The 53,873-nt window shown below is 69.9% G+C and carries 49 protein-coding genes and 1 tRNA gene; 39 read left to right on the forward strand and 11 right to left on the reverse strand.

Annotation, left to right across the window (positions count from 1 at the left end):
* Nucleotides 1-224 precede the first annotated feature (224 nt).
* From C5708_RS18790 to C5708_RS18845, 12 genes are all read left to right on the forward strand, one after another.
* Entirely contained in the window at nt 225-1,055 is an 831-nt protein-coding gene (locus tag C5708_RS18790) for a flagellin (RefSeq protein ID WP_242923552.1), read from the forward strand.
* A 118-nt stretch (nt 1,056-1,173) separates the two neighbouring features.
* Nucleotides 1,174-1,467 carry a flagellar protein FlaG gene (locus C5708_RS18795; protein ID WP_242923485.1) on the forward strand — a complete coding sequence of 98 codons (294 nt, stop codon included), beginning with the start codon at nt 1,174-1,176 and terminating at the stop codon, nt 1,465-1,467.
* A gap of 193 nt (nt 1,468-1,660) precedes the next feature.
* Complete coding sequence (locus tag C5708_RS18800) at nt 1,661-2,497, forward strand: flagellin (protein WP_242923487.1); 837 nt, start codon at nt 1,661-1,663, stop codon at nt 2,495-2,497.
* 74 nt (nt 2,498-2,571) lie between these two features.
* Nucleotides 2,572-2,916, forward strand: a complete 345-nt coding sequence (locus C5708_RS18805) for a hypothetical protein (protein ID WP_242923489.1) — start codon at nt 2,572-2,574, stop codon at nt 2,914-2,916.
* Between the two features lie 58 nt (nt 2,917-2,974).
* Nucleotides 2,975-3,529: a UDP-4-amino-4,6-dideoxy-N-acetyl-beta-L-altrosamine N-acetyltransferase gene (pseH, locus tag C5708_RS18810; RefSeq protein WP_242923491.1), complete on the forward strand. Its 555-nt coding sequence runs from the start codon at nt 2,975-2,977 to the stop codon at nt 3,527-3,529.
* A gap of 167 nt (nt 3,530-3,696) precedes the next feature.
* Nucleotides 3,697-6,477 carry a hypothetical protein gene (locus tag C5708_RS19515; RefSeq protein ID WP_278254061.1) on the forward strand — a complete coding sequence of 927 codons (2,781 nt, stop codon included), beginning with the start codon at nt 3,697-3,699 and terminating at the stop codon, nt 6,475-6,477.
* Between the two features lie 46 nt (nt 6,478-6,523).
* Complete coding sequence (locus tag C5708_RS18820) at nt 6,524-7,219, forward strand: hypothetical protein (protein ID WP_242923492.1); 696 nt, start codon at nt 6,524-6,526, stop codon at nt 7,217-7,219.
* 72 nt (nt 7,220-7,291) lie between these two features.
* On the forward strand, nt 7,292-7,687 hold the full coding sequence (locus tag C5708_RS18825; protein WP_242923494.1) for a hypothetical protein: 396 nt from the start codon (nt 7,292-7,294) through the stop codon (nt 7,685-7,687).
* Nucleotides 7,688-7,833: 146 nt separating this feature from the next.
* A complete protein-coding gene (gene ssb / locus C5708_RS18830; RefSeq protein ID WP_242923496.1) occupies nt 7,834-8,337 on the forward strand; it encodes a single-stranded DNA-binding protein in 504 nt (167 codons plus the stop codon).
* Nucleotides 8,338-8,444: 107 nt separating this feature from the next.
* Nucleotides 8,445-9,725: an FAD-dependent oxidoreductase gene (locus C5708_RS18835; RefSeq protein WP_242923498.1), complete on the forward strand. Its 1,281-nt coding sequence runs from the start codon at nt 8,445-8,447 to the stop codon at nt 9,723-9,725.
* A 94-nt stretch (nt 9,726-9,819) separates the two neighbouring features.
* Nucleotides 9,820-10,227: a DUF6491 family protein gene (locus tag C5708_RS18840; RefSeq protein WP_242923500.1), complete on the forward strand. Its 408-nt coding sequence runs from the start codon at nt 9,820-9,822 to the stop codon at nt 10,225-10,227.
* Nucleotides 10,228-10,274: 47 nt separating this feature from the next.
* A complete protein-coding gene (locus C5708_RS18845) occupies nt 10,275-11,189 on the forward strand; it encodes a DMT family transporter (protein WP_242923502.1) in 915 nt (304 codons plus the stop codon).
* On the opposite strand, the gene C5708_RS18850 is transcribed toward C5708_RS18845, so the two are convergent.
* Nucleotides 11,182-11,739 carry a superoxide dismutase family protein gene (locus C5708_RS18850; RefSeq protein ID WP_242923504.1) on the reverse strand — a complete coding sequence of 186 codons (558 nt, stop codon included), beginning with the start codon at nt 11,737-11,739 and terminating at the stop codon, nt 11,182-11,184. The genes C5708_RS18845 and C5708_RS18850 overlap by 8 nt on opposite strands.
* A gap of 173 nt (nt 11,740-11,912) precedes the next feature.
* Between C5708_RS18850 and gyrA the strand changes: the two genes are divergently transcribed.
* The 4 genes from gyrA (at nt 11,913) to C5708_RS18870 (ending at nt 17,017) form a co-directional block, all read left to right on the forward strand.
* A complete protein-coding gene (gyrA, locus tag C5708_RS18855; RefSeq protein WP_347567036.1) occupies nt 11,913-14,657 on the forward strand; it encodes a DNA gyrase subunit A in 2,745 nt (914 codons plus the stop codon).
* Between the two features lie 46 nt (nt 14,658-14,703).
* On the forward strand, nt 14,704-15,198 hold the full coding sequence (coaD, locus tag C5708_RS18860) for a pantetheine-phosphate adenylyltransferase (protein ID WP_242923506.1): 495 nt from the start codon (nt 14,704-14,706) through the stop codon (nt 15,196-15,198).
* Nucleotides 15,199-15,284: 86 nt separating this feature from the next.
* A complete protein-coding gene (locus tag C5708_RS18865; RefSeq protein WP_242923508.1) occupies nt 15,285-16,151 on the forward strand; it encodes a peptidylprolyl isomerase in 867 nt (288 codons plus the stop codon).
* 41 nt (nt 16,152-16,192) lie between these two features.
* Nucleotides 16,193-17,017, forward strand: coding sequence for a peptidylprolyl isomerase (locus tag C5708_RS18870; RefSeq protein WP_242923555.1), 825 nt, complete (start codon nt 16,193-16,195; stop codon nt 17,015-17,017).
* A 16-nt stretch (nt 17,018-17,033) separates the two neighbouring features.
* Here C5708_RS18870 and C5708_RS18875 read toward each other — a convergent pair whose 3' ends face one another.
* Complete coding sequence (locus C5708_RS18875; RefSeq protein WP_242923510.1) at nt 17,034-17,483, reverse strand: carboxymuconolactone decarboxylase family protein; 450 nt, start codon at nt 17,481-17,483, stop codon at nt 17,034-17,036.
* Between the two features lie 197 nt (nt 17,484-17,680).
* On the opposite strand from C5708_RS18875, the gene C5708_RS18880 reads away from it, so the two are divergent.
* The 5 genes from C5708_RS18880 to tgt all read left to right on the forward strand — a co-directional run bounded on the left by C5708_RS18880 (nt 17,681) and on the right by tgt (nt 21,385).
* Nucleotides 17,681-18,019, forward strand: coding sequence for a hypothetical protein (locus tag C5708_RS18880; protein ID WP_242923511.1), 339 nt, complete (start codon nt 17,681-17,683; stop codon nt 18,017-18,019).
* A 49-nt stretch (nt 18,020-18,068) separates the two neighbouring features.
* Entirely contained in the window at nt 18,069-18,470 is a 402-nt protein-coding gene (locus tag C5708_RS18885; RefSeq protein WP_242923512.1) for a GFA family protein, read from the forward strand.
* Between the two features lie 126 nt (nt 18,471-18,596).
* A complete protein-coding gene (locus C5708_RS18890) occupies nt 18,597-19,064 on the forward strand; it encodes a peptidylprolyl isomerase (protein WP_242923513.1) in 468 nt (155 codons plus the stop codon).
* A gap of 102 nt (nt 19,065-19,166) precedes the next feature.
* Nucleotides 19,167-20,261, forward strand: a complete 1,095-nt coding sequence (queA, locus tag C5708_RS18895) for a tRNA preQ1(34) S-adenosylmethionine ribosyltransferase-isomerase QueA (protein ID WP_242923514.1) — start codon at nt 19,167-19,169, stop codon at nt 20,259-20,261.
* Nucleotides 20,261-21,385, forward strand: coding sequence for a tRNA guanosine(34) transglycosylase Tgt (gene tgt, locus C5708_RS18900; RefSeq protein ID WP_242923515.1), 1,125 nt, complete (start codon nt 20,261-20,263; stop codon nt 21,383-21,385). Before queA ends, tgt begins: the two co-directional genes overlap by 1 nt.
* Here the strand turns inward: tgt and C5708_RS18905 are convergent.
* Nucleotides 21,375-22,016 carry a hypothetical protein gene (locus C5708_RS18905; protein ID WP_242923516.1) on the reverse strand — a complete coding sequence of 214 codons (642 nt, stop codon included), beginning with the start codon at nt 22,014-22,016 and terminating at the stop codon, nt 21,375-21,377. The genes tgt and C5708_RS18905 overlap by 11 nt on opposite strands.
* A gap of 253 nt (nt 22,017-22,269) precedes the next feature.
* On the opposite strand from C5708_RS18905, the gene C5708_RS18910 reads away from it, so the two are divergent.
* A tRNA-Lys gene (locus tag C5708_RS18910) sits at nt 22,270-22,344 on the forward strand.
* Between the two features lie 51 nt (nt 22,345-22,395).
* On the opposite strand, the gene C5708_RS18915 is transcribed toward C5708_RS18910, so the two are convergent.
* Nucleotides 22,396-23,373, reverse strand: coding sequence for a hypothetical protein (locus tag C5708_RS18915; protein ID WP_242923517.1), 978 nt, complete (start codon nt 23,371-23,373; stop codon nt 22,396-22,398).
* A 318-nt stretch (nt 23,374-23,691) separates the two neighbouring features.
* Here C5708_RS18915 and cysT point away from each other — a divergent pair, with 318 nt between their 5' ends.
* The 5 genes from cysT to C5708_RS18940 all read left to right on the forward strand — a co-directional run bounded on the left by cysT (nt 23,692) and on the right by C5708_RS18940 (nt 28,922).
* The gene (gene cysT / locus C5708_RS18920) at nt 23,692-24,579 is read left to right on the forward strand and encodes a sulfate ABC transporter permease subunit CysT (RefSeq protein ID WP_242923519.1); all 888 of its coding nucleotides are present in this window, start codon (nt 23,692-23,694) and stop codon (nt 24,577-24,579) included.
* Nucleotides 24,576-25,454, forward strand: a complete 879-nt coding sequence (gene cysW / locus C5708_RS18925; RefSeq protein WP_242923521.1) for a sulfate ABC transporter permease subunit CysW — start codon at nt 24,576-24,578, stop codon at nt 25,452-25,454. Before cysT ends, cysW begins: the two co-directional genes overlap by 4 nt.
* Nucleotides 25,455-25,473: 19 nt before the next feature.
* On the forward strand, nt 25,474-26,508 hold the full coding sequence (locus C5708_RS18930; RefSeq protein WP_242923523.1) for a sulfate/molybdate ABC transporter ATP-binding protein: 1,035 nt from the start codon (nt 25,474-25,476) through the stop codon (nt 26,506-26,508).
* A gap of 318 nt (nt 26,509-26,826) precedes the next feature.
* Entirely contained in the window at nt 26,827-27,255 is a 429-nt protein-coding gene (locus C5708_RS18935; protein ID WP_278254062.1) for a TadE/TadG family type IV pilus assembly protein, read from the forward strand.
* The gene (locus tag C5708_RS18940) at nt 27,255-28,922 is read left to right on the forward strand and encodes a pilus assembly protein TadG-related protein (protein WP_242923526.1); all 1,668 of its coding nucleotides are present in this window, start codon (nt 27,255-27,257) and stop codon (nt 28,920-28,922) included. Before C5708_RS18935 ends, C5708_RS18940 begins: the two co-directional genes overlap by 1 nt.
* A 9-nt stretch (nt 28,923-28,931) precedes the next feature.
* Here C5708_RS18940 and C5708_RS18945 read toward each other — a convergent pair whose 3' ends face one another.
* Genes C5708_RS18945 through C5708_RS18955 form a run of 3 tightly spaced genes read right to left on the reverse strand, consistent with a single transcriptional unit; the run spans nt 28,932 to nt 32,276 of the window.
* Nucleotides 28,932-29,906 carry a transglutaminase family protein gene (locus C5708_RS18945; protein ID WP_242923528.1) on the reverse strand — a complete coding sequence of 325 codons (975 nt, stop codon included), beginning with the start codon at nt 29,904-29,906 and terminating at the stop codon, nt 28,932-28,934.
* 10 nt (nt 29,907-29,916) lie between these two features.
* Nucleotides 29,917-30,867 carry an alpha-E domain-containing protein gene (locus tag C5708_RS18950; RefSeq protein ID WP_242923529.1) on the reverse strand — a complete coding sequence of 317 codons (951 nt, stop codon included), beginning with the start codon at nt 30,865-30,867 and terminating at the stop codon, nt 29,917-29,919.
* Nucleotides 30,864-32,276, reverse strand: coding sequence for a circularly permuted type 2 ATP-grasp protein (locus tag C5708_RS18955; RefSeq protein ID WP_242923557.1), 1,413 nt, complete (start codon nt 32,274-32,276; stop codon nt 30,864-30,866). Before C5708_RS18955 ends, C5708_RS18950 begins: the two co-directional genes overlap by 4 nt.
* Before the next feature lie 305 nt (nt 32,277-32,581).
* Here C5708_RS18955 and C5708_RS18960 point away from each other — a divergent pair, with 305 nt between their 5' ends.
* From C5708_RS18960 to C5708_RS18985, 6 genes are all read left to right on the forward strand, one after another.
* Nucleotides 32,582-34,393, forward strand: a complete 1,812-nt coding sequence (locus C5708_RS18960) for an autotransporter assembly complex family protein (protein ID WP_242923530.1) — start codon at nt 32,582-32,584, stop codon at nt 34,391-34,393.
* Entirely contained in the window at nt 34,390-38,607 is a 4,218-nt protein-coding gene (locus tag C5708_RS18965) for a translocation/assembly module TamB domain-containing protein (RefSeq protein ID WP_242923531.1), read from the forward strand. The genes C5708_RS18960 and C5708_RS18965 overlap by 4 nt, the downstream gene beginning before the upstream one ends.
* Nucleotides 38,608-38,701: 94 nt before the next feature.
* Nucleotides 38,702-39,952, forward strand: coding sequence for a hydrolase (locus C5708_RS18970; RefSeq protein WP_242923560.1), 1,251 nt, complete (start codon nt 38,702-38,704; stop codon nt 39,950-39,952).
* On the forward strand, nt 39,952-40,953 hold the full coding sequence (locus tag C5708_RS18975) for an arginine N-succinyltransferase (RefSeq protein ID WP_242923532.1): 1,002 nt from the start codon (nt 39,952-39,954) through the stop codon (nt 40,951-40,953). Before C5708_RS18970 ends, C5708_RS18975 begins: the two co-directional genes overlap by 1 nt.
* Nucleotides 40,950-42,413: a succinylglutamate-semialdehyde dehydrogenase gene (astD, locus tag C5708_RS18980; RefSeq protein WP_242923533.1), complete on the forward strand. Its 1,464-nt coding sequence runs from the start codon at nt 40,950-40,952 to the stop codon at nt 42,411-42,413. Before C5708_RS18975 ends, astD begins: the two co-directional genes overlap by 4 nt.
* Nucleotides 42,410-43,750, forward strand: a complete 1,341-nt coding sequence (locus C5708_RS18985) for an N-succinylarginine dihydrolase (protein WP_242923534.1) — start codon at nt 42,410-42,412, stop codon at nt 43,748-43,750. The genes astD and C5708_RS18985 overlap by 4 nt, the downstream gene beginning before the upstream one ends.
* A 3-nt stretch (nt 43,751-43,753) precedes the next feature.
* Here the strand turns inward: C5708_RS18985 and phhA are convergent, their stop codons facing one another.
* Complete coding sequence (gene phhA / locus C5708_RS18990) at nt 43,754-44,629, reverse strand: phenylalanine 4-monooxygenase (RefSeq protein WP_242923535.1); 876 nt, start codon at nt 44,627-44,629, stop codon at nt 43,754-43,756.
* Between the two features lie 136 nt (nt 44,630-44,765).
* The gene (gene hspQ / locus C5708_RS18995; protein ID WP_242923537.1) at nt 44,766-45,095 is read right to left on the reverse strand and encodes a heat shock protein HspQ; all 330 of its coding nucleotides are present in this window, start codon (nt 45,093-45,095) and stop codon (nt 44,766-44,768) included.
* Nucleotides 45,096-45,255: 160 nt separating this feature from the next.
* On the opposite strand from hspQ, the gene C5708_RS19000 reads away from it, so the two are divergent.
* The 6 genes from C5708_RS19000 to C5708_RS19025 all read left to right on the forward strand — a co-directional run bounded on the left by C5708_RS19000 (nt 45,256) and on the right by C5708_RS19025 (nt 53,164).
* Entirely contained in the window at nt 45,256-46,392 is a 1,137-nt protein-coding gene (locus tag C5708_RS19000; protein WP_347567035.1) for a Ppx/GppA phosphatase family protein, read from the forward strand.
* Complete coding sequence (locus C5708_RS19005; protein WP_242923539.1) at nt 46,389-47,120, forward strand: RlmE family RNA methyltransferase; 732 nt, start codon at nt 46,389-46,391, stop codon at nt 47,118-47,120. Before C5708_RS19000 ends, C5708_RS19005 begins: the two co-directional genes overlap by 4 nt.
* 121 nt (nt 47,121-47,241) lie before the next feature.
* Nucleotides 47,242-48,705, forward strand: a complete 1,464-nt coding sequence (gene guaB, locus C5708_RS19010; protein WP_242923542.1) for an IMP dehydrogenase — start codon at nt 47,242-47,244, stop codon at nt 48,703-48,705.
* Nucleotides 48,706-48,724: 19 nt separating this feature from the next.
* Entirely contained in the window at nt 48,725-50,038 is a 1,314-nt protein-coding gene (locus tag C5708_RS19015; RefSeq protein WP_242923544.1) for an RsmB/NOP family class I SAM-dependent RNA methyltransferase, read from the forward strand.
* Between the two features lie 14 nt (nt 50,039-50,052).
* Complete coding sequence (guaA, locus tag C5708_RS19020) at nt 50,053-51,615, forward strand: glutamine-hydrolyzing GMP synthase (RefSeq protein ID WP_242923546.1); 1,563 nt, start codon at nt 50,053-50,055, stop codon at nt 51,613-51,615.
* A 292-nt stretch (nt 51,616-51,907) separates the two neighbouring features.
* Complete coding sequence (locus C5708_RS19025; RefSeq protein ID WP_011157759.1) at nt 51,908-53,164, forward strand: tyrosine-type recombinase/integrase; 1,257 nt, start codon at nt 51,908-51,910, stop codon at nt 53,162-53,164.
* On the opposite strand, the gene C5708_RS19030 is transcribed toward C5708_RS19025, so the two are convergent.
* Entirely contained in the window at nt 53,136-53,426 is a 291-nt protein-coding gene (locus C5708_RS19030; RefSeq protein WP_091738346.1) for an AlpA family phage regulatory protein, read from the reverse strand. The genes C5708_RS19025 and C5708_RS19030 overlap by 29 nt on opposite strands.
* Before the next feature lie 171 nt (nt 53,427-53,597).
* The coding region (locus C5708_RS19035; RefSeq protein WP_242923548.1) for a GIY-YIG nuclease family protein at nt 53,598-53,873 on the reverse strand (276 nt) is incomplete at its 5' end.

Genomic DNA, 53,873 nt, shown 5'->3' on the forward strand with positions numbered 1-53,873 from the left:
GGCATTTTTTGCCCATCGGGCGGGACTGTTTTGCCTATCGACGGCCCGCTGGGCAAAAACGACCGGGCTTCGGGCGTGTCGAAATCCGAAATAGTGCGCTGATTTTATTGGAAAACGTGCGGAGGTCTCCGCGTGGCGGGCGAGTGGCCCGGTCATTGCTTCCTACCAAGCGGGCAAAATGCCCCCGGCCGTCAAAATGACGCCGGATCCCTTGAATAGGAACCATCGCCATGGCGAGCATCAATACCAATGTGGGCGCGCTCGTCGCCCTGCAAAACCTGGCCGCGACCAGCAGCGAACTGCAAACCACGCAAGGTCGCATCAGCACCGGCCTCAAGATCGCCTCCGCCAAGGATGACGGCGCCATCTGGGCCATCGCCCAGAGCCAGCGCTCGACCTCCTCTTCGCTCGACTCGGTGAAGGACTCGCTCTCGCGCGTCTCCAGCACCATCGACGTCGCTCTGGCGGCCGGCCAATCGGTCTCGGACCTGCTCACCCAGATGCAGCAGAAGGCCCTGGCGGCTTCGGACACCTCGCTGGACACGGCGAGCCGCAGCAAGCTCAACCAGGACTTCGTCTCCCTGCGTGACCAGATCACCAAGGCCGTGTCGAACGCCGACTTCAACGGCGCCAACCTGATCAAGACCGGCGCCACCGACCTGGCCGCCCTGGCCAACGCCGACGGTACTTCGCGTCTGACGGTCAAGGCCCAGAGCTTGGCTCTCGGCGGGACCAACGTCACCGTGGCCGCCACCGCGACCATCGGCACGGCGACCCTGGCCACGACCATGGTCGCCAGGATCAAGACCTCGCTGGACAACGTCAACACCGCTCTGGCCAGCCTCGGCACCGGCTCTAAGGCGCTGAACACGCACCTGACCTTCATCGGCAAGCTGAAGGACTCGCTCGACGCCGGCGTGGGCAACCTCGTCGACGCCGACCTGGCGAAGGAAAGCGCCAAGCTGCAGGCTCTGCAAACCAAGCAGCAGCTGGGCATCCAGGCGCTGTCGATCGCGAACTCGTCCAGCCAATCGCTGCTGGGCCTGTTCCGCTAATCGAAGCTTGGCGGCGGGGCCCAGGCTCCGCCTCCGGCCGCGGCGGCGGGGGCTTCGGTCTCCGCCGTCTCGCGGTTTCACCAGGAGGATTCGGCGGCGACGCCGACATCGTGGAGCAATGAGCAAGGTAGGGATTACTCAGGCCGTTCCCGATCCGACCTTCGGCCAGACCCCGCAACCGCCCGCCGGAGACGTCGGGCTCATCGGCGCCGTCGGCGCCGCCGCCGTGTCCCAGGACGCCGCGGACCTGCGGTTGGTGATCGAGGAAGACCAGGCCGCCGGCACTTACGTCTACAAGACCATCGACCGGCGAACCGGAGAGGTGGTCAAGCAGCTGCCCCGCGAGGAGGTGCTGCGGATGCGCGAGGACCGGACCTATCGCCGAGGCGCGGTGATCGACGCCAAGGCCTGAAGCCGCCCCACGGGCGGGCTGCTTGCACGGACGCTGCGGGACGCGGCGGCCGTTAACGTGCGTTTACGCGCGTTAACCATATGGACACCATGTCTTCCTAGCTTCCTTCGCAGACGGCGAGTCTTGCGAATCGGACGCTGCGTCGTCGAGCGCCGCGGATTGCGGGCTTCGTCCGGCGTCGGAGGAGAAGGCCATGACGATTAGCGTGAACAACAATCAATCCGCGCTGATCGCGTTGCAGAACCTGAACCAGACCCAGGGCGACCTGCAGACCGTGCAGAACGCCATCAGCACGGGTCTGCGCATCAACAATCCCAAGGACAACGCCGCGATCTGGGCCATCGCCCAGGGGCAGCGGGCCGACATCGGCGCGCTCGACGCGGTGAAGATGAGCCTGGACCGCGCGAACTCCATCGCGCAAGTGTCGATGACCGCTGGGCAATCCATCTCCGACACCCTGATCCAGATGAAGGCGAAGGTGACCGCCGCCCTGGACCCGTCGTTCGACCCCAATTCGCGCAAGGCGCTCAACGCCGACTACGTCACGCTGCTGAACCAGGTCCAGCAGATGGTGAACAACGCCACCTTCGACGGGGCCAACATCCTCAACGGCTCGATGACCGGCAACATCAAGTTCCTGGCCAACGCCGACGCCAATTCGTTCCTGACGCTGTCGGTCAAGAACATGTCGCTGGGCGGGGCCATCATCACCATGCCGGCCACCTCGACCATCAGCACGGTCACCATGGCCACCGCCGCGCTGGCGCAGATCCAGGCCACCATGGCCAATGTCAGCCAGGCGCTCGGCGACATGGGCGCCCAGGCCAAGCAGATCGAATCGCACAACACCTTCGTCGGCAAGCTGATGGACGTCCTGCAGAGCGGCGTGGGCAACCTCGTCGACGCGGATCTGGCCAAGGAGAGCGCCAAGCTGCAGGCCCTGCAGGTCAAGCAGCAGCTCGGGGCCCAGGCCCTGTCGATCGCCAACTCCGCGCCGCAGGTGGTGCTGTCGCTGTTCAAGCAGGGATAAGCGGGAAGGGCGGCCATCTTCCCGCCCGCGACCTGTTCCAACATCCTGCGACCTGATCAGACCGGAGTCCGCCGATGACAACCGCCCGCGCCGTCCTGACCGGCCTCGCCGCCGTCGCCTGCCTGGCCGCTTCGCAGGCCCAGGCCTCGTCGCCGCAGTCCTGGGACCGCCTGCGCTCGCGGTCCGAGGCCGCCTGCATCCAGGCCAGCGGTTTTCGCGACGCCCGCATGACCGCCTACGCCGACAGCTTCGCCGCCTCGACGGTGGCGGTGATCGAGGGGACGTGGCCGCAGCGCCACATGAAGAACATGAAGGGGCGGGTGTTCTGCCTGTTCGACAAGCAGAGCGGCCGGGTCGAGGTCGCCGAGCCGCAGGCGGCCGGAAAATCGTTGATCCAACCCCTGTCCGAGCGCCCCTGAGCGGCGGACGGGCCGGCGCCGGCGTGCTATAGATGAAGATAAGGAGCGCGCTCGACCTATGATCGACCTGCGGGATCTTCGCGAAGACGATTGCGAACGCCTTTTCCTTTGGCGTCGCGAACGCGAGGTCGATCGCTGGATGAGCGACGGGGCGCCTGAAAGCCTCGATCACCACCAACGCTGGTTCGACGATTTCCGCGGCAATCCCGACCGCATGGGCTGGATCATCACCCGCAACGCCCAGCCGGCCGGCTTTCTCACCCTGTCCGGCCTCAACGGCCGGCATCGTCGGGCCGAATGGGGCTGGTACATCGGCGATCCCGAGGCGCGCGGCCGCGGCGCCGGCCGAGCCGCCCAGGCCTTGGGCCTGGACCGCGCGTTCGACCAGCTGGGGCTGGAGAAGATCTGGGCCCAGGTGCTGGCCGACAACGACACCGCGCTGAAGGCGCAGGCCGCCGCCGGCTTCCGCCGCGAGGGCTACATGCGCCGGCACGTGCTCAAGGACGGCCGATGGCGCGACGTGGTGCTGCTCGCCATCCTCGCCGACGAGTGGCGCGCGCGCCGGGACGCCGTCCTGCGCGGGCTGGCCGGATCGCATCTGATCGCCGCCTAGCGGGGCTTTGCGGCCCCATGGGGGGAGCCGACCGGCCCGCACGCCGAGCCTGGGCCGAGCCCAGCCGGATTTTCACCGCGCACGGTCGATGTGTTGACGGGCGTTAACTTTTCGGAAGGCGAATCCGCGACAACCTGCCGCATACCGCAACGGGAGCGGCGTCGCCGGTGATAACCTTCGATAGCAGCAGCCTGCTTGGCTATTATCTCTCCAAGGCCGGGGTCAACGCCAACGGCGGCGCGGCTACGCCTGGCGCCGGCGCGGCCGCCAAGAAGCTGCCGACGCCGCCTTGGGACCTGAAGGCCAAGGTTCCGCGCGCCAACGATCTGGTCAAACAGGTGATGAGCGGCGGCGCTTTCGTCAACGAAGGCGCGGCCAAGCTCGACGTTCCCGGCGCCAGCCACGACTATCAGAAGATGTTCGCGCTCTATCAGGCGCTCAACACCCTGAGCGGCCTGGCCGAACGCTACGCCTCGGCCAGCACGCCGGCCGCCGAGAAGGCCAGGGTGCAGTCGCTGTTCTCGACGGGGCTGGCCCAGACCCTTGGCTATCTCAACGGCATGAAGCTCGACCAGCTGCGCCTCGCCGAAGGGGCCGCGATCGACAAGGCCGCCAAGTCGACGGTCGGGGTCAAGAGGGAGAACGACAACTATCAGACGGGCGTCGTGCACGTCGGCGGCCCCGACGACGCGGTCAAGGCCTTCCAGGGCGACGTGAAGTTCGACATCTCGGTCCAGCGCTCGAAGAGCAACGCCGTCCAGGTGCCGATCGACCTGTCGGAAATGGGATCGACGCCGCGGACCATGGCCAACGTGGTCAACTTCATCAACGACAAGCTCAAGGCCGCAGGCGTCGACACCCGGTTCGCCACTGTGCGGACCCAGGCCGAACCCAAGGTGGTCAAGGTCGGTTCGAAGACGGTCACGCTGCCGGCCGGGCCGGACGAGTGGTCCTTGAAGGTCAAGGGATCGGCGATCGAGAAGGTGTCGTTCTCGGCCCCGGCCTCGACGCCGGCGATCTACCTGTCCCAGCGTGTCGGGGCCATCAGCACCGCCGTCAAGAACGGCGTGTCCGCCACCACCGGATCGACCGCCCAGCAGCTCCTCAAGTTCCAGGTCGGCGACCTGCCGGCCGGTTCGTCGGCGCCGGCGGCCAAGCCGGGCGAGGCGAACTGGGTCGACGGCCGGGTGTTCTCCACCACCCTGGGCAAAGAGGTCACGGCGACGCGAGCCACCGTCACCGGGCCGGACGGCTCGGTCTACATGCTGGCCGACGTCTCCAGCTCCAACAACGGCCAGCCGATCAAGGGCAAGGGCGACGTCGCCCTGCTCAAGTACGACTCCGCCGGCACGCTGGTCTATTCGCGCACCCTGGGCGCGGCCGACACCGCCAACGGCTACGCCCTGGCGGTCTCGCCCGACGGCAAGGTGGCGGTGGCCGGTTCGGTCAAGGGCGCCTTGCAGGGCGCGGTCGAGGGCGCGCTCAACTCCGATCCCGGCTCGGGCAAGACCGACAGCTTCGTCACCCTGTACGACGCCCATGGCGACGAGGTCTGGACCGAGCGACGCGGCGCGCGCGAGGACGATCAGGTCAATTCCGTGGCCTTCGGCGCCGATGGGACCGTCTACGTCGCCGGCCAGACCAAGTCCCCGATGCCGGGCGGCGGCGGCCAGATCGGCGGCTGGGACGGCTATCTCGAAGGCTTCGGGACCACCGCCTCGGGCGCGCCGACGGTCAAGTTCACCACCCAGTTCGGCGGGTACGGCGACGACAAGCCGGCCGGCCTGGCGATCAGCGGGAACACCCTGGTCGTCGCCGGCGTCGAGAACGGGCGGGGCGTGGTGCGGCAGTTCACCCTGCAGCCTTCCGGCCCGCCGACGCCCGCCGGCGTCCGCGACCTGGGCGACCTGCAGGGCGGCTCGATCGCCGGGGTGGCGTTCAACGGCGCCGACATCGTGGTGGCCGGGTCGACCCGCAACGGCGCGCTGTCGGCGGGGAGCGTCAACACCGCCCATTCCGGCGGCGTCGACGCCTTCGTCGCCAAGCTGTCGACAGGACTGGGGCCGCAGGCCTCGGACCGGCTGACCTATTTCGGCGGGCAGGGCGACGACGGCGCCAGCGCCCTGACCGTCTCCGGGGGCCAGGTCTGGATCGCCGGCTCGTCGGCCTCGACCGACCCCAGCAAGCCCGACGCCAAGGACGGCTATGTCGCCCAGATCGATCCGCAGACCGGCGCCGTCGGCTGGACCCGGCGCTTCACCGCCCAGGACGGGCAGGCTGCGCCGACCTCGATCGCGGTCGACCCCAACGGCTCCAGCGTTCTCGACCGCCTCGGGCTGCCCAAGGGAACGCTCAGCTATCAGGACTCGACCCTGCTGACCTCGGCGACCTCGGTGCGGGCGGGGGATCAGTTCCTGGTGCGCACCAGCCCGGGGGCGAGGCCCGCCGCCGTGACCATCGCCGCCGACGACACCCTGGCCACCCTGGCGGTCAAGGTCCAGCGGGCGGCCGGCTTCCAGGTCAAGGTCTCGGTGGTGACCGACAAGGACACCAACACCAGCCGTCTCCAGATCGAGCCGATGAACGCCAAGTCGACGGTCGAGATCATGGCCGGCGCGCCGGGCAAGAACGCCTTGACGGCCCTGGGCCTGACCGAGGGGGTGGTGCGCACCGTCGCCACCAACTCCAAGGGCAAGGTCGATCCGAACCAGGCCAAGGTCTACGGCCTGAACCTGCCGCCGAACATGGCGCTCGATTCCAAGGACGGGGCCAATGCGATCAACACCGCCTTGCAGGCGGCGCTGAGCACCATCCGCACCGCCTATCAGGACCTCGACGCCAAGTTGCACCCCAAGCCGGCGACCCCGACCGGGAAAGCGCCGGCCTATCTGACCGCGCAGATCAAGAACTACCAGGCCGGCCTCGCCCGCCTGAACGGCGGCGGCTGATCCGGCTGTCTTGAAACCGCAACCGCGACAGCGTAGCCAAGAGCCCATGAATTTCCTGAAGGACCGCAGGGTCGTCATCGTCGGCGGCGTGGCCGTCGCCCTGGTCGCCGGCCTGGGCCTGGCCAAGCTCGTCATGTCGCGCGACGGAGGGGCCAAGACGCCCGAGACCGCTCCGGCCGGCCAGCCGGGCCTGGTGGTCGAGATGGGCCGCGACGACGACGCCAAGCTCGATCCCAAGCGGGAGCTGCGCTGCTTCGTCGGCGGCCAGTTCGTCGGCCTGGCGACCCTGGCCGACTGCGCCAAGAAGAACGGCGTGGCCACCGGCTCGCTCGATGTCGGCGTCGACCAGAGCGGCGCCCTGGCGGCGGCCAGCGGGGCGGGGCCGGCGATCACGCCGCTGCCGCCGCAGGCTCCCGCCGCGGCGCCGGCTCCGGCCGGACCGCCCGCCCCCGCGGCCCAGCCCGCGGCGACCGAGGCCCAGCCCGCGGGGAAGCCGGCCGGCCAGGCCTGCTGGCGCTACGCCGGCGGCGACTGGCGCAAGCTTTCGGAGGTCCAGTCGCTGGGGGCGTGCGTGCAGGCCCTGTTCGCCGGCAAGTGCGAGCGCACCGGCGGGGCCAGCTACGGCCGTTGGGGCGAGCAGACGCTGCGGCTGGTGCCGGGACGCGTCGAACAGTCCAGCGACAACAAGAGCTTCCGCCTGCTGGTCGAGCAGACGCCGTCCTGCGGCGTGCCGCAGATCTAGCCTGAAAGGAACGCCGGGAGCCGCCGGGGGAGGGGGCTCGCGCCGGCGGACGCCGCGATATAGGGTTGCGCCATGATCCGTTCGTTCTCCATCGCGGCCGCGGCCGTCGGTCTGGCCGTCGCGCTGTCTGGCTGCGCCAAGAAGATCGAGGCGCCTTACGACAAGGGCGTCTGCTGGCACGCCGTGCCGCTCAAGAACGGCACGGTCCGCTTCAACAAGCTGTCGGTGAACCAGCCAAGCCTGGAGTACTGCGCCGGCCAGCTCGAGGCGATGCGGCTCAAGTTCGTCGGCCTCGGCGGCTCCAGCGAGAATCTGATGGGCGCCTATCAGGGCAGCTTCATCTTCCTGCTGCCCGAAGGGGTGTTCGTCTCGCAGACCTTCGACGGCCCGCGCTACATCGCTCTGGTCCGCACCGGCGACGGCAAGCTGACGGCGGTCGGGGCGGCCTCGCCCACGATATCGCAGTAAGGTCGACGGCCGGCGAAGGGGCGTCGGCGATGCGAACATTTGTGGAACATTGACACGTCGCGCCGCTCGTCTAGGGTCGCGGCTTGATAAGACATTCCCGCCCGCCGCGGATGCGGCCGGGCGCTTGGTGAGAAGGTGAAGGTCCGATGGCGGGCAGCGTCAACAAGGTCATTCTGGTCGGCAACCTGGGCGCGGACCCGGAAATCCGCACCCTGAACTCGGGCGACCGGGTGGCGAATCTGCGGATCGCCACCTCGGAGACTTGGCGCGACCGCCAGTCGGGCGAGCGCAAGGAGAAGACCGAATGGCACCGCGTGGTCATCTTCAACGACAACCTGGTCAAGGTGGCTGAGAGCTATCTGCGCAAGGGTTCGACGGTCTACATCGAGGGCTCGTTGCAGACGCGCAAATGGACCGACAATTCGGGCCAGGAGAAATTTTCCACCGAGATCGTGCTGCAGAAGTTCCGGGGCGAGCTGACCATGCTGGGCGGCCGCGGCGAGGGCGGCGGCGCCCAGGATCGCGGCGGCGAGGACTTCGGCGGCGGCTATTCCAGCGGCGGCGGCGGATTCCAGTCCGGCGGCCGCGCCCAGCCGTCCGGCCCGCGCGAGAGCTTCTCGGCCGACCTGGACGACGAAATCCCGTTCTAGGCGTTTCGCCGCCGCGTTTCGTAAAGGCCGCCTTCGGGCGGCCTTTTTCTTTGGCGGTTTCTTTGCCGCCGCTTGCCGCCGCCGCGCCCGACGGGTGTAGTGCCTGCATGCATTACGAGATCGTGGTGGTCGGCGGCGGCGCCGGCGGGCTGGAGCTGGCGGCGCGGTTGGGGCGGCGGCTCGGCCGTCGACGCGGTCCCGAGGCGGTGCTGCTGATCGATCGCTTGGTGTTCCACATCTGGAAACCGACCCTGCACGAGGTCGCCGCCGGCACGCTCGACACCCATCAGGAGGGCCTGTCCTATCCGTTGCTGGCGCGGCGCAACCATTTCAGCTTCACCCTCGGCGACGTGACCGGCCTCGACCTGAACGCCCGCCGCCTGACCTTGGCCGAGACGCGTGATCGCGACGGCGAGACGGTGATCCCCGAGCGCGCCGTCAGCTTCGACCGCCTGGTGCTGGCTGTCGGCTGCGGCTCCAACGAATTCGGAACGCCTGGCGTCGAGCACGCCAGCGTGCTGGAGGGCGCCGAGGACGCCGAGCGGTTCCACATGCGCCTGCTGGCGGCCTTCACCCGCGCGTCGTTCGCGGCGGCCGAGCCGTTGCGGGTGGCCATCGTCGGCGGCGGAGCGACGGGGGTCGAACTGGCGGCCGAGTTGATCGAGGCCAAGACCGAGTTCGAGCAGGGCCTGGCCGCCGACCAGCGTTTCAGGCTGGAGATCGCCGTGGTCGAGGCGGCGGACCGGATTCTGGGCGCCTTGCCCGAGCGCATCTCAGCCCGCGCCCAGCAGGCCCTGGAGCGCAAGGGGGTGCGGGTGTTGACCGGCGCCAAGGTGGCGGCCGTGGCCAAGAACGGCCTGGCCACCAGCGTCGGCGAGGTTCCCGCCGACCTGATCGTCTGGGCCGCCGGCGTCAAGGCGGCCGAGGCCAATCGCGACTTCGGCCTGGAGGTCAACCGGCTGAACCAGTTCGTCGTCGATACGCGGCTGCAGACCTCGGCGCCCGGCGTCTACGCCCTTGGCGACTGCGCCGCCTGTCCCTGGGAGGAGGGCAGGCTGACGCCGGCCCGCGCCCAGGCCGCGCACCAGCAGGCCGACTATCTCGCCCGCGCCCTGATCGCGGCGATGCGTGAGCGGCCGACCGAGGCGACGTTCCGCTATCGCGACTTCGGCTCGCTGGTCTCGCTCGGGGCCGGCCGCGGCGTCGGCTCGCTGATGGGCGGTCTCGGCGGCCCCAACTTCTTCGTCGAGGGGCTGGTGGCCAAGGCCATGTACATGTCGCTCCATCTCGACCATCACCGCGCCATACTGGGAACGGCGCGAACGGCGGTGCTGGCCGTGGCGAGGCTGTTGCAGGAGCGCGTCTCCGGCAGGCTCAAGCTGCACTAAGCGCGAGACAAGGCCGGGGGTTGCGGCCGATAATGCCCGGCCCTGGGCGTTCCGCGCCCGCGGCGCGTCGTCGACGAATGTGGAGAGTACGGCCATGAAGCGATCCATCCTCACCCTCGCCCTCGTGCTGTCCGTCGCGGTCGCAGGCTCGGCCTCGGCCCAGGACGTCAAGCCGGCCAAGCCGGCGACGCCGCCCCGGCAGTGCTTCTGGATCAATCAGGTCAACGGCTTCTCGTCGCCGAACCAGGAGACGGTCTATGTCAATGTCAGCGTCCGCGACGTCTATGAACTGAAGCTGTTCGGTCCTTGCCTGAACGTCGACTGGACCCAGCGCATCGGCCTCAAGCCCTGGGGCGGCATGGACAATGTCTGCACCGGCGCCGACCTCGACCTGATCGTGCCCCAGGGCATGGGCGCGGCCCCGATGAAGTGCCACGTGCGCGCCATGCGCAAGCTGACCGAGACCGAAGTCCAGGCCCTGAAGACCTCGAAGAAGAAATAGGGAAATAAGGCCGGCGGGGAGGCCGGGCCGGCTGCTATAGGCTGGCCATGTCCGACTCCTCGCGTTCCAGCCTGACGCCCGTCGAATGGGCGGCCATCGTCGCCATCGTCACCGTCTGGGGCGTCAACAACGCGGCGGCCAAGGTGGCGACGCAGCTTTTGCCGCCGTTGTTCGTGGCGGGGGCGCGGTTCGCCCTGACCCTGGCGGTGCTGGCGCCGTTCATCCGCCCGCCGTTCCCCAACCCGCGCGCCCTGATCCTGATCGTGCTGCTGCTGGGGCCGCTTCACTTCGGCGTGCTCTACACCGGCTTCGCCCTGGCCCACGACCTCAGCCCGCTGGCCGTGGCGCTGCAGCTGTGGATTCCGTTCACGGCGGCGTTCGGCTGGCTGCTGCTGGGCGAGCGCATGAGCCTGCCCGCGGCCGCCGGCATGGCCATCGCCTTCATGGGGGTCTTGTGGATGACCCTGGGCGGCGGGGCGGCGCGCGACCTCAAGGCCATCGGCGTCGGCGCGGTCGCCAGCGCCATCTGGGCCCTGGGCACGGTGCTGGTCCGCAAGACCTCGGGGATCAAGCCGTTCAAGCTGCAGGGGCTGACCGCCCTGGCCGCCGCCCCGGCCTTGCTGGGCGCCTCGGCCGTGTTCGAACCGCATCTGGGCCAGCGTATCGCCGCCGCGCCGCCGCTCGCCTGGGCGGCGGTGGCGTTCGCCGGCCTGGCCTCCAGCGTCTTCGCCACCGGCCTGATGTTCTGGTTGGTCCAGCGACGCGAGGCCGGGCGGGTGGCCGGCTATTTCCTGCTCAGCCCCCTGGTCACCTGCGCCATCGGCGCGCTGTTCCTGGGCGACCGCCTGACCGTGCACGTGGTGGTCGGCGGCCTGTCGACCATGGCCGGCGTCGCCCTGGTGGCCCTGTCCGAACGCCGGGGCTCCGCGCGCAGCGCCCCGGCGACGGCGGACGTCACCTGATCACGCCGCAGGCGATGCGGGCCCCGGCCCCGCCGATCGGCTGGGCGGCGTGGTCGTCGGGGCTGGCGTGGATGACCAGGGCGCGGCCGCCGGGGGCGAGCAGGGCGGGACGGCCGCCTTCGCCCTTTAGGGAGATCAGGCTGGAAAACACCTCGCCGACGCCCGAGCCGTCGGCCGCGACATAGAGGTTGGGCAGGTCGCCGTAGTCCGGGCCCTTGGGGTTGAGCAGGCCGTGCGGGACCTTGGCGTCGGCGTGGTTCATGTGCGCGCCCGAGTTCATGAACTTAGGGTCGGAGCAGTCGCCCTTTTCGTGGAAGTGCATGCCGTGCCAGCCGGGCGGCAGGCCCTTGACCTCGACGCGGGCCAGCACGCCGGTCGGGCCTTCCCGGAAGGTCGCGGTTCCGAGGCGGGCGCCGTCCGGGCCCTTGATCTCGGCGGTCGCCCCGGCCGGGACGGGCGCGGGGGCCGGATCGGCGGCCAGGGCGGCGGTGGCGGCGGCGAGCCCGGCGGCGATCAGGCCGAACGCGGCTGATTTCAGGACGGATGACATCGGCGGACTCCTTGCGAAAGCACGCAAGCTTGGCCCTTTGTCGCCGTCAGGCAAGCGGCCGCGTCAGTATTTTTGCGCTGGGCCGTCGGGGGTGCTAACAACGTCGAAGAGCAATCGATGTCGATTCCGCCCCCAGAATTCTCCCGTAAAGTTCAGTGACAGACGACACGACCATTCCCCCGGGCGACGGCCGCCCCGACGGCGTCCCTGGACGCGGCGTCGCCCCCATCGCCATCGAGGACGAACTGAGGCGTTCGTACCTCGACTACGCCATGAGCGTGATCGTCAGCCGCGCCCTGCCGGACGCGCGCGACGGGCTGAAGCCGGTCCACCGGCGCATCCTCTATTCGATGAACGACCTGGGCATGACGCCCGACAAGTCGTACTCGAAGTCCGCCCGCGTGGTCGGCGACGTCATCGGTCGTCTGCACCCGCACGGGGACCAGTCGGTCTATGACGCCTTGGTGCGCATGGCCCAGCAGTTCTCGATGGGCCTGCTGCTGGTCGACGGCCAGGGCAACTTCGGCTCGGTGGACGGCGACCCGCCGGCCGCCATGCGTTACACCGAAAGCCGCATGACCAAGGCGGCGACGGCGCTGCTGGCCGATATCGACCGCGACACCGTCGACTTCCAGGACAATTACGACGGCAAGGAACTGGAGCCGGTCGTCCTGCCGGCGCGGATTCCGAACCTGCTCGTCAACGGCGCCGGCGGCATCGCCGTCGGCATGGCCACCAACATCCCGCCGCACAATCTGGGCGAAGTGGTCGACGCCTGCGTGGCGGTGATCGACGACCCCGAGGTCGGCCTGGACGACCTGCTCGACCTCGTGCCGGGACCGGACTTCCCGACCGGCGGCGAGATCATCGGCCGCACCGGCGCACGCAACGCCCTGATGAGCGGCCGCGGCTCGGTGGTCATGCGCGGCACCGCGCGGATCGAGGAGATCCGCAAGGACCGCGAGGCGATCATCATCGACTCGATCCCCTACCAGGTGAACAAGGCCAGCCTCGTCGAGCGCGTGGCCGAGCTGGTGCGGGAAAAGCGCATCGAGGGCGTCGCCGACCTGCGCGACGAGAGCGACCGCGTCGGCATGCGCATCGTCATCGAGCTGAAGCGCGACGCCTCGGCCGAGGTGCTGCTCAACCAGCTCTACCGCTTCACCCCGCTGCAGACCTCGTTCGGGGTCAACATGCTGGCCCTGAACCGCGGCCGGCCCGAGCAGATGGGCCTGCGCCAGCTGATCGACTGCTTCGTCGAGTTCCGCGAAGAGGTGGTGGTCCGGCGGACCAAGTTCGAGCTGGGCAAGGCCCGCGACCGCGGCCATGTGCTGGTCGGTCTGGCCATCGCCGTCGCCAATATCGACGAGTTCATCCAGATCATCCGTTCGTCCAAGGACCCGGCCGAGGCGCGCGAGCGCCTGGTGAACCGCGACTGGCCGGCCGGCGACATGATGCCCCTGGTGGACCTCATCGCCGATCCGCGCACGGTGCTGGTCGAAGGCGAGCGCATCCGCCTGACCGACGAGCAGGCGCGCGCCATCCTGGCCCTGACCCTGGCCCGCCTGACCGGCCTTGGCCGCGACGAGATTTTCGGCGAGGCCGAGGAGCTGGCCAAGGCCATCGCCGGCTATCTCGAGATCCTGTCGTCGCGCGACAACATCATGCGGATCGTCCGCGACGAGCTGATCGAGGTGCGCGAGACCTTCGCCGTTCCGCGGCGGACCCAGATCGTCGAGGGCGACGCCGACGTCGAGGACGAGGACCTGATCGCCCGCGAGGACATGGTCATCACCGTCACGCACGGCGGCTATGTGAAGCGCACGGCGCTGGCCACCTACCGGACCCAGCATCGCGGCGGCAAGGGCCGCTCGGGCATGTCGACCAAGGACGAGGACGCCGTCACCCGCGTCTTCTCGGCCTCGACCCATGCGCCGGTGCTGTTCTTCTCGTCGGTGGGCAAGGTCTACAAGCTCAAGGTCTGGCGCCTGCCGCTGGGCACGCCGACATCGCGCGGCAAGGCCTGGGTCAACATCCTGCCGATCGAGCCGGGCGACAGCATCACCTCGATCCTGCCGCTGCCCGAGGACGAAGCGACGTGGGACCGGCTGGACGTGATGTTCGCCACCCGGTCGGGCAATGTCCGCCGCAACAAGCTGTCCGACTTCGCCCAGATCAACCGGGCCGGCAAGATCGCCATGAAGCTGGATGAGGGCGACTCGATCATCGGCGTCGGCCTGTGCACCAACGACAACGACGTGCTGCTGACCACGGCGCTGGGCCGCTGCATTCGCTTCGCCGTCACCGACGTGCGGGTGTTCGCCGGCCGCGAGTCCACCGGCGTGCGCGGCGTGCGCCTGGCCGACGGCGACAGCGTCATCTCGATGGCCATCCTGCACGGCGTCGATGCGACGCCGGCCGAGCGGGCCGCCTATCTCAAGCACGCCAACGCCATGCGCGCGGCGTCGGGCGAGGAGGTCGACGAGGCCGCCGTTCCCGACGAAGGCGAGGGCGAGGAGGAAGCCGGCGAGGCCGCCCTCAGCCCCGAGCGCATCGGCGAGCTGGGCGGGGCCGAGGAGTTCATCCTCACCGTCTCCACCGAGGGCTTCGGCAAGCGCACGTCGGCCTATGGCTATCGGCGCACCGGCCGGGGCGGCCAGGGCATGCTGGCTCACGACCTGTCCAAGAAGGGCGGCCGCCTGGCGGCTTCGTTCCCGGTCGAGGACGGCGACGAGATTCTCCTGGTGACCGACGCGGGGCAGTTGATACGGTGCCCCGTCGCGCAAATCCGTGTTGCAGCGCGAAATACAAGTGGCGTAACCATCTTCCGCACGGCCGAGGACGAACACGTCGTTTCGGTCGAACGCCTTGCGGAAGCGGAAGGCGATGAGCAAGAGGGCGAGCAAGACGGCGCATAGGCCGCGTCTCGTCCAAACGTTGCTGCGGCGCAGACGGGGGAGGCACATGACGCGCGTCGGTCTTTATCCGGGAACGTTCGACCCGATCACCAACGGCCACATGGACATCATCGGCCGCGCCGTGAAGCTGGTCGACAAGCTGGTGATCGGCGTCGCCATCAACCGCGGCAAGGGGCCGCTGTTCTCGCTGGAAGAGCGGGTGGCGATCATCGAGGAAGAGACGGCGCATCTGCGGTCCCGGGCCGAGATCGTGGTCCACCCGTTCGACAACCTCCTGATGCACACCGCCCGCGAGGTCGGCGCCCAGATGATCATCCGCGGCCTGCGGGCGGTGGCCGACTTCGAATACGAATTCCAGATGACCGCCATGAACCAGCAGCTCGACCGCGAGATCGAGACCGTGTTCCTGATGGCCGATCCCCGGCACCAGGCCATCGCCTCGCGGCTGGTCAAGGAGATCGTCCAGCTGGGCGGCGACGTCGCCAAGTTCGTCTCGCCCGGCGTGCAGGCGCGGCTGTTGCAGAAAGCCCGCAAGAGCTGATCGGCCGGGGCCGCAAAAACGCCTTCAGCGTGCGGCAACGGGCCGCCTATCGTCTTCCTCTCCTGCCTCAAGGACCAGCTTTGTTCATGCGATCCGCCCTGCTGTTGACCGCCGCCGTCCTGGCGGCGGCCTCGTCGGCCCAGGCCGCGCCCAAGAAGGCGTCCGCGCCGCCGTCCGCCGCCGCCGCCGGCCCCTCGGCGGCGGACTGGCGCTCGCCCGATCCGCAGAACCTGCTGGTGATCGACACCAACCAGGGCCGCATCGTCGTCGAGCTGTCGCCGGAGCTGGCGCCCAACCACGTCGCCCGCATCCAGGAACTGACCCGCCAGCATTTCTACGACGGCCTGACCTTCTTCCGGGTCATCGAAGATTTCATGGACCAGACCGGCGATCCGCAGAACACCGGCGAGGGCGGCTCCAAGCTGCCCGATCTGGAGCCGGAGTTCGCCTTCAAGCGCGGCGCGGCCACCCCCTTCGTCCCGGTCGGCGCGGCCGGCGCGCTGGAGAGCGGCTTCGTCGGCTCGGTCCCGGCCCGCAGCCAGCCCTCGGCGCTGATGGCCCTGACGGCGACGGGCGAGGTGCAGGCCTGGGGCGTGTTCTGCCCGGGCGTCGCCGGCATGGCCCGCGCCCAGGCGCCCGGCTCGGCCAACAGCCAGTTCTTCCTGATGCGCGGCTTCAGCCAGCAGCTGGAGCGCAACTACACGGTCTGGGGCCGGGTGATCTCGGGGCTCGACGTGGTGCGCAAGATCAAGGCCGGCGAGCCGGTTCCGCAGCCGCAGGACAAGATGGTCCAGGTGCGCCTGCTGGCCGACATCCCCGAGAAGGAACGCCCCAAGGTCCAGGTGCTGGATACGCGCAGCGCCTATTTCAGGCAGTTGGTCGAGGCGGCGAAGCACGCCAAGGGCGACGGCTTCAGCGTTTGCGACGTCGACCTGCCCGCGCAGGTGAAGTGATGCGGCGGGCCGTCGCCGCCGGTCTCGCGGGGGTCGGCGCGATGGCGCTTGGCCTGCTGGGGCCCGGCCTTTCCAGCCCGGCCCTGGCGGCGGCCGCGGCCGCGACGGCGACGGCGGACTGGCGCGCGCCCGACCCGCAGAACGTGCTGGTCGTCGACACCGACAAGGGCCGGGTGCTGGTCGAGATGGTTCCCGAGGCGGCGCCCGCCCATGTCGAGCGCCTGCGCGCCCTGGCTCGCGCCGGCTTCTACGACGGGCGGACGTTCTTTCGCGTGATCGACCGGTTCATGGCCCAGACCGGCGATCCCAAGGACACCGGCGAGGGCGGTTCCGACAAGCCCGACCTCAAGGGCGAGTTCACCTGGCGGCGCGGCACCGACAGCGGTTTCGTCGCCTTCGCCCATCCCATGGGGGCCGATCTCGGCTTTGTCGGGCCGATGCCGGCGGTCAGCCAGGGCTGGGACTACGCGTCGATGACCGCCGACCACAAGGTCGCGGCCTGGGGAACCTACTGCCCCGGCGTGCTCGGCATGGCGCGCGACGAGGGGCCCGACACCGCCAACAGCCAGTTCTTCCTGATGCGGCAGGCCTATCCGTCGCTGGACAAACGCTACACCGCCTTCGGACGGGTGATCTTCGGCCTCGACGTGGTCCGGGCGATCAAGACCGGCGAGCCGGTGGCGGCGCCGCAGGACAGGATGCTCAAGGTCCGTGTCCTGGCCGACATCCCGGCCGGCGAGCGCCCGCGGATCGAAGTGCTCGATCCGCGGGGCGCCGCCTTCGCGGCCTTGGCGGCCAAGGCCCGCGCGGCCAGGGGCGCCGACTTCTCGGTCTGCGACATCGAAGTTCCGGTCCGGGTGAAGTAGGCGCGCCGCGTCGCGCCTAGGCGACCGGGTGGACCAGGCGGAAGCCGACCCCGAAGCGGTTCCAGGCGTTGATCGTGGCTATGGCCAGGGTCAGGTTGACCACCTCGGCCTGCGAGAACTGGGCCGTGACCGCCTCATAGACCTCGTCGGGCGCGTGGCTTTCGGCCAGCAGGGTCAGGGCCTCGGTCCAGGCCAGGGCGGCGCGCTCGCGCGCGCTGTACACCGGCGATTCCCGCCAGGCGCTGAGCATGTACAGCCGCTGCTCGGTCTCGCCGTCGGCGCGGGCCTCCTTGGCGTGCATGTCGACGCAATAGGCGCAGCCGTTCAGTTGCGAGGCGCGGGTCTTGATCAGGTGCAGCAGCGAATGCTCCAGCCCCGAGGCGCGGACATGCGCCTCCAGCGCCATCATCGGCTTGAAGGCTTCGGGAGCGACGGCGTGGGCGTCGAGACGGGCTTGCATGGTCATCCTCGTTTGTCTTGCGGCCGGGGCGGGGCGGCCGTCACGACAAGGACGAGGCGGGCGCGGGCGGTGTGACATCGGCCGGCGGCGAGGCGCGGATTTTCCGCGCCGCGTTTTGTCGGCGCCGGCCGCGCCGGGGCGTCCTTGGCTCGAGCGCCGCGATCGCCGATGATGGACGGCGGCCTCGATGAGGGAGCAAGACGATGAAGACCTTCCTGGCCCTTTACATGGGCTCGCCGAACATGGCGGCGGCGATCCCGGACCTCAGCGACGAGACCAAGAGCGCCGGCATCGCCGCCTGGGGCGCCTGGATGCGCCAGCACGCCGACGCCGTGGTCGAGACCGGCGGCCCGCTCGGCCGCACCAAGAAGATATCGCCGGCGGGCGTCGCCGATTTCCGCAACGCCGTCACCGGCTATGTGGTCGTGCGCGCCGAGACCATCGACGCCGCCGCCGCGATGTTCGTTGACCATCCCCACTTCGCCATCTTCCCTGGCGACAGCGTCGAGGTGGTCGAGCAACTGCCGATTCCGGCGGGCTGAGCGGTCCGCCGGCCCCGGACGGAGCGGGCGAGCGCGAAAGGAGGGGGCGATGCTGACGGGAGCCTGCCACTGCGGGGCCTGCCGCTGGATCATCGAAGGCGACCCAGGTCCCGCCACGGCGTGCAACTGCACGCTCTGCCGCCGCTATGGGGCGCTCTGGGCCTATGACTACGAGGGCGGACGCATGCGCCTCGACGGCGAGGCCTCGGCCTATGTCCGCCAGGGCAAGGCCGACCCCGCCCTCGAAATCCGCTTCTGCCCGACCTGCGGCTGCGTCCTGTGCTGGCGCGGCCTGCGGATCGACGCGGAAGGACGCCGTCGCATGGCGGTCAATCTGCGCCTGGCCGATCCCGAGGCCGTGGCCGATCTTCCCATCGATCACTTCGACGGCCTCGACACCTTCGACGACCTGCCGCGCGATGGGCGCTGCGTTCGCGATCTGTGGTTCTAAATCCTTGGTTCTAAAGGAAAGGCCCTAGGCGCGGCCCCGTTGCCGGAAAACTCGAGCCCCGGGGTTCCAGCCGGCGGGCGTCCGGTCTAGAACGCCTGCCAACGATCCAGAATGGAGAGCCGACCCATGGCCGCCGATCCCGAAAACACCCTGATCATGACCCTTGAAGGCGGCCCGGTGACGATCCGCCTGCGTCCCGACCTGGCCCCCGGCCACGTCGAGCGCATCAAGGAGCTGTCGCGCGAAGGCTTCTATGACGGCGTGGTCTTCCACCGCGTCATCCCCGGCTTCATGGCCCAGGGCGGCGACCCGACCGGCACCGGCTCCGGCGGCTCGGAAAAGCCGAACCTCAAGGCCGAGTTCAACGACGAACCCCACGTGCGCGGCGTCTGCTCGATGGCCCGCACGCCGAACCCCAACTCGGCCAACAGCCAGTTCTTCATCTGCTTCGACGACGCCACCTTCCTCGACCGCCAGTACACCGTGTGGGGCGAAGTGGTCGAAGGCATGGACCTGATCGATGCGCTGCCCAAGGGCGAGCCGCCGCGCGAGCCGGGCAAGATCGTCTCGATGCGGGTCGCCGCCGACGCCTGACCCGGCGAAGCCGCGCGCATGACGGCGGCGTCGGCCCTCGCCCTCGGGGCGAGACGCCGCGCCGGCCGTCGGCTTGCGCCAGGACGGCGTTGAACTGACCCGATGCAGCTTTCCGAATTCGACTTCGATCTTCCCGACGACCGCATCGCCCTGCGCCCGGCCGAGCCGCGCGACGCGGCGCGTCTCCTGGTGGTGCGTCCCGGCGCGACGCCTCAGGACCACGTCGTCCGCGAACTGCCGGACTTCCTGCGTCCCGGCGACGCCCTGGTGTTCAACGACACGCGGGTGATCCCGGCCCGGCTGAACGGCCTGCGCGCCGGCCGCACGGAAGGCGGCGGCGACGGCTCGCCGGTGGCGGTCGAGGCCACCCTGCATCGACGCCTGTCGCCGAGCAGCTGGTCCGCCTTCATGAAGCCCGGCAAGCGGCTCAAGGTCGGCGACCGGGTCGCCTTCGCCGGGACCACCGATCGCGCCTGCCTGCTCAACGCCCTCGACGCCGTCGTGGCCGAGAAGGGCGAGGGCGGCGAGGTGGTGCTGTCGTTCGACCTCGCCGGTCCCGACCTCGACATGGCCATCGCCGAGCACGGCCTGATGCCGCTGCCGCCCTATATCGCCGCCAAGCGGGGCGAGGACGAGCGCGACCGCAGCGACTACCAGACCGTCTACGCCCGCGAGGACGGCTCGGTCGCCGCGCCCACCGCCGGCCTGCACTTCACGCCCGACCTGCTGGAGCGGTTGAAGGCCAAGGGCGTGTCGCTGCACTTCGTCACCCTGCATGTCGGCGCCGGCACCTTCCTGCCGGTCAAGACCGAGGTGGTGGCCGAGCACCGCATGCACGCCGAGTTCGGCGAGGTGAGCGCGAAGACCGCCGAGGCCCTCAACGCCGTGCGCGCGGCTGGCGGCCGGATCGTCTGCGTCGGCACCACCTCGGCGCGGCTTCTGGAGAGCGCGGCGGGCGAGGACCGGGTGATCCGGCCGTTCGCCGACGAGACCGCGATCTTCATCACCCCCGGCTACCGGTTCCGGGCCGCCGACATGCTGATGACCAACTTCCACCTGCCGAAGTCGACCCTGTTCATGCTGGTCAGCGCCTTCGCCGGGATGGAGACCATGCGCGAAGCCTATCGCCACGCCATCGAGGGCGGCTATCGCTTCTATTCCTATGGCGACGCTTCCCTGCTATTCGCGGCGGCCTGATGGCTTCCTTTCCGTTCAAGATCAACGCGACCGACGGCGCGGCGCGCACCGGCGTGCTGTCGACGCCGCGCGGCGACATCCGCACCCCCGCCTTCATGCCGGTCGGCACCGCCGGCACGGTCAAGGCTTTGACCGTCGATCAGGTCAAGCAGACCGGCGCCGACATCATCCTGGGCAACACCTATCACCTGATGCTGCGCCCCGGGGCCGAGCGGGTGGCGCGGCTGGGCGGCCTGCATCGGTTCATGCGCTGGGACAAGCCGATCCTGACCGACAGCGGCGGCTTCCAGGTCATGTCGCTGTCCAAGATCAGCAAGGTCACCGAGGACGCCGTCACCTTCGCCAGCCATATCGACGGCTCGCGCCACGTGCTGTCGCCGGAGCGGTCGATCCAGATCCAGGCCGACCTCCTGGGCAGCGACATCGTCATGCAGCTCGACGAGTGCGTGTCCTGGCCGGCCGAGGAGAAGCGGGCGCGCGAGGCGATGGAGCTGTCGGCCCGCTGGGGCGCGCGGTCCAAAGCGGCGTTCGGTCAGCGTGATACCCAGGCCCTGTTCGGCATCCAGCAGGGCTCGACCTTCCCGAACCTGCGCAGGGAATCGTCCGAACGGCTGATCGAGACCGGCTTCGACGGCTACGCCCTCGGCGGCCTGGCCGTGGGCGAGGGGCACGAGGCGATGTGCGAGGTGCTGGACTACGCGCCGGCTCTGCTGCCGGCCGACCGGCCGCGCTATCTGATGGGCGTCGGCAAGCCGATCGACCTCGTCGAGGCGGTGGCGCGGGGCGTCGACATGTTCGACTGCGTGCTGCCGACCCGGTCGGGCCGCCATGGTCAGGCCTGGACCTGGGACGGGCCGATCAACCTCAAGGGCGCGCGCTTCGCCGAGGACGACACGCCGCTGGACCCGGATAGCGATTGCCCGGCCAGCCGCGGCTATTCCAAGGCCTATCTGCACCATCTGGTGAAGGCCGAGGAGATCCTGGGCCAGGTGCTGCTGTCCTGGCACAACATCGCCTTCTTCCAGGCGCTGACGGCGGCCATGCGCGCGGCGGTGGCCGACGGCCGGTTCGAGGCGTTCCGGCGCGATTTCCGCGCCCGGCACCTGGCGGGCGTCAACGACTAGGCGGACCGGGCGGCGGGGCGGGCGCGACCGTCGTCACGGCGGCGGGGGGCGTCTTGTCCGGATGCGGCGCGGGGACGGCGGCCAGGGCTTCGTTCGCGGGCGCCGACGGCGGCTTGCAGCCCTTCGACAGCCCGACGCCCTTCAGATAGGCGCGGCGCACGGTCCCCGCCGAGACCGCCTGCCGCACCAGCTTGTCGTGGCGCTCCGCGCCGGTCAGCCGGCGCACCCAGCCCCGGAACGGGATCAGGCCCTCGGCCGCGCCCTTCATGGCGTCGACCGCGAGGCCGCCGGCCGCCAGGGCGTCGCGATCGACGGCGTCGGCGTCCCTGGCCGGCTTCGGACGGTCGAGGTCGGCGCCAAGGGCGGCGTCCAGCGGCCCGATCTCGTCGGCCAGGGCCGCACAGCTCATCGATTTCGGCCGGGCGTAGGGCGCGTCGCGGGCGGCCAGCAGGGCCGGCGGGATCTTGGTGCGCAGCACGTTGATGTCGTGCAGGGGCGCGGCCACGGCGCCGCCGACCCCGTCCCTGGCCGTGTCGCCCGCGGTATGGGCGGCGTGCGCGCCCTGCTGGACGGTCTGGCTGGCGCAGCCGCCGATCACAAGCGCGTACAGACAGGCCGCGATCGTCCGCATGGAGCCCGGCTCCAGGATGGTTGCGCACGCCGCGTGGCCTCGCACATGCGGGGTCGGACGAGGGGCCGCAACGCCAGGCGCCATTCTAAGCCCGGCCGGCCTGGGCGTCATCGGCGCGGCGGCTGCGGCGAAAGGTCCGACGGCGGGGGCGGCGGCTTGCTCCGGCCCGAGATTAGCCGGTTGCCGGGGCGGGACGCTGCGACTATGGTCCGCGCCGCTCTCCAAGGGCCGATTCACGCGGTTCTTCATGAGCGGGCCGGTAGCTCAGTGGTAGAGCATTCGACTTTTAATCGAATGGTCCTGGGTTCGAGTCCCAGCCGGCCTACCAATCCTTCGGGATGTCTGAACGAGCTCCCGCCTGCGGGCGGCTAAGCCCCGCCTAGCCGAAGTATCCGGACGCATCGACGAAGCGCCGCACCGCGTCCTGGTCGGAGAAGTCCAGTTCGATCATCGCGCGGACGGCCTCCTGCTTGTCCTTGGCCCGCCGGTAATAGCCCTCGCAGATCGCGTAGCCGACATAGTAGCCCAGGTCGCGGACGCCGAACGGATTGTCGGCGTTGCTGTAGAGCCAGGCGCCGTAGTCGCTGGCCATCATGTCCCGCGCGAACGCCGTCCTGATCGCGTCCGCATGGGCGGGGCCGTAGGCGACATAGGGCAGGGCGGGCAGGCGTCCGGTCGTCCGCTCGGCGACGAAGTCGGCGACGCCTTCGTACAGCGCCTGGGCCAACAAGGTGCGACGCTCGCCGCGCTCCTGCGTGTGCGTCAACTCGTGCATGACCAGGACGTCGATGTCGTCGAAGGGGCGGGCGGCGAAGTAGCGGGTCAGGGCGACGCGCAGCCGTTCCGGCGTCTCGGAGACGTCGACGCCGTCGTCGCCGGTCGCCATCTCGGCGCCGATCAGCACCTTGTCGTCCAGGGTGGTTCCGCTCGACTTCAGCGCGCCGATCTCGAAATAGACCGTCGCCGGCCGAAGCGCGGGATAGAGGGCGCGAAAGCGGTCCAGGCCGGGCTGGAGCCGGGGGAGGAGGCCCTTCACCCGCGCGGTTCGCGGACGCGCGGTCTCCCAGAAGCGCGGATAGGCGCGGACGGCGTCGACATAGGACTGGGCCGTGTAGCCCTTGGCCTGCATGAAGGCGCGCAGGCCCGGCGTGCCGGGATCGATATAGAGGCGCTGAAAGCGCTCGCGCTGCTCAGCCGGGTCCTGCGTCGCGCGCGCGGCGTCGTAGGCCGTCCAGAAACGGTCGACGTCGTCGGCGACCACCGTCAGCGCGGCCGGCGGGGCCGGGGCGGCGAGGGCGCGTCCGGCGGCCAGGGCGGCGGCCAAGGCCAGGGCCAGGACGGATGTTTTGGCGGGCATGACGCCTCCCGAATTCATGGATTGATCGCCGCCGGCGAAGGCATGGTCAAATGAAGCCGTGGTCATGTTCGACGGCTCGGCAAGACCGGCGCACGGCGGTGTGACTTGACGCCCGCCGGGCCGTCGCCCTCAACTGGTCGTCATCGGCCAGTTTTTCTGGGCGTCGACGCAGGAAAATCTAGATTGACCCCCCTTGGCCGGTAGGAATTATCGGCGCGCTTTCAAACGGGCGGCGGCGAGGAGATCGAATGCGGCCAATGATGCAGCGCGCGGGGCGTCCCGCGCCCGGACAGCCGCAGGCCGCCGCGTAATCCATCCATGAGCGTATCGTCTCCAACCGCAGCCGCCGACGGCCGGCCTCAGCCCCGCCCGCCCGCCCGTCCGCCGCTGTTCCGGCGCAGGACGGCGATCCCCGGGTTCGGCCTGACCATGGGCGTGACCCTGACGATCCTGTCGGTGATCGTGCTGATTCCGCTGTCGGCGGTGGCGATCAAGTCGGCGGGGCTGGGTTTCGACGGCTTCCTGGCGGCCGCCTTCTCGGAGCGGGCGCTGCGGGCCTATCAGCTTTCCTTTGGGGCCTCGCTGGTCGCGGCGGTGGTCAACGGCCTGTTCGGCGCCCTGACCGCCTGGGCCCTCGTGCGTTATGAGTTTCCCGGCAAGGCGGTGATCAACGCCGTGGTCGACCTGCCGTTCGCCCTGCCGACGGCGGTGGCCGGCATCGCCCTGGCCTCGCTCTACGCCCCCACCGGCTGGGTCGGGGCCAAGCTGGCGATGGTCGGGATCAAGGCGGCCTACAATCCGGTCGGCGTCGTCATCGCCCTGACCTTCATCGGCCTGCCCTTCGTGGTCCGCACGCTGGAGCCGGTGCTGCGCGACCTGGCCGCCGACGTCGAGGAGGCCGCCGCCAGCCTCGGCGCCGGGCGGCTGTCGATCATCGGCCGGGTGATCCTGCCGGCCCTGGCGCCCGCTTGGCTGACCGGTTTCGCCATGGCCTTCGCGCGCGGGGTCGGCGAGTACGGCTCGGTGATCTTCATCGCCGGCAACATGCCGTTCAAGTCTGAGATCGCGCCCCTGCTGATCATCATCCAGCTGGAGCAGTACCAGTACGGGGCCGCCGCGACGATCGCCGTGGTGATGCTGGGCGTTTCGTTCCTGATGTTGCTGGTCATCAACGCCATCCAGGCCTGGGCGAGGAGGTTCGTTTGACCGCGCCCGTCACCCGTAACGCCCGCCGGGCCACCGAGGACCCGCTGTGGATCCGCGTGCTGGTGCTCGGCGTCGTCCTGGTCTTCCTGGCCGCCGTCCTGATCCTGCCGCTGGGCGCGGTGTTCGCCGAGGCGCTGCGCAAGGGGGCGGGGGCCGCCCTGGCCGCCGTCTCGACGCCGGACGCCCTGGCGGCCGTCAAGCTGACCCTGCTGACCGCCGCCATAGCCGTGCCGTTCAACGCCCTGTTCGGCCTTTGCGCCTCTTGGGCGGTGGCTAAGCACGACTTTCCCGGCAAGGCGCTGCTGATCACCCTGATCGACCTGCCGTTCTCGGTGTCGCCCGTCGTCGCCGGCCTGATCTACGTGCTGGTGTTCGGCGCTCAGGGCTGGTTCGGCGAGACGCTGCTCGACCACGACGTCAAGATCATCTTCGCCGTGCCGGGCATCGTGCTGGCGACCGTGTTCGTCACCTTTCCCTTCGTCGCCCGCGAACTGATCCCGCTGATGCAGGAGCAAGGCTCCGACGAGGAGCAGGCCGCCGTTTCGATGGGGGCGGGCGGGCTGACCACCTTCTGGCGGGTCACCACGCCGAACATCCGCTGGGGGCTGCTGTACGGCGTGCTGCTGTGCAACGCCCGGGCCATGGGCGAGTTCGGCGCGGTGTCGGTGGTCTCGGGCCACATCCGCGGCCTGACCAACACCATGCCGCTGCACGTCGAGATCCTCTACAACGAGTACGATTTCGTCGGCGCCTTCGCCGTGGCGGCGCTGCTTTGCCTGCTGGCCATCGTGACGCTGGTGCTCAAGTCGATCCTCGAGATCGTCCAGCCGCAGGTCCACGCCGCCAACCACGTCCGGCCCGGCGCGCCGCACTGATCCGGAGACGATCCCGTTCATGACCATCTCTATCCGATCGGTGGACAAGCGGTTCGGGCGCTATCCGGCGCTCAACAGCGTCAGCCTCGACATTCGCGACGGCGAGCTGCTGGCCCTGCTCGGGCCGTCGGGCTCGGGCAAGACCACCCTGCTGCGCGTCATCGCCGGCCTGGAGTTCCCCGACCGGGGGCAGGTGCTGTTCGAAGACGAGGACGTCACCTATCTCAACGCCGCCGCCCGGCGGGTCGGCTTCGTGTTCCAGCAGTACGCGCTGTTCAAGCACATGACGGTGGCCAAGAACGTCGCGTTCGGCCTGGACGTGCGCAAGCGCCGCGAGCGGCCGTCGCGGCCGGAGATCGCCGCCCGGGTCGACGAACTGCTCGGCTTGGTCGAACTGGGCGGGCTGGGCCGGCGCTTTCCCTCGCAGCTGTCGGGGGGGCAGCGCCAGCGGGTCGCCTTGGCCCGGGCGCTGGCCGTTTCGCCGCGGGTGCTGCTGCTGGACGAACCGTTCGGCGCCCTCGACGCCACGGTCCGCAAGTCGCTGCGCCGCGAGCTGCGGCGCATCCACGACGCCACCGGCGTCACCACCATCTTCGTCACTCACGACCAGGAGGAGGCGCTGGAGCTGGCTGACCGCGTGGCCATCCTCAACGCCGGCCGCATCGAGCAGGTGGGAACGCCCGACGAGGTCCATGACCGTCCGGCCAGCCCCTTCGTCTGCGGCTTCGTGGGCGAGGCCAACCGCTTCGAGGGGCGGGTGGAGGGGGCGCGCTTCGCCAGCGGTCCCGTCGTTCTGGCGGCGGAGGGCGTCCGCGACGGGGCGGCGACGGCGTTCGTGCGGCCGCATCAGCTCGCCCTGGCCGAGCCAGGACGCGGCTTCGAGGTGACCGTGGACCGCCTGACGGTCCAGGGCCCTGTCGGCGTCATCGAGGGGCGCACGGCCGACGGGCAGCGCATCGAGGCCAGCTTCGCGCGCAAGGACCTGGGCGGGGTCGAGGTGCGCTCGACCCTGCGGCTGGCCGCCGACCACGCGCACGTGTTCCCGGACGCCTGAACGGTTGCGACAATTTATCGCTTCCCGTTTAACGGGAAATATACGCTGACCGCGTTATCGTGCGAGGGTCGGCGCGCGTATGCGCGAAGGAACACCGACTGCAGGCGCGGAGCCGTGATGCGGCGCGCCAATGGAAACTCATACTTCTTCTGTAAGTATTGAGCGCTGATCTGCGCGTATTCTGTCACCAACTATGGTACGTCAAATAGATTACGACACCTTCGGTAGTAATTTTGGCAGAAGCCCGTTCTGAATTAACGGGATGTTTTTCTAATATGGGTAGAGTTCAGGCCTAAGGCGCAACATGGGAGATCTTGAATGATCGTCCTGAGGCGGTGGTTTGGGGCTTGGCTTTCTCGCAATGACGGGACCGCCGCGGTCGAATTCGCGATCGTCGGCCCACTGTTTCTAGTGCTGTTGTCCGGGATTATCTCGTACGGCGGATATTTCTGGCTCGCCCACGCGCTCCAGCAGATCGCCAACGACGCCGCGCGCGTGGCGGTGGCCGGCCTGGACGCCAACGAGCGGCAGACGCTGGCCCAGGGCGTGCTGCAGAACGAGATGACCAGCTACGCCTATCTGAACGCTAAGGCGGCCAAGGTCAGCGTCAACAGCCAGCCGCAATCCCTCACCGTACAGATCTCCTACGACGCCTCCGGTTCGCCGTTCTGGGCGCTGACCAAGCTGGTCCCGATGCCGGCCACGACCATCCAGAGGTCAGCCGTCATCCAGTTGGGAGGCTACTGATGCGTCGATGGCTGCATCGTTTCGCGCAGGACCGGCGCGGCGCGGTCTCGGTGATCGCCGCCGTCTCCTGCGTGTTGATCCTGGTCTGCGCCGCCCTGGCGGTGGATCTGGGTTCGGTGTTCCTGCAAAGCCGCAAGCTGCAGGGCGCGGCCGACCTCGCGGCCCTCGCCGCCGCCCGCGACCTACCGAACGCCACGGCGGCGGCCCAGGCGACGGCCGCGGCCAACGCCCTGGGCTCCAACGTCATGGTCAACGTGGTGACGGGCGTCTACACGCCCGACCGCACCGTGCCGGCGGCCCAACGTTTCCAGGCCAACGCCGCCTCGCCCAACGCCGCCCGCGTGACGGTGAACAGCAAGGCCGACCTGTTCTTCGGCGCCGCCATCCTCGGCAAGCCGCAGATCGACATCAGCCGCACCGCCACGGCCGCCAGCGCCCAGCTGGCCAGCTTCTCGATCGGCACGCGGCTGCTGTCGCTGCAAGGCGGCGTCGCCAACTCGCTGCTGAGTGCCCTGACCGGCAGCCAGATCAACCTGTCGGTGATGGACTACAACCAGCTGGCCAACACCAACATCAACCTCTTCCAGTACATCGACGCCCTGCGGGCCGACCTGAAGCTGGTCGGCGTCTCGTACGACACGGTGCTGAACTCGAACGTCACCACCGGCCGCGCGCTCAAGGTGCTGTCGGACCTGCTGAACACCAACGGCCAGGATTCGGCCGCCCTGGCGGTGCGTCAGATCGCCAACGCCGCCGGCGACCTCATCCCGGCCGACCTCAACAAGATCATCAGCCTTGGCCCCTACGCCCAGCAGGACCATATCGCCGGCGGCTCCGGCGCCGACATCAAACTCAGCGCCCTCGACATGGCCAACGCCATCCTGACCCTGTCGGAGGGCGGGCGTCAGGTGAAGCTGACCCTGGGCGCCAACGTCGGCGGCCTGGCCAATGTCGACGTCTGGCTGGGGATCGGCGAGCCGCCGAACAACTCCCCCTGGATCGCCATCACCGACAAGAACACCGTGGTGGTCAGCACCGCCCAGACCCGCCTCTACATCAACGCCCAGGTGCTGCCGTCCGGCAGCGCCCTGAACGGCACGGGCGCCGGGCTGATCAACCTGCCGATCTTCGTCGAGGCCGCTTCCGGCCAGGCCAAGCTGGCGGCGATCAACTGCACCAGCGGCTCGCGCTCGGCCACCCTGGCGGTCAAGCCCAGCATCGGCCAGGCGGCCATCGGCCAGATCGACGTGACCAAGATCAACGACTTCACCAAGCCGATGACGGTCAATCCGGCCATGCTGCTCAACCTGCTGATCCTGCAGGCCACCGCCCAGGCCCAGGTCAATCTGGGCGGGGTGACCTGGCAGAACGTCACCTTCAGCCAGGCGGACATCGACGCGGGGACGATCAAGACGGTGTCGTCCAACGACCTGCTGCAAGGGGTGGTCTCGTCCCTGCTCAGCAACATCAGCCTGAACGTCAGCCTGCTCGGCCTCAACATCGGCGTCGGCCCCATCGTGTCCGCCCTGGGCGCGACCCTGGCGCCGGTCGCCGCGCCGCTGGACGGCGTGGTCAGCGCCCTGACCAGCCTGCTCGGGGTCCATCTGGGGCAGGCCGACGTCAAGGTGAACGGCCTGCGCTGCCAGGACGCCGCCCTGGTCGCCTGACCTGCGGCGTTATTGCTGCTGTTGCTGCTGCTGGTCGCGGAACAGCGCCGCCGCCCGCCTGCGGCCCTCGGCGGCGAAGGTCGGCCGGGCCACGCGCAGGAACTCCGGCTCGGCGACGGCGGTGCGGGCGCGGCGGACCGAGACCTCGACCAGCAGCTGGCTCTCGGCCTCGCCCTTGTAGACCCCGCGCGAGGGCGGCACGTCGCCATAGTCGCGGCCGACCGCCACCGCCACGTGCCGCTCGCCGGCCAGGACGTTGTTGGTCGGGTCGAAGCCGACCCAGCGCAGCGACGGCAGGAACACCTCCACCCAGGCGTGGGTGGCGTCGGGATCGGAGCGGTCGCCGCCCTCGGAGCGGTCGGTGAACAGGTAGCCCGACACGTAGCGGGCCGGCACGCCCCACAGCCGGCAGATCGCGATCATGATGTGCGCGAAGTCCTGGCAGACGCCGCGCCCGGCCGCCAGGGCCTGGTCGATGGGGCTGTCGGCCTCGGTGACGCCGGGCTGGTATTCGAAGGCGTCGTAGATGCGCCGCGCCAGGGCGTGCGCCGCCGACAGCGGGTCGAGGCGGCGCAGGGCGTCGACGTCGTGCCGCCGCATGAAGCCGCGCAACGCCTCGGTCGGCGCGGCGAAGCCCTGCTGGCGCAGGAAGTCGAAGCAGTCGCCCTGGACGAACTCGCTGCGCAGCCGGTCCCACTCGCCCCGGTCCAGCGCCTCGGGCAGCGGCGGGTGGGGGAAGGTCTCGACCGCCGAGCGCGCCTGCACCGTCAGGCGCTCGTGCGGCTGCGGCACGTCGAAGTGATAGACGGCGTTGCCGTAGGCGTCGGCGTAGGAGAACAGCTGCGCGGCCGGGGCGAGGTCCAGTTCGAAGGTGATCAGGCGCTGGCTGCCGGCCTTCTGGGGCTGCATCCACAGCTCCATGACGCTTTCGCGCACCGGCTCGGCGTAGTGGTACTCGGTGAGGTGGCGGATCTCCAGCAGCATGGCGGTCTCGCTAGGCGGGCAGTCGTTGTTCGAGCGGGTAGGCGACGAAGGTCTCGTAGACGCCCTGGTGGATGCGGGCGCACTCGTCGCTGACCGTGCGCAGCAAGGGGCCGGCGCCCGAGGCCGTCAGCTCCTTGGGATCGGCGAAGGCGAGCCGGGCGTTCAGGCGTCCCGCCAGCCGCTCGGGCCCGGCGTGGGCGGCGGCTTCGGCGTGCCGGCCGAGGCGCAGCAGGTGGGTTTCGATCTGGGCGGCGGCGAAGCGCACCGAGTGGGGGAAGTCCTCGTCGAACAGCAGGAACTCCAGGATGAACCGCGGCTGCAGGTCGGCGGTGTAGGCGCGCAGATAGGGCTCCAGCGCGCAGGCCATGCGCAGCAGGCTCATCTGCGCCAGGTGGTCCTGCAAAGGCTTGCCGCCGGCGGCCTCGCCGAAACAGACGTCGAGCAGCCGGCCGATCAGCTGCGCCCGCTCCAGATAGACCCCCAGCAGCAGGAACCGCCAGCCTTCGCCATGGCTCATGGTGGCGTCGGCCGCGCCCTTGAACAGGTGAAGGTCGGCGACGACGTCGTGGAGAAAGGCGGACTGGCCCCGGTCGAACTCAGCCTCGGCCTGCGGATCGATGATCCGCAGGTACAGCATGTTCAGCCGCTCCCAGGTCTCGGTGGTGATCTGGTCGCGGACCTGGCGGGCGTTTTCTCGGCCCCTGGCCAGCGAACTGACCACCGAGCCGAGGTCGTCGCGGTCGAACACCATGGCTCGCACCGCCTCGAACGGGGTGCGGCCGGCCAAGTGCTCGTCGGGATCGCCGACGGCGGCCAGGGCCATGTGCGCGGCCTCGGCGGCGGCCTCGCTCTGCTCCAGGCTGGCCGTCAGCATGACGTTCGACAGCCGGCTGATGTGCTCGGCCCGCTCGATGTAGCGGCCGATCCAGTAGAGGCTGTCGGCGACGCGGGCGAGCATCATGGCGGGGGCTCCCCGCCGTCGTCGTGCAGCACCCAAGTGTCCTTCGAGCCGCCGCCCTGGCTGGAGTTGACCACCAGCGAGCCGCGCCGGAGCGCCACCCGCGTCAGGGCGCCGGGCGTGACCACGGTGTGCTCGCCGCAGAGGATGAACGGGCGCAGGTCGACATGGCGCGGCTCGATGCGTCCGCCGGTCAGGCAGGGCGCGGTCGACAGCTGCACGGTGGGCTGGGCGATGTAGTTGTCGGGGGCGGCGCGCAGCCGCTCGGCGAAGGCCTCGCGCTCGGCGGCGCTGGCGTGGACGCCGATCAGCATGCCGTAGCCGCCGGATTCGCCGACTGCCTTGACCACCAGCTTGTCCAGGTTGGCGAGGACGTGGTCGAGCTGGGCCGGCTCGCGGCACAGATAGGTCTCGACATTGGGCAGGATCGGCTCCTCCGCCAGATAGTAGCGGATGATGTCGGGCACGTAGGCGTAGACCGCCTTGTCGTCGGCGACCCCGGCGCCGGGGGCGTTGGCGATGACCACGTTGCCGGCCCGATAGGCGTTGAACAGCCCGGCCGCGCCCAGCCCAGAATCGCGGCGGAAGGTGAGCGGGTCGATGAAGTCGTCGTCGACGCGGCGATAGATCACGTCCACCCGCCGCAGGCCGGTGGTGGTGCGCATGTAGACCATGTTGTCGTGCACCACGAGGTCGCGTCCCTCGACCAGCGGCGCGCCCATCAGCCGGGCGAGATAGGCGTGCTCGTAATAGGCCGAGTTGTAGACGCCGGGGGTCAGGACCACGACCTGCGGGCTGGGCCGCCAGTCGGCGGCCAGGCTCTTGAGCGTGGCCAGCAGCAGGTCGGGATAGCGCTCGACCGGGCGGACGCCGGCCGCCTTGAACGTCGCCGGGAAGGTGCGCTTGGAGGCGTCGCGGTTGGCCAGCATGTAAGACACGCCGGACGGGACGCGCAGGTTGTCCTCCAGCACCGCGAAGCGGCCGTCCTCGCCGCGGATCAGGTCGCTGCCGCAGACGTTGACATAGGCCTTGTGCGGCACGAACAGGCCGCGCATCTCGCGCCGGTACGACGGCGCGCCCAGCACCAGTTCGCGCGGCACGACGCCGTCCATCAGGATCTTCTGGTCGCCATAGACATCGGCGAGGAACAGGTTGAGGGCGGTCAGCCGCTGGGTCAGTCCGGCCTCGATCTGCGCCCATTCCTTCGCCGGGATGATTCGCGGAAAGAGATCGGTGGGGATGATCCGCTCGGTGGCGGCGTCGGCTCCGTAGACGGTGAAGGTGATGCCCTGCAGCAGGAACAGCTGCTCCAGCATGCGCTGGCGTTCGGCCAGCTCGGCGCTGGTGAGGGTGGCCATCCGGTCGTGCAGGGCGGCGTAGTGCGGCCGCACGCCGCCGTCGGCCGCGAACATCTCGTCATAGGCCCGCCCGGGCGCGTAGGCGGCGGTCGGAAACAGTTGAGGGGCGGGGACGGCGTCGGCGTCTTGTATTTTGGGCTTGTTCACGAAACCCCCGCGCTGCGCCGCCAACCAGGCGGGGCGGCCTGGCCATCAGAGACTAAGCGTTCGGAACGGGAAGGGGTTTCAAGGCTTCTCGGGGGCCGTCGCAGGCCCGGCGCCCACAAAATAGGCGCCGATCAACCGAAGGTCGACAGCTTGGTCGTGACAGAGTCAAGAGGCGCGGCTAAACGAGGACTGGGGACCGGCAGGATGATTGCGTGCGAAGAGCAAATTTCGCAACCGCCGCCTCTGTGCGGCTGATCGGCGTCGCGCTGACGATTCCCGTGGCGCTGGGCGCGTCGGCCGCGCGGGCGGACGAGCCGCGCGCCGCTGTCCGCGGCGTGACCGACGACAGGCTCGAAACCCAGATCGAACAGGCGGTCGGCGAGGCCAAGGCCGCCCCCAAGAGCCGGATCGAAGCCCGCCGCCGGGCGCGCGAAGCCGCCGACGCGGCCCAGGCGGTGCTGCGTTCCGAGGGCTACTACGCCGCCGAGATCGATCCCAGCCTCGGCGAGGGCGAGGCGCCCCAGCCGGTGATCACCGTCACCGCCGGCCGCCGCTTCCTGCTTGCCGCACCAAAGATCGACTGGGTGGGCGACGTCCCCGACGCCGACGCCCAGGCGGCCGGCGACAAGGCGATGGCGCTCAAGGCCGGCGGCCCCGGCCGGGCGGTCGAGGTGATCGCCGCCGAGGGGCGCATCGTCGCGGCGATCCAGAAACGCGGCTACGCCGACGCCGCGGCCGCGCCGCGCGAAGTGATCGTCGACCACGCCGACTTTTCGGTCCGGCCCACCTATCGCATAGAGGCCGGCAAGCTGGTCCGCCTGAACGGCCTGGACATGCATACGCGCGGCCGCACCAAGCCGGACTGGGTCCGCCGCCTGGCGCCGTGGAAGCCGGGCGACGTCTACGATCCCGACAAGGTGGCCGAGCTGGAGCGCCGCCTGCTGGATACCGGGGCCTACAACTCCGTCACCGTCGCCCTGGCGCCGGAGACGGCGACGGTGAACGGCCTGCGGCCGGTGGTGGTCAGCCTGGCCGACCGGCCGCGCAGCACCATCGACCTCGGCGTCAACTACTCGACCAGCGAAGGCGAGGGCGTCGACGCCAAGTGGGTGCGCTACAACCGCTTCGGCCGCGCCGACACCCTGACGGTGCTGGCCAAGTACGCTCAGATCGAGCGCCTGCTCCAGATCGAGCTGTCCCTGCCGCACTGGCTGCGCCCGCAGCAGACCTTCAAGGCCAGGATCGGGGCGATCGACAACGACACCGACGCCTATCGGGAGACGGGCGTCAGCACGGGCGCCGACATCACCCGCCGGTTCGGCAAGACGTCTTATTTCACCTACGGCGCCACGCTGAAATACGGCCGCACCGTCGAGAAGATGGCCGCCGCCGACGTGATCAAGAAGGAGGGGCAGGACCTCGTCACCCTGATCGGGCTGGCGGCCTTCTTCCTCGACCGCTCCAACAATCCGCTGAACCCGACGCAGGGCTGGCGGCTCGACAGCCGCCTCGAGCCGACCGTCACCCTGGACGGCAGCGGTCAGGCCTACGTCAAGGCCCAGGCCCAGGCGACCGGCTACCTGCCGTTCGGCGAGAAGGCCTCCACGGTCATCGCCGGTCGGGTCAAGGTCGGCTCGATCACGGGCGTGAAGGACGTGTACAGCGTCGCCGCGCCGCAGCGGTTCTTCGCCGGCGGCGGCGGTTCGGTGCGGGGCTATTCCTATCAGGGCGTCGGTCCGCGCTTCGCGGACAATTCGCCCGAAGGCGGACGGTCGTTGTTCGAGGCGTCGCTGGAGCTGCGCCAACGCATCACCGAAAAGTGGGGCGTGGTCGCCTTCGTCGACGCCGGCTCGGTGGATTCGCGCGCGACGCCCGAGTTCCGCAAGGTCAACACCGGCGCCGGCCTGGGCGTGCGCTACGACCTCGGCTTCGGGCCGATCCGCGCCGACGTGGCCATCCCGTTGAACAAGAACAACGGAGACCCCGACTATCAGATCTACCTCAGCATCGGACAAAGCTTTTGAGCGACCAGACCTCGCCAGAGCCGACGCCGTCCGCCGGAACGCGCAAGCGGCCCGGCCTGTTGGGCGTGATCCTGCTGGTCGTGTTGGGCCTCGCCGTCCTGATCTCGGTGTTGGTCGTGGCCGCCCGCTACAGCGTGCTGTCGCCCGCCGTGCGTCATTTCATCGAGGCCAAGGCCGACGGACTGAAGGTCAGCCGGTTCGGCCGGCTGAAGATCGAGGGGCTGGAGGGCGACCTCTGGCGCGACTTCTCCGTCCGAAAGCTGACGGTGTCCGACGACAAGGGCGTCTGGCTGGAGGCCCACCGCATCGGCGTCGTCTGGCGGGCGGGCGAGCTGCTGCAACGGCGCTTCCACGCCAACTCGATCTCGGCGGGGGACATCCGCGTCCTTCGGCGGCCGATCCTGGGCCCGGCCGGGCCGCCGGGACCGTCGCCGCTGTCGCTGGTCATCGACAGGATGGCCTTCCAGTTGGAGACCCTGCCGGAGTTCAGCGTGCGTCACGGGCTGTTCGACGTCGACGGCGATCTCGACGTCGAGCGCAAGGGCGGGCTGGAGGGGCAGATCGCCGCCCGCAGCCTGCTCCACGCCGGCGACGGCCTGAGCACCCGCTTCAGCCTCGGCCGCAGCCGGCAGATCGCCCTGTTCGCCGACGCGTCGGAGGGCAAGGGCGGGGCGCTGGCCGGCGCGCTGGGCCTTCCGGCCGACCAGGCCTTCTCGCTGGCCGCCCGCGTCACCGGCGCCACTTCGGACGGCCGGCTCAGCCTGCGCGCGACTTCGGGCGACAAGGTCCCGGTGGAGGCGGCCGGTTCGTGGACCCCGGCCGGCGGCTCGGCCTCGGGCCGGCTGTCCCTGGCCGCGTCCAGCCTGACGGCGGCCTACCAGCGCATGGTCGGGTCCGAGGTGCGGTTCACCGTCTCGGGGGCCAAGGCCCCGGGCGACATGTTCGACCTGGCGCTCCAGGCGAACGCCGACAACCTGACGCTCCAGGCCAAGGGGCGAGGCGACATCGGCAAGCGCGCCGCGCCCGACGGCGTGGCGGTGACGCTGAAGGTGGCCGACCTGTCGCGTATCCTCGCCGCGCCGAAGATGGGGGCGGGCCTGTTCGACGGCCGGCTGGCCGGGCGCGACGCCGATTGGAAACTGGCCGGGACCCTGACGGTCGATAGGATCGCGGCCGGCGATTACAGCCTGGCTCGCGCCAGCGGCCCGCTTACCCTGACCCTGGCCAAGAACGAGATCGGCCTGGACGCCCGCATCGCCGGCGCCGGCGGCCGCGGCCAGGGCGTGCTCGGCGCGCTGCTCGGCGAGCGGCCGCAGGTCTCGGCGACGGCGGCCCGTCTGGCCGACGGGCGCCTGCTGATCAAGGCGCTTCAGGCGCGCGGGGCCGGCCTCAAGGTCGACGCCAGCGGCGGCCGCGGCCTGCTGGGCGGGCTGAACTTCAAGGGCGTCGCCGAGGTGTCGAACCTGGCCGTCGCCCACAAGGGGGCCAAGGGCGCGCTCAGGACCGACTGGTCGGCCGCGCAGTCGGGGGCGAACAAGCCCTGGACCTTCACGCTCGACGGGCGCGGCGTCTCCTTCGCCAGCGGCCTGGGCGAGGCGGACCGGCTGCTCGGGGCCGCGCCGCGCCTGAAAGCGGCGGCGTCCTACGCCGACGGGGCCGTGACCGTGACCAAGGCCAGCCTCGACGGCGCGGCGGCCTCGGCCTCGACCAGCGGCGTGCTGGCCAAGGACGGAGCCCTGCGGTTCGCGCTCGACTGGCAGGCCCAGGGGCCGTTCGCGGCCGGGCCCATCGAGATCTCCGGCAAGGTCAAGGGCGGTGGCTCCATCGGCGGAACGGTCTCGGCGCCGCGCGCCGATCTCAAGGCCGACATCGACGCCATCGACTTCCCCGAGCTGACCATCAAGCCGGCCCATCTCGACCTGACCTTCGCCAAGCTGGCCGGCGGCGCCTTCGACGGGCAGTTCGGCCTGACCGGCTCCAGCGCCTACGGTCCAGCCCGGGCCAAGGCCGCGTTCCGCTTCCAGGAGGACGGCCTCGACCTGTCGGACGTCGACGCCGACGCCGGCGGGGTCAAGGCGTCGGGCGCGATCTCGCTGCGAGGAAGTTCGCCCTCGACCGCCGACCTCGTTCTGACGGCGGGGCCGGGCGCCTTCGTGACGCGAGGCAAGGCCGACGCCGCGGTGAAGATCGTCGACGCTGCGGGCGGCCCGCGCGGAACCATCCGGCTGAACGCCGACGGGCTGGCCCTGCGCAACTCCACCTTCTTCTTCAAGACCATCCGGCTGAACGCCGACGGCCCGCTGGCCCACATGCCCTACACCGTCGCCGCCGAGTTCCGCGAGAACCAGACGCCGTTCAAGCTCGCCGGTTCCGGCGTCGCCGACCAGACCGGCCAGGGCGCCAACCAGAGCTGGGGCGTCAGCTTCGCCGGCGGCGGCCGCGTGCTCCGCGCCGACTTCAAGACGCTGGAGCCCCTCCATGTGGCCTTCGGCGGCGGCGGGCTGAGCGCCCGGGCCAGCCTGTCGGTGGCCGGCGGCAAGGCCGACCTCGACGCCCGCCAGACCGGCGAGGCGGTGACGGTGAAGGGAACGGTCGACGGCGTCGACCTCGGCGCGTTCGCCGAGGACTACGCCGGCAAGATCAGCGGCGTGCTGGCGGCCAACGGCAAGGGCTCGCGCCTCGACGGCGCGCTCGACGCCAGGCTGACCGGCGCGCGCAGCCTGGACGCGGCGGCCGACCTCGCCCTCGACGGGCGCGTCCACGCCGTGCTGGCCGATACGCGCCTGACCATCGAGGCGGCCACCTCCAACAGCAAGGGCCTGAAGAGCACGGCCAGCGTGGTGCTGCCCACCGAGGCCTCGGCCGCGCCGTTCCGCCTGGCCATCGACAAGACCAAGCCGATCTCCGGCCGCTTCGACGCCGACGGCGAGCTGAAGCCGATCTGGGACCTGGTCTATGGCGGCGAGCAGTCGCTGGCCGGCCGCATCGTCGCCCAGGGAACCGTCGCCGGCACGCTGAACCAGCCCAAGGTGGTCGGACATGCGGCCTTGACCAGCGGCAAGTTCGAGGACGCCGGCACCGGATTGCGCCTGCAGGACGTGACGCTGGACGCCGACCTCAGCCAGAACCGCGTGGCGTTCCGCCAGTTCAGCGCCGCCGACGGACATGGCGGCACGCTGTCCGGCCAGGGGCAGGTCAGCCTGGACGCCAAGGAGGCCAGCACCCTGACCTTGGCGGCCAAGGCGTTCCGCGTCATCGACAACGACATGGCCCAGGCCAGCGCCACCGGCAGCGTGACGGTGGTGCGCGGCGGCGACGGCAAGGCCAAGCTGACCGGGGCCCTGACCATCGACCGGGCCGACATCGCCGCCCGCACGCGCACGCCCAACGGCGTGGTGCGCATGGACGTGGTCGAACGCAACAAGCCGGGCGACGAGGCCGCCGGCGACGTCAAGCCGGCGGCCAAGGGGCCGGCGGTGGCGCTGGACGTCGCCTTGCGCGCGCCGCGCCGCATCTTCATCAACGGCATGGGGCTGAACGCCGAGCTGTCGGTCGACGCCCACGTCTCGGGCACCACCGCCGCGCCGGCGCTGACCGGCGTGGCGCGCATCGTGCGCGGCGACTACGATTTCGGCGGCAAGCGGTTCGCCTTCGACGACCAGGGGACGATCCGCCTGGCCACCTCGCCGGACAACATCAAGCTCGACCTGTCGGCGACCCGGGACGATCCGTCCCTGACGGCCGTGATCAAGATCACCGGCACCGCCGCCAAGCCGGTGATCGCCCTGACCTCGACCCCGACCCTGCCCAGCGACGAGATCCTGTCGCAGGTGCTGTTCGGCCGCTCGGCCTCGCAGCTGTCGCCGGTGGAGGCCGCCCAGCTGGCGGCCGCCCTGGCGTCGCTGGCCACCGGCGGCGGCTTCGACATCATAGGCGGCCTGCGCGGGCTGGCCGGCCTCGACCGGCTGGCCCTGGGCGGCGACCAGGCCTCGGGCGTCACCGTTGCGGGCGGCAAGTACCTCACCGACAACGTCTATCTGGAGCTGGCCGGCGGCGGCCGCGACGGCCCGTCGGCCCAGGTCGAATGGCGCCTGAAGCGCAGCCTCGCCATCGTCTCCAAGGTGACGTCGCTGGGCGACACGCGCCTGTCGGTGCGCTGGCGCAAGGACCTGGGGCGGAAGGATCGTGCGCCGGCGGCGCAGGCGGCGCCCTGATCTTGCGCGGCCGCCTCGTTGAACGGCGTTCCGGCGGGAAGATCGTGTCTCGAAATCTCGGCTAGGGTGAAGCGTGAGCGAGCGAATCCAAGACCTGAACCTCGGCGCGGACGACCGCGCCGTGCTGGACGCCATGGCGGCGGACGGCGGACGCGGCCTCGTCGGGCGCGCCGTCGAATGGTGCGCGATCAATTCGGGCAGCCGCAACCTGGAAGGACTGGAGCGGCAGCGCGCCGTCCTGGCCCAGGTGTTGGCGCAGGCTCCGGGCGAGGTGGAGAGCCTGCCGCTGTCGCCCTCGGTCGAGATCGCCGCGGACGGTCGCGAGCGGCCGCAGGCCCATACCGACGCCCTGCGCCTGACCGTGCGCCCGGACGCGCCGGTGCAGGTGGTGCTTACGGGGCACTACGACACCGTCTATCCGGCCGAGAGCCCGTTCCAGCGGGTGGTCGACCGCGCCGACGGCGCGCTGCACGGCCCCGGGATCGCCGACATGAAGGGCGGGATCAGCGTCATGCTGGGGGCCTTGGCCGCGTTCGAACGCCATCCGCTGGCCGGCCGGCTGGGCTATCGCGTGCTGCTGTCGCCGGACGAGGAGATCGGGTCCCTGGCCTCGGCGCCGCTGCTGGCCGAACTGGGCGCCCAGGGGCACGTGGGCATGACCTACGAGCCGGCCCTGGCCGACGGCACGCTGGCCGGCGCGCGCAAGGGCTCGGGCAATTTCCATGTCGTCGTGCGCGGCCGCGCCGCCCATGCCGGGCGCGACTTCCACCTCGGCCGCAACGCGGTGGTCGCGGCGGCCCGGCTCGCCGAGGCGCTGAACGCCGTCAACGGCGGTCGCGAGGGCGTGACGCTCAATGTCGCCCGCATCGACGGCGGCTCGCCGCTGAACATGGTGCCCGACGTCGCCGTGGTGCGCTTCAACGTCCGCTTCCCCGACGCCGAGGCCGGGGCGTGGACCCGAAGCGCCGTCGAGGCGGCGCTGGAGGCGGGAAAGGGCGAGGGGCTGAGCCTCGACCTGCACGGCGGCTTCACCCGGCCGGCCAAGCCGTTCAACGCGGCCCAAAGCCGCCTGTTCGAGGCGGTGCGGGCGGCGGGGCGGCTGCTCGGCCAGGACATCGGCTGGAAGCCGTCCGGCGGCGTCTGCGAGGGCAACAACCTGTTCGCCGCCGGTCTGCCGAACGTCGACACGCTGGGCGTTCGCGGCGGCGACATCCACAGCGAGAACGAGTACGCTTGGCCGGAAAGCTTCCTCGAACGCGCGCAGCTTTCGGCCCTGATCCTCATGAAACTCGCCGCTGGCGAGATCGACGGCCCCGGACTGCGGGCGGCGATGGAGAACGCTTGATGCTGGTGGTCCGTCCGGCTGGTCCGGCCGATTTCGATTCCCTGATGGAGCTGGCGGTGCTGTCGGGGCGGGGCTTCACCAGCCTGCCCGAGGACGAGGCGACGCTGAAGGACCGGCTTCAGCTCTCCCAGCGCAGCTTCGAGGGCGCGATCGCGCCGCTCGAGGCCTGGTACACCCTGATGCTCGAGGACGCCGCCGCCGGGCGAGTGGACGGCGTGGCCGGGGTCAAGGCGGGGGTCGGCCTGAAGCGGCCGTTCTTCTCGTTCCGGGTGGTGACGCTGGCCCAGTCGTCGCCGACCCTGTCGATGCGCTTCGACCACAAGGCGCTGGTGCTGGTCAACGAATGCGCCGGCTGGTCCGAGGTGGGCTCGCTGTTCCTGCGTCCCGAGCGCCGCAAGGGCGGGGCGGGGCGGCTGCTGGCCCAGTCGCGCTACATGCTGATCGGGAGCGAGCCCCAGCGGTTCGCCGAGATGGTGCTGGCCGAGCTGCGCGGCTGGTTCGACGATGACGGCTCGTGCCCGTTCTGGGACAGCGTCGCCTCCAAGTTCTTCCGGCTGGCCTTCGACCAGGCCGACCTGATGAGCGCCTCGACCGACGGTCAGTTCATCCTCGACCTCGCCCCGCGTCATCCGATCTATGTCGAGCTGCTGCCCAAGGCGGCCTGCGACGCCATCGCCCAGGTCCACCGCGAGGGCGAGGCGGCCAGGGCCATGCTGGAGGCCGAGGGATTCCGCTACCAGGGGCTGGTCGACATCTTCGACGCCGGCCCGACCGTGGCCTGTCCGCGCGACGACATCCGCACCGTGCGGGACGCGCGCTGGTTCCGGGCGCGGGTGGGCGACATCGAAGGCTCCGAGGCGCTGGTCTCCGCTGGCGAGATCCAGCGTTTCCGCGCCGTGCGGACGGCGACGGCGATCAAGGACGAACAGGCGACGATCTCGCGCGACGCGGCCGAGGTGCTGGGCGTGCGCGAGGGCGACCGGATCAGGGTGAAGGCATGACGCAGGCGTTGTTCATCGGCGGAGCGTGGCGCGAGGGCTCCGGGCCGGTCTTGGAATCCACCGACCCCGCGAGCGGGGCGACGGTCTGGCGCGCCGCCTCTGCCGCAGCGGCGGAGGTCGCCGCGGCGGTGGCCGCCGCGCGGGGCGCGTTCCGCGACTGGGCCGACCGACCGCGCCAGGCGCGCATCGAGGCGATGCGGCGCTACAAGGCCGCGCTGGAGGCCCGCGCCCCGGCCTTCGCCGAGGCGCTTTCGCGCGAGACCGGCAAGGCGCTGTGGGAGACCAAGGCCGAGCTGGCCTCGATGATGGGCAAGGTCGACGTCTCGATCGCCGCCTATGACGAGCGCACCGGCGAGCGCAGCGCGCCGACCGCTTTCGGCCGCGCCGCCCTGCGGCATCGCCCGCATGGGGTGATGGCCGTGCTCGGGCCGTTCAACTTCCCGGGACACCTGCCCAACGGCCATATCGTGCCGGCGTTGCTGGCCGGCGACACCGTGGTGTTCAAGCCGTCGGAAGAGACGCCGCTGGCCGGCCAGCTGCTGGTCGAGGCGCTGGAGGCCGCCGATCTGCCGGCCGGGGTGGTCAACCTGGTCCAGGGCGGCCGCGAGGTCGGCCAGGCCCTGATCGATCAGGAGATCGACGGCCTGCTGTTCACCGGCTCGGCCCAGGCCGGCGCCTTCTTCCGCCGCCGCTTCGCCGACCGGCCCGACGTCATCCTGGCCCTGGAGCTGGGCGGCAACAACCCGCTGGTGGTCTGGGAGGCCGGCGACGCCGAGGCCGTGGCCGCCCTGGTCGTGCAGTCGTCGTTCATCACCACCGGTCAGCGCTGTTCGTGCGCGCGCCGCCTGATCGTGCCCGAGGGCGCGGCGGGCGAGGCGGTGGTCGAGGCCGTCGCGGCCCTGGCCGACCGACTGCTCGTCGGGCCGTGGGACGGCGCGGCCGAGCCGTTCATGGGGCCGCTGATCTCGGCGCGGGCGGCGGCCGGCGCGGTGGCGGCCGCACGCGGTCTGGTCGAGGCCGGCGCCCGGCCGATCCGCCCGCTGGCCCTTCGCGAGGACCTGGGCCAGGCCTTTGTCGGCCCAGGCCTGATCGACGTCGCCGGCGTGGACGTTCCCGACGAGGAGGTCTTCGCGCCGCTGGTCCAGGTCACGCGCGTCGCCGATTTCGACGCCGCGATCGCCGCCGCCAACGCCACGCGCTACGGCCTGTCGGCCGGGCTGGTCTCGAACGATCCGGGCCTGTGGGAGACGTTCCTCCAGCGCAGCCGCGCCGGGGTGGTCAACTGGAACCGCCCGACCACCGGGGCGGCCGGAACCGCGCCGTTCGGCGGCCTCGGCGCGTCGGGCAACCACCGGCCCAGCGCCTATTACGCCGCCGACTATTGCGCCTATCCGGTGGCCAGTTTCGAGGCCGACGCCGTGGTCTCCACCGTCGCCGACATCAAGGGGCTGCGGGCATGAGTTTCGCGGTCGAGGCCAATTGCGACGGCCTGGTCGGGCCGACCCATTCGTACGCCGGCCTGTCGCCCGGCAACCTGGCCAGCGAGAAGAACGCCGGCGAGGCGTCCAACCCGCGCGCCGCCGTGCTGGAGGGCCTGGCCAAGATGCGGCGGCTGGCCCAGGCCGGCGTGCCCCAGTTCGTGCTGCCGCCGCACGAGCGGCCGTTCCTGCCGTTCCTGTGGTCGCTGGGCTTCGAGGGCTCGGACGCCGAGGTGCTGGAGACCGCCTGGCGGCAGGCGCCGGCCTTCGCGGCCGCGGCCTGCTCGGCCTCGTCGATGTGGGCGGCCAACGCCGCGACGGTGACGCCGTCGGTCGATTCCGCCGACGGGCGGGTATGGCTCAGTCCGGCCAATCTGGTCTCCAACCTGCACCGCAGCCTGGAGCCGGGCCAGACCGGGGCGATCCTGCGGCGGCTGTTCCCGGACGAGTCCTATTTCGCCGTGCCGCCGGCGCTGGCCCCGACGGCGCATCTGGCCGACGAGGGCGCGGCCAACCATGTGCGCCTGTGCGCCGCCCATGGCGAGCCGGGGGTGAACCTGTTCGTCTACGGCCGCGACGCCTGGGAGCGTTGGGACGGCCGGTTCCCGGCCCGGCAGACGCGGGAGGCCTCGCAGGCCCTGGCGCGCCGCTCGGGCGCTCACGGCGCGGTCTTCGTCCGGCAGGCCAAGGCCGCCATCGAGGGCGGGGCGTTCCACAACGACGTGGTCTGCGTCGGCACGCGCGAGTGCCTGCTGTATCACGAGCAGGCCTTCGAGGACGTCGCGGCGATGCAGGCGGCGGTGCGCGCCGCCGCCGAGGGGCTGTTCGAGCCGGCTTTCGTCGAGATCAAGGCGGCCGACCTGCCGCTGGCCGACGCGGTGTCGTCCTATCTGTTCAACTCCCAGCTCCTGGAGCTGCCGGGCGAGGACCGCCTGGTGCTGCTGGCCCCGATCGAGACCCAGGAGAATCCCCGCGCCCGCGCGGCCGCCGAGGCCCTGGCCTCGTCGAACGGCCCGATCGGGCGGGTGGAGTATGTCGACGTGCGCCAGAGCATGCGCAACGGCGGCGGCCCGGCCTGCCTGCGCCTGCGGGTGGTGCTGACGCCGGACGAGCTGGAGGCGGCCAACCAGGCCCAGCGGCTTGACGCGGTGCTGCACGGCAGACTGGAGGACTGGGCTCGCCGTCGCTATCGCGACCGGCTGCCGCCGGCCGACCTCGCCGATCCCGCCCTGCTGGACGAAACGCGCGCGGCGCTCGACGAACTGACCCAGATCCTCGACCTGGGCGACGGCTTCTACCCGTTCCAGCGGTTCGACTGAGGTTTAGGCTCCCGCCAGCCGCCCCCCGGCGTTGGCGTAGGCCTGGGTTCCCCGCGTGGCGACGCGGTCGTCGGCTTCGACCGCTTCGATCGGAATGTCGGCGGCCGTCGCCAGGCGGTCGTAGATCGGTCCGAAGTCGCGCAGGGTGACGTCGAGCAGGGTCTGCAGCGACGGGATGACGAAATAGACCTGCTGGAAGTCGTCGATGCGGTAGGGGGTGCGCATCACCCGCTCAAGCTCGAAGCCCAGGCGGTTGGGCGAGGGATCGTCGAGGGCGAAGATCGACTCGGTCTTGGACGACACGATGCCGGCCCCGTAGATGCGCAGGCCCTCGGGCGTGTCCATCAGGCCGAACTCGACCGTGTACCAGTAGAGCCGCGCGAGGTTGTGCAGGCGGCCCAGGCTGAGGGCCCGCTGGCCGCCCTTGCCGTAGGCCTCCATGTAGTCGGCGAACACCGGGTCGGTCAGCATCGGCACATGGCCGAAGACGTCGTGGAAGACGTCCGGCTCCTGCAGGTAGTCGAGCTGGTCGGGCCGGCGGATGAACTGGCCGGCGGGGAAGCGCCGATTGGCCAGGTGGTCGAAGAAGACGTCGTCCGGCACCAGGCCGGGCACGGCGACCACGCGCCAGCCGGTCAGCCGCACCAGCTCTTCGTTGATGCGTTCGAAATCGGGGATGCCGCCCCGGTGCAGGTCCAGGGCGTCGAGGCCTTTGAGGAACGGGTCGCAGGCCCGGCCCGGCAACAGGGCGGTCTGCCGCTCGTACAGCGTCATCCAGACCCGGTGCTCGTCGGCGGAATAGCCGTTCCAGTCCTGGTCGATCGTCCAGTCGGGCCTCGCGCCGGGAGGCGGGCCGCCGATAAAACCGTCTGCGCTCATGGACGAACGATGATCGCGACCGGAGGAAAGTTCCGTTCGATTTTGGCCCCGAAAACGCGTTTCGCCGGGAAAACGTGCTGCGCGAAGGCGCTATGGCGCAAGGCTTGACGAAAGGGGAGGGGCCGGCGGGCGCCGCCTAATGGGCGATGCGCGGGCGCAGGTGGTAGCAGCCGTTCTGGAACCCGTCGAACAGCAGCGCCGCCTGGGGATGGCCGACCGGCAGGCCCGATTCGTCCGGCACGAGGTTCTGTTCGGAGACGTAGGCCACGTAGGTGTTCTGATCGTTCTCGGCCAGCAGGTGGTAGAAGGGCTGGTCCTTGCGCGGCCGGATGTCCTCGGGGATCGAGAGCCACCACTCCTCGGTGTTGGCGAACTCGGGATCGACGTCGAAGATCACGCCACGGAAAGGGAAAATCCGGTGCTTGACCACTTGGCCGATCGCAAACCTGGCGAGCCGAGCGTTCATAATGAACTGATCTTAAATCCAAACCACTGACTGGAAGATGAACGTAAGGGCAAGGCGCGGTTAGGCAAGTCCGCGCCTTTCGGCCAGGCGACGGCCTTGCTACAGTCGCCGCGAAGCAGGGCGCCTGGGCGAACCGGCCGCGCTCTTAGGATAATGTTTGATGTCTGAGGCGCGCATGCCGCCGGACGGTCGAATCAACGACCGCGAGCGGTTCCAGGACGGCCGCAGCGGCTCGGGGGAGCCGCCTTGCTTCGCCGCGCTCGACCTGGGCACCAACAATTGCCGGCTGCTGGTCGCCACGCCGACCCCCGGCGGCTTCAGGGTGGTCGAGGCCTATTCGCGGATCGTGCGCCTGGGCGAGGGGCTGTCGCAGAGCGGCCGCCTGCATCCGGACGCCATGGATCGGGCCATGGCCGCCCTGCGGGTGTGCGCCGACAAGGTTCGCCGTCGCAAGGCGGTGCGGGTGCGGGCCATCGCCACCCAGGCCTGCCGTTCGGCCGCCAACGGGCCGCAGTTCGTCGAGCGCGTCCGCGTCGAGACGGGGCTCAACCTCCAGATCATCAGCCCGCGCGAGGAGGCCCAGCTTTCCGTGGCCGGCTGCCTCAACCTGCTGGACCGACGCGAAAGCGCCGCCCTGGTGGTGGACGTCGGCGGCGGCTCGACCGAGCTGTCCTGGGTGGACCTGACCGGGCCCGAACTCGACGTCCAGGCCCGCCAGTTCGCCGCCCATCGGCTGCCGATCAAGGCTTGGCTGTCGATCCCGATCGGGGTGGTGACCCTGGCCGAGCTGTACCCCGAGACCGAGCCGGGCAGCCGCGCCTGGTTCCGGGCCATGGTCGACGAGGTCAAGGGGCGCATCGCCGCCTTCCCCCACGCCGAGCCGATGCGGGCCATCTTCGAGGCGGGGCGCGCCCATCTGGTCGGCACCTCGGGCGCGATCACCAGCCTGGCCGGCCTGCACCTGGGCCTGCGGCGCTATGACCGCAACCGGGTCGACGGCCTGTGGCTGAGCGACGCCGACTGCGAGGCCGCGGCCGAGCGGCTGCTGAACCTTGACGTGACCGAGCGGGCCGCCCAGCCCTGCATCGGGCCGGACCGCGCCGACCTGGTGCTCGCCGGCGCGGCCATTCTCCAGGCGGTGCAGGAGCTGTGGCCGTGCGATCGCGTGCGCGTCGCCGACCGGGGCCTGCGCGAAGGGCTGCTGTTGTCGCTGATGTCGGAACGGAATCGCCGTAGACCCCGCCGTCGCCGCCGCGGCGGGCGCGGCGCCCCCCTCGCCATGGCCGCCAGCGCATGACCGACAAACCTCCCGAAGAAAAGAAGCGGCTGGTCCGCATGTCGACGCGGGGCGAGGACAAGGCGCGCGCCAAGCCGGCCCGCCTCAAGACCGCCTGGAAGCGCACGGCCTCGCAGCAGGCCTGGCTGGAGCGTCAGATCAACGATCCCTTCGCCGCCGAGGCGCGCGCCAAGGGATACCGGTCCCGCGCGGCGTTCAAGCTGGCCGAGATCGACGACCGCTATCGCTTCCTGAAGAAGGGCGCGCGGGTCATCGATCTGGGCTGCGCGCCGGGCGGCTGGGTGCAGGTGGCGTTGGAGCGGGGGGCGGGAAGCGTCGTCGGCGTCGACCTGTTGCCGGTCGATCCGTTGCCGCCGGCCCACCTGATCGAGATGGACTTCACCGATCCGGCCTGCGGCGACAGGCTGATCGAGCTGCTGGGCGGGGCGCCGGACGTGGTGCTGTCGGACATGGCCCCCAACACCATCGGCCATAAGCAGACCGACCACCTGCGCATCATCGGCCTGATCGAGGCGGCGGCCGACTTCGCCATCGAGGTGCTCAAGCCCGGCGGCGTGTTCGTCACCAAGGCTTTCCAGGGCGGCGAGACCGCTGGCCTGCTCAAGCTGCTCAAGGCCCATTTCGCGGACGTCAAGCACGTCAAGCCCAAGGCCAGCCGAGCGGAAAGCTCGGAGCTGTATCTGGTGGCGACGGGCTTCACGGGGCGCACTGGAAACGCTCTACCGTAGAGAGGGGCCCGCGCCCGCAGGGCGTGGGAGGATGAGGGGGAAGCTCCGAAAAAGGCCCGCTGTCCGGGGTGACAACCCGCCGCCTCTCAGCTATACCCGCGCCGCAAAACGGAGAATCCCTATGGAGATTCGCGAAGGGCTCACCTTCGACGATGTTTTGCTCGAACCCGCCGCCTCCGAAGTGATGCCGGGCCAGGTCAACACCGCGACCAAGTTCACCCGCGAGATTTCGCTCAACATCCCCATCGTGTCCGCCGCCATGGACACCGTCACCGAAAGCCGGCTGGCCATCGCCATGGCGCAGGCCGGCGGCCTGGGGGTCCTGCACCGCAATCTGACCGTCGACGAGCAGGCCGATCAGGTCCGCGAGGTCAAACGCTACGAAAGCGGCATGGTCATCAATCCGCTGACCATCCACCCCGACACCACCCTGCGCGAGGTCCGCGAGATCACCGCCCGCCGCAAGATCAGCGGCTTTCCGGTGGTCGAGCGCGGCAGCGGCAAGCTGGTCGGCATCCTGACCCACCGCGACATGCGGTTCGAGCTCAACCTCGACCGGCCGGCCAGGGAGCTGATGACCACCGAGAACCTGGTCACGGTCCGCGAGGGCACCAGCCAGGACGAGGCGCGGGCCATCCTGCAGCAGCACCGCATCGAGCGGCTGATCGTCGTCGATGGCGCCTATCGCGCCGTCGGCCTGATCACCGTCAAGGACATGGAGAAGGCCCAGGCCCATCCGCTGGCCGCCAAGGACGGCCAGGGCCGTCTGCTGGTCGGCGCCGCCTCCACGGTCGGCGACGTCGGCTACGAGCGGTCGATGGCCCTGGTCGAGGCCGGGGTCGACGTGGTGGTGATCGACACCGCCCACGGCCATTCGGTCCAGGTCAGCCAGGCCGTCGCCCGCGTCAAGCGCGAGACCAACCGCGTCCAGATCGTCGCCGGCAACGTCGCCACCTATGACGCGGCCAAGGCGCTGATCGACGCCGGCGCCGACGCCGTCAAGGTCGGCATCGGGCCGGGCTCGATCTGCACCACCCGCATCGTCGCGGGCGTGGGCGTGCCGCAGCTGACCGCGATCGCCGACGCCGTGCGCGCCGGCCGCGAAAGCGGCGTGCCGATCATCGCCGACGGCGGCATCAAGTTCTCGGGCGACCTGGCCAAGGCCATCGCCGCCGGGGCCTCGACCGCCATGATGGGCTCGATGTTCGCCGGCACCGAAGAGGCGCCGGGCGAGGTGTTCCTGTACCAGGGGCGCTCGTACAAGGCCTATCGCGGCATGGGTTCGGTCGGCGCCATGGCGCGCGGATCGGCCGACCGCTACTTCCAGAAGGAAGTGCAGGACACCCTGAAGCTGGTGCCGGAAGGCATCGAGGGGCAGGTGGCCTACAAGGGCGGCATCGGCGCCATCGTCCACCAGCTGGTCGGCGGCCTGCGCGCCGCCATGGGCTATGTCGGCGCTCCCGACATCGCGACCTTCCAGCAACGGGCGAAGTTCATCCGCATCACCGGGGCGGGCCTGCGCGAAAGCCATGTCCACGACGTGATGATGACCCGCGAAGCGCCGAACTACTCGTCGCCGGTCTAAGGAAGGCTAGGGATTTCGGATGCGTGACGGCGGCCGGCTAGCGGCGGCGATCGACGTTCTCGAGGATATCGAGACCCGCCACAAGCCGGCCAAGCTTGCGCTCAAGTCCTGGGGCGAGGCCAGTCGCTTCGCCGGCTCCAAGGACCGCGCCTGGGTCTCCGGCCTGGTGCTGGATGCGCTGCGCCGCAAGCGCTCGCTCGGCTGGCGCATGGGGGAGGACAGCGCCCGCGCCGTCGCGCTCGGCGCGCTGCGCTTCGCCTGGAAATGGCCGGTGGATCGCATCGCCGAGGCCGCCGGCGAAGAGCCGCACGGCCCCGGCGCCCTGACCGAGGCCGAACAGACGGCGCTGTCGGCTGATCGTGGCCTGGACGAGGCCTCGCCCGCCGTCGCCGGCGACTATCCCGACTGGCTCGACGCCTCCCTGGCCCGCGTGTTCGGCGACGAGCGGGGCGAGGAGGGGGCGGCCCTGTCGGCGCGGGCGCCGGTCGACCTGCGCATCAACACCCTCAAGACCGATCCTGAGCGCGGGCTGAAGGCCCTCGCGCCGCTGCACGCCCAGGCCGGCGGCGTGCTGGCGACCGCCGCCCGCATTCCCGCGCCCGAGCCCAGCGAACGCGCCGGCGCGGTCGAGACCATTCCCGCCTTCTCCAAGGGCTGGTTCGAGGTCCAGGACCTCGGCTCGCAGATCGCCGCCTCGGCGGCCGGCGACATCAAGGGCAAGCAGGTGCTCGACCTGTGCGCCGGCGGCGGCGGCAAGACCCTGGCCATGGCGGCGGCGATGGCCAACACCGGCCAGATCTTCGCCTACGACGCCGACGCCCGCCGTCTGGCCGACACCATCCGCCGCGGACAGCGGGCGGGCGTCCGCAACCTGCAGATCCGCTCGCCGGTCGAGAAGGACCCGCTGCGCGGCCTGGCCGCCAGAATGGACCTGACCTTCGTCGACGCGCCCTGCACCGGCTCGGGCACCTGGCGGCGCCAGCCCGACGCCAAATGGCGCCTGACGCCCCAGCAGCTCGAGCGGCGCATGGCCGAACAGGACGGCGTGCTCGATCAGGCCGCGACCTTCGCCAAGCCGGGCGGCCGCATCGTCTATGTCACCTGCTCGCTGCTGGCCGAGGAGAACGAGGACCGCCTCGACGCCTTCCTGGCCCGCAACGCCGCCTTCGTCCGCCGCGACGCCCTGGAGGCGATCGCCGCTTCCGGCCTTGCGACGGCCGACGGTCTTTCCCAGCTTGCCGCCTTCCGCACGGCGGACGGCGCCCTACGTCTCACCCCCCGCCGCGCCGGGACCGACGGCTTCTTCGTCGCCGTCCTGGAGCGCGCCGCCTGACCGCGAGGACCCGCATGACCGCCGAACCCAATCACCAACGCGTCCTCATCGTCGATTTCGGCAGCCAGGTGACCCAGCTGATCGCCCGCCGGGTGCGCGAGAGCGGCGTCTATTGCGAGATCCACCCCTACGACAAGGTCGAGGCCATCCTCGACGATTTCGCGCCGGCGGCGGTGATCCTGTCGGGCGGCCCGGCCAGCACCACCGAGGACGAGAGCCCGCGCGCCACGCCGCGTCTGTTCGATCTGGGCGTGCCTGTGCTGGGCGTCTGCTATGGCGAACAGCTGATCTGCGCCCAACTGGGCGGCAAGGTCGAGGGCGGCCATCACCGCGAATTCGGCCGGGCCGAGATCGTCATCACCAGGGACAGCCCGCTGTTCGCCGGCATCGGCGCCGTCGATCACCGCGAGACGGTGTGGATGAGCCACGGCGACCGCGTCGTAGCCATTCCGGACGGCTTCGAGGTGATCGCCACCTCGACCGGCGCGCCGTTCGCCGCCATCGCCGACGAGGCGCGCAAGATCTATGGCGTGCAGTTCCACCCGGAGGTGGCGCATACCCCGCGCGGCGCCCAACTGCTCAAGAACTTCACCCATGGCGTCGCCGGCCTGACCGGCGACTGGACCATGGCCGCCTTCCGTCAGGAAATGGTCCAGCGCATCCGCGATCAGGTCGGCCAGGGCAAGGTGATCTGCGGCCTGTCCGGCGGCGTCGATTCTTCAGTGGCGGCGGTGCTGATCCACGAAGCCATCGGCGACCAGCTGACCTGCGTGTTCGTCGACACCGGCCTGCTGCGCCAGAACGAGGCCGAGCAGGTGGTCAGCCTGTTCAAGGATCACTACAACATCCCGCTGATCCATGTTGATGCGTCGAAGGAATTCCTCGGCGCCCTGGCCGGCGTCTCCGATCCCGAGACCAAGCGCAAGACTATCGGCAAGCTGTTCATCGACGTGTTCGACCGCGAGGCGGCCAAGATCGACGGCGCGACCTTCCTGGCCCAGGGCACGCTCTATCCTGACGTGGTCGAGAGCGTCTCGGCCCGCGGCGGCCCGTCGGCGGTGATCAAGAGCCACCACAATGTCGGCGGCCTGCCGGACTATATGAAGCTCAAGCTGGTCGAGCCGCTGCGCGAGCTGTTCAAGGACGAGGTCCGCGCCCTCGGCGTCGAGCTGGGTCTGGCCCCGGCCTTCGTCGGCCGCCACCCGTTCCCCGGGCCGGGCCTGGCCATCCGCATCCCCGGCGAGATCACCCCGGACAAGGTCGCCACCTTGCAGAAGGCCGACGCCATCTATCTGGAGGAGATTCGCAACGCCGGCCTCTACGACAAGATCTGGCAGGCCTTCGCCGTGCTGCTGCCGGTCAAGACCGTCGGCGTCATGGGCGACGCCCGCACCTACGAGGACGTCCTGGCCCTGCGCGCGGTCACCTCGACCGACGGCATGACCGCCGATTTCTTCGAGTTCCCCTGGGACGTCCTCGGCCGCACCGCCACGCGCATCATCAACGAAGTGCGCGGCGTCAACCGGGTGGTCTACGACGTCACCTCCAAGCCCCCCGGCACCATCGAGTGGGAATGATTCGGGGCCATTTTTGGCTATCGCGATCAATCGGCAAAGCTCCATCAAAGCATTGAAATAAAAAGATTATCTCACGTTATCTATCGAGGTCAATCGCGGAGCAGCGGTTGGCCCTGGCGTCATGCGTGACGGTATCCGGCAAACTTGCACTTGGCCCAATCCAGCGATACCGTCAGAGGTATTGAAGCCAGTGACGGTATTTTTTCCGCACTAAGCCATTGTAAATCAAGCGATAATGTCGGCGAAAATGGCCGAAAATCGCCTGACGGTATTTTGCGTAGAGGAGGTCGGTATGCTCACCGATGTTGCCCTTAAGAACCTGAAACCACGCGAAAAAGCATACAAGGTCACTGACCGTGACGGCCTTTATGTTCAGGTCTCAACCTCCGGGACGCTGACGTTTCGGCTGGACTACCGGCTGCATGGGCGACGCGAGACGCTGACGCTGGGGAAGTACGGTCCCTCCGGTTTGTCCCTGGCTCGAGCCCGTGAAGCAACGATCGACGCTAAACGTGCAGTCTTCGAAGGCAGGTCCCCGGCCCAGGAAAAGCAACGCGACAAACGCCGGATCAAGGAGGCTAAGAGCTTCGGCGAGTTTGGTGAGCGCTGGTTGGTGAAGGCGCCGATGGCCGACAGCACCCGCGCGATGCGGCGTTCGATCTTCGAACGAGAGCTTCTGCCAGTCTGGAAGAATCGGCTGCTGACAGAGATCACGCCGGATGACCTACGCGCCCACTGCGGTAAGATCGTTGATCGCGGCGCTCCGGCGACTGCGATCCATGTCCGCGACATCCTCAAGCAGATCTACGGGTTTGCGATCTTGCACGGCGAGAAGGTCGCCAATCCGGCCGACGATGTCGGCCCCGCCTCGATCGCGACGTTCGTTCCAAAGGACCGGTCGCTGTCGCCGACGGAAATTCGCGTGATGCTCAAGCAGCTCGACCATGTGGCGACGCTGCCAACGATCCGACTCGGGATGCGCCTCTTCCTGCTGACGATGGTGCGTAAGAGCGAGCTGCAGGATGCGGTCTGGGACGAGGTCGACTTCGAGAACGCCGTGTGGACGATCCCCAAGGAGCGCATGAAGCGATCCAAGGCGCATAACGTCTATCTCTCGCAGCAATGCCTCGACATCATGATCGCGTTGAAGACCTGCGCGGGCAACTCGCGCTACCTTCTGCCGTCTCGGTATGATGCGGATGCGCCAATGTCCCGGGCGACCTTCAACCGCGTCACCTATGCTGTCGTGGAGCGCGCGCAGAAGGAAGGCTTACCGCTGGAGCCGTTCACGGTACATGACTTGCGCCGGACCGGATCGACCCTGCTCAACGAACTGGGGTTCAACAGCGACTGGATCGAAAAGTGCCTGGCCCATGAAGACGGGCGGTCCTCGCGCGGCGTCTACAACAAGGCGGAGTACGAGCATCAGCGGCGGCATATGATGCAGGAATGGTCTGATATTATCGATGCCTGGGTGGCGGGGCAGAAGCGCGTGCCGGTCCTGATTCCGCCCTCGATGCCTATGCTCGCGCCTGATCCGGCGCTTTGACGGGACGCGCCTTGCGCTTGCGCACATCGGGGTGCGGCGCCCGGTCGATTGGCGATCGCCGGGCTGTCGCCAGGCGCTCGGTCAGCCAGGCTTCGACCTCGGCCAGATCCCACACCACACAGCGCGGGGTGAGCGCAAAACGACGAGGGAATTCGCCGCGTTGTTCCATCTCATAGATGGTGGTGTCGGCCAGCGGTACGATCTGCCGAAGCTCATGGCGGCGGATCATCCGCTTTTTGAGGGCCTCAGATTTCGTCGACATAACTCTACTCCAACGAGATTAGCGTCTGATGCCGATTGGAGCCGATAGACCCGACATGAAAAGAGCGAACGCACCGGCGTAGGGCTCGCGGCGGCGATGGCGTACAAATCGGCGGGTCCACGGCCGAATGGATCGCGGCCGCAGGGGAAAATATTCGCATTGACCTTAGGGTCAGGCACCTAAACCGCACGCCTGACGTAGCGCAGCGCGGCGCGCTTTGACCTCAAGGCGAAACGGATGGGTGCCGCAGTCAATATTCAGTGGGGGGTTGAGAATAGCGATGACGTCCGTCTCGAATTCCCATGGACGCTCAGCGGTAGCGAAAGTCACGCCACATGCGCTCTCAATCCAGCGTGAAAGCGGCACTTCAGAAGCAAGCCGAGAACGGTCCGATCCACGTCGCGGTTCAAGTCCCAGGCTTCCCGTCATGTGAATCGGCGTGGAAAA

This window comes from Caulobacter sp. CCUG 60055, assembly GCF_022750545.1.
Lineage (GTDB): Bacteria > Pseudomonadota > Alphaproteobacteria > Caulobacterales > Caulobacteraceae > PUIC01.

Excerpts from the sequence above, each read along its gene's own strand:
- C5708_RS18890 (WP_242923513.1), top strand. The coding sequence starts at position 18,597 with ATGGCCGCCGATCCCGAAAACACCCTGATCATGACCCTTGAAGGCGGC.
- ssb (WP_242923496.1), top strand. The coding sequence starts at position 7,834 with ATGGCGGGCAGCGTCAACAAGGTCATTCTGGTCGGCAACCTGGGCGCG.
- C5708_RS18850 (WP_242923504.1), bottom strand. The coding sequence starts at position 11,739 with ATGTCATCCGTCCTGAAATCAGCCGCGTTCGGCCTGATCGCCGCCGGG.
- C5708_RS18820 (WP_242923492.1), top strand. The coding sequence starts at position 6,524 with ATGAATTTCCTGAAGGACCGCAGGGTCGTCATCGTCGGCGGCGTGGCC.
- C5708_RS18840 (WP_242923500.1), top strand. The coding sequence starts at position 9,820 with ATGAAGCGATCCATCCTCACCCTCGCCCTCGTGCTGTCCGTCGCGGTC.
- cysT (WP_242923519.1), top strand. The coding sequence starts at position 23,692 with ATGAGCGTATCGTCTCCAACCGCAGCCGCCGACGGCCGGCCTCAGCCC.
- C5708_RS18955 (WP_242923557.1), bottom strand. The coding sequence starts at position 32,276 with ATGTTCGCGGCCGACGGCGGCGTGCGGCCGCACTACGCCGCCCTGCAC.
- C5708_RS18930 (WP_242923523.1), top strand. The coding sequence starts at position 25,474 with ATGACCATCTCTATCCGATCGGTGGACAAGCGGTTCGGGCGCTATCCG.
- guaA (WP_242923546.1), top strand. The coding sequence starts at position 50,053 with ATGACCGCCGAACCCAATCACCAACGCGTCCTCATCGTCGATTTCGGC.
- C5708_RS18905 (WP_242923516.1), bottom strand. The coding sequence starts at position 22,016 with ATGCGGACGATCGCGGCCTGTCTGTACGCGCTTGTGATCGGCGGCTGC.
- C5708_RS18845 (WP_242923502.1), top strand. The coding sequence starts at position 10,275 with ATGTCCGACTCCTCGCGTTCCAGCCTGACGCCCGTCGAATGGGCGGCC.
- C5708_RS18825 (WP_242923494.1), top strand. The coding sequence starts at position 7,292 with ATGATCCGTTCGTTCTCCATCGCGGCCGCGGCCGTCGGTCTGGCCGTC.
- coaD (WP_242923506.1), top strand. The coding sequence starts at position 14,704 with ATGACGCGCGTCGGTCTTTATCCGGGAACGTTCGACCCGATCACCAAC.
- C5708_RS19005 (WP_242923539.1), top strand. The coding sequence starts at position 46,389 with ATGACCGACAAACCTCCCGAAGAAAAGAAGCGGCTGGTCCGCATGTCG.
- hspQ (WP_242923537.1), bottom strand. The coding sequence starts at position 45,095 with ATGAACGCTCGGCTCGCCAGGTTTGCGATCGGCCAAGTGGTCAAGCAC.
- C5708_RS18940 (WP_242923526.1), top strand. The coding sequence starts at position 27,255 with ATGCGTCGATGGCTGCATCGTTTCGCGCAGGACCGGCGCGGCGCGGTC.
- C5708_RS18835 (WP_242923498.1), top strand. The coding sequence starts at position 8,445 with ATGCATTACGAGATCGTGGTGGTCGGCGGCGGCGCCGGCGGGCTGGAG.
- C5708_RS18915 (WP_242923517.1), bottom strand. The coding sequence starts at position 23,373 with ATGCCCGCCAAAACATCCGTCCTGGCCCTGGCCTTGGCCGCCGCCCTG.
- C5708_RS18950 (WP_242923529.1), bottom strand. The coding sequence starts at position 30,867 with ATGATGCTCGCCCGCGTCGCCGACAGCCTCTACTGGATCGGCCGCTAC.
- pseH (WP_242923491.1), top strand. The coding sequence starts at position 2,975 with ATGATCGACCTGCGGGATCTTCGCGAAGACGATTGCGAACGCCTTTTC.
- C5708_RS18975 (WP_242923532.1), top strand. The coding sequence starts at position 39,952 with ATGCTGGTGGTCCGTCCGGCTGGTCCGGCCGATTTCGATTCCCTGATG.
- C5708_RS18870 (WP_242923555.1), top strand. The coding sequence starts at position 16,193 with ATGGCGCTTGGCCTGCTGGGGCCCGGCCTTTCCAGCCCGGCCCTGGCG.
- C5708_RS18795 (WP_242923485.1), top strand. The coding sequence starts at position 1,174 with ATGAGCAAGGTAGGGATTACTCAGGCCGTTCCCGATCCGACCTTCGGC.
- C5708_RS18800 (WP_242923487.1), top strand. The coding sequence starts at position 1,661 with ATGACGATTAGCGTGAACAACAATCAATCCGCGCTGATCGCGTTGCAG.
- C5708_RS19000 (WP_347567035.1), top strand. The coding sequence starts at position 45,256 with ATGTCTGAGGCGCGCATGCCGCCGGACGGTCGAATCAACGACCGCGAG.
- phhA (WP_242923535.1), bottom strand. The coding sequence starts at position 44,629 with ATGAGCGCAGACGGTTTTATCGGCGGCCCGCCTCCCGGCGCGAGGCCC.
- C5708_RS18885 (WP_242923512.1), top strand. The coding sequence starts at position 18,069 with ATGCTGACGGGAGCCTGCCACTGCGGGGCCTGCCGCTGGATCATCGAA.
- C5708_RS18875 (WP_242923510.1), bottom strand. The coding sequence starts at position 17,483 with ATGACCATGCAAGCCCGTCTCGACGCCCACGCCGTCGCTCCCGAAGCC.
- C5708_RS18935 (WP_278254062.1), top strand. The coding sequence starts at position 26,827 with ATGATCGTCCTGAGGCGGTGGTTTGGGGCTTGGCTTTCTCGCAATGAC.
- C5708_RS18945 (WP_242923528.1), bottom strand. The coding sequence starts at position 29,906 with ATGCTGCTGGAGATCCGCCACCTCACCGAGTACCACTACGCCGAGCCG.
- C5708_RS18865 (WP_242923508.1), top strand. The coding sequence starts at position 15,285 with ATGCGATCCGCCCTGCTGTTGACCGCCGCCGTCCTGGCGGCGGCCTCG.
- astD (WP_242923533.1), top strand. The coding sequence starts at position 40,950 with ATGACGCAGGCGTTGTTCATCGGCGGAGCGTGGCGCGAGGGCTCCGGG.
- C5708_RS18880 (WP_242923511.1), top strand. The coding sequence starts at position 17,681 with ATGAAGACCTTCCTGGCCCTTTACATGGGCTCGCCGAACATGGCGGCG.
- C5708_RS18805 (WP_242923489.1), top strand. The coding sequence starts at position 2,572 with ATGACAACCGCCCGCGCCGTCCTGACCGGCCTCGCCGCCGTCGCCTGC.
- guaB (WP_242923542.1), top strand. The coding sequence starts at position 47,242 with ATGGAGATTCGCGAAGGGCTCACCTTCGACGATGTTTTGCTCGAACCC.
- C5708_RS19025 (WP_011157759.1), top strand. The coding sequence starts at position 51,908 with ATGCTCACCGATGTTGCCCTTAAGAACCTGAAACCACGCGAAAAAGCA.
- tgt (WP_242923515.1), top strand. The coding sequence starts at position 20,261 with ATGGCTTCCTTTCCGTTCAAGATCAACGCGACCGACGGCGCGGCGCGC.
- C5708_RS19015 (WP_242923544.1), top strand. The coding sequence starts at position 48,725 with ATGCGTGACGGCGGCCGGCTAGCGGCGGCGATCGACGTTCTCGAGGAT.
- C5708_RS18985 (WP_242923534.1), top strand. The coding sequence starts at position 42,410 with ATGAGTTTCGCGGTCGAGGCCAATTGCGACGGCCTGGTCGGGCCGACC.
- C5708_RS19030 (WP_091738346.1), bottom strand. The coding sequence starts at position 53,426 with ATGTCGACGAAATCTGAGGCCCTCAAAAAGCGGATGATCCGCCGCCAT.
- queA (WP_242923514.1), top strand. The coding sequence starts at position 19,167 with ATGCAGCTTTCCGAATTCGACTTCGATCTTCCCGACGACCGCATCGCC.